The sequence below is a fragment of the Sphingomonas sp. Xoc002 genome (assembly GCF_050408055.1).
In the GTDB taxonomy this organism is placed as follows: domain Bacteria; phylum Pseudomonadota; class Alphaproteobacteria; order Sphingomonadales; family Sphingomonadaceae; genus Sphingomonas; species Sphingomonas yabuuchiae.
The window spans coordinates 1,448,099-1,505,769 of sequence record NZ_CP191175.1; the positions used below are offsets into that span (position 1 = coordinate 1,448,099).

Sequence of the window (57,671 nt, forward strand, 5' to 3'; positions counted from 1 at the left end):
TTACGGACGCACGGGTTATCGCCTTGCGTCTCGGTTCAGCCCATCTTCCTCCGCTTCTGGCAGCCCCGGCGCATCTTCCGCTTCGACGCGGCAGAGGTCGCCGCCGATGGCGCGGTGCCGGTCGCGCCGATCTCAGCCCGGACCGTCCGCCATTCGCCCGCCAGGATCGCCTGGGCCTGGTCGCCCTTCCTGATCCTGACCGTGTTCGTCACGCTGTGGAGCATCGCGCCGGTCAAGGCGCTGTTCGCCGCCGACGGGCCGTTCGCGCACCTCGTGCTGAAGCTGCACGTACCGTTCCTCGACAAGCTGGTCGCCAAGGTGCCGCCGATCGTCCCGCAGGTCACGCCCTATGAAGCGGTGTACAAGTTCGACTGGCTGTCGGCGACCGGCACCGCGATCATGCTGGCGGCGATCGTCACCATCGCCTTCCTGCGGATGAAGCCGGCGGATGCGGCGCGTACCTTTGTCGAGACGTTGAAAAGCCTGCTGGTTCCGATCTATTCGATCGGCATGGTCCTCGCCTTTGCGTTCCTCGCCAATTATTCGGGACTGTTGGCGACCCTGGCATTGGCATTGGCGCATACGGGATCGGCCTTCACCTTCTTCTCGCCGTTCCTCGGCTGGCTGGGCGTGTTCCTGACCGGATCGGATACCTCGGCGAACGCGCTGTTCGCGGCATTGCAGGCCAATACCGCGCACCAGATCGGCGTCAGCGACGTTCTGCTGGTCGCGGTCAACACCACCGGCGGCGTCACCGGCAAGATGATCTCGCCACAGTCGATCGCCATCGCCTGTGCTGCGGTGGGCTTGGTGGGTAAGGAATCCGACCTGTTCCGCTTCACCGTGCGCCACAGCCTGCCGCTCTGCGCGCTGGTCGGGATCCTCACCACGATTCAGGCCTATCTCGTGCCATGGATGATCCCATGAGCGGGACGTCGAGCGTGTCGGGCCGGGCCGAGGCGGCGATCGAGGAGCTGATCGCCCAGCGCAAATTGCTGCCCGGTGCGCGGCTGCCCTCCGAACGCGCGATGGCGGAGACGCTGGGGGTGTCGCGCAATATCCTGCGCGAGGCGATGAACCGGCTGGCGGCGCAGGGCCGGATCACCATCCGCCCGCGCGCCGGGGCGATCCTGGCCGAGCCGTCCGCGCAATGGACCGAACAGATGATCGCCGAACCGCTGGCCCCGCTGGTCGAGGCCAGTCCGGGCTATGGCCACGACATCTTCGAGGTCCGGGAGTCGCTCGACGGTGCGGCGGCCTATCATGCCGCGCGTCGCGCCGATGCGGTGGACAAGGACCGTATCCGCCGCCGGTTCGACGCCATGGAAAAGCTGCACGATGCGGGCGACGTCGCGGCGGAGGCGCATGCCGATGCCGCCTTCCGCCTCGCCATCGCCCATGCCTCGCGCAACGCGGTGCTGACGCATGTCATGTCCAGCCTGTTCGGACTGCTCCACACCAGCATCTCGCAGAGCCGCGAAAAGATCTACGCGGTACCGCGGACGTTCGAGGCGCTGTCGGCGCAGCACCGTGCGATCATGGATTGCATCGTCGCGGGCGACGCGGACGGCGCGCGCGAGGCCGCCGATGTCCATCTCGAATTCGTGCGCAACACGGTCCGGCGGGTCGAGGACGACCTCGCCCGGTCCGAACGCGCCGCCGCGGCGCGCGACGCCGACCCCTCGCTATAGATTTGGGAACGATCCGATGATCATCTCCGCCACCACCGACTATCGCGAAGCCGCGCGGCGTCGCCTGCCCCCGTTTCTGTTCCACTATATCGACGGCGGGGCCTATGCCGAACACACGCTGCGCCGCAACGTGTCGGACCTGTCCGACGTGGCGCTGCGCCAGCGGGTGCTGCGCGACGTCGCCGATATCGACCTGAGCACGACGCTGTTCGGACAGGCGCTCGGGATGCCGGTGGTCCTCGCCCCCGTGGGGCTGACCGGCATGTATGCCAGACGCGGCGAGGTACAGGCGGCGCGGGCGGCGGCGCATAAGCGGGTGCCCTTCACCCTGTCGACCGTATCGGTCTGCGCCATCGACGAGGTGCAGCGCCAGTCGCCCGCGCCGATCTGGTTCCAGCTTTATGTGCTGAAGGATCGCGGCTTCATGCGCGACGCGCTGGAGCGGGCGCAGGCGGCGGGGGTGGAGACGCTGGTCTTCACCGTCGACATGCCGGTGCCGGGTGCGCGCTACCGCGACGCGCATTCGGGCATGTCCGGTCCCCACGCCGCGTGGCGGCGGATGCTCCAGGCGGTCACCCATCCGCGCTGGGCCTGGGATGTCGGCATCCATGGGCGGCCGCACGACTTGGGCAACATATCGGCCTATCGCGGCACGGCAACGGGGCTGGCCGACTATATCGGCTGGCTGGGCGCGAATTTCGATCCGGGGATCGGCTGGCGCGATCTGCAATGGATCCGCGATTTCTGGAAGGGATCGATCGTCATCAAGGGCATCCTCGACGTCGAGGACGCGCGGGAAGCGGTGCGCTTCGGCGCGCAGGGCATCGTCGTGTCGAACCATGGCGGGCGGCAGCTCGACGGCGTGCTGTCCTCGGCCCGCGCCTTGCCCGCCATCGCCGACGCGGTGAAGGGACAGCTTACGATCCTGGCGGACTCGGGCATACGGTCGGGGCTGGACGTGGTGCGGATGCTGGCGCTGGGGGCGGATGCCGTCATGCTGGGGCGGGCCTTCATCTATGCGCTGGCCGCCGATGGCCAGGCGGGGGTCGCCAATCTGCTCGAGCTGTTCGACCGGGAAATGCGGGTGGCGATGGCGCTGACCGGTGTACGGACGATCGCGGACATCGACTCGACCATCGTCGCACGCTGACGCAGAACGGGACCGGCAAGACGCCGGCCATATCGAAAGGGGATACAGGATGCCGCATCTCGGGCAGCGGACCACGCGAGCCGCCTTGTTTTCCGGTCTGGCGCTGGCGGGAACGACACCCGCCGCCGCGCAAACCGCCGAGGATTATCAGGCGCTGCGCCGCAAGGTCGAACAGTTGCAGCAACAGCTCGACGCGGTGCAGCGCGCGCTCGATGCGGCACGCCCGCCCGTGCAACCGACCCCTGTGGCCGCTGCCGCCGCTCCCGCTGCCGCCGTGCCCGCTCCCGCCACGCGCCCGTCGTCGCAGGACCCGCTGCCGCGTCCGGCGGGGACCCCTTCGATAACGGCCCAAGGGGGTACATCCAGTGTTCCATCGGGCTATGGCTTCCGCATCGGCGATACCAGCTTTCGGATCGCGGGCTTCGTCAAGGGCGACCTGATCTTCAGTCGCTACGGCAATGGCGACACCGCGACCAATCCGCTGGGGCGCGAATTGTCGCTGCCGCAATCGATCCCGGTCGGCGGGCGGCGTTCGGGTATCCTCGCCGATGCCTCGGCCAAACAGTCGCGCATCGCCTTCCAGACCGCGACGCCGGTCGGCGGCCAGACGCTGACGACCTTGATCGAAGCGGATTTCCAGGTCGCCCCGGCGGTGTCCGGCGGCGAGCGGGCGCTCAACCCCTATAGCTTCGGGCTTCGCCGCGCGGTGGCGGGTTATGGCGGCTTCGCCATGGGGCAGGACTGGAGCAACTTCCAATATGTCGCGGCCCTGCCCGAAACCGCCGATTTCGTCGGCGTGACCGACGGCACCGTGCTGGTTCGGCAGATGCTGTTACGCTACAGCCGCCCCATCGGCGGCGGATGGACCGCTTCCGCGTCGATCGAGAACCCGGAGACCGTGTCGGCGATGGCGGGGGCGACCGCTTTGTCGGACAATGACGACGACAGCATCCCCGACCTGACCGGACAGTTGCTCTGGACGGGGAAGGGGGCCAGCCTGTCGGTGACGGGCCTGTTCCGGTCGATGCGGGTCGATCCCGCGACGGCCCGACCGGCGGTGACGGCGCAAGGTTACGGCATATCGCTGGCGGGGATCGCGCCGTTGCCCACCGGCAAGGGCGACGATGTCCGCTTCATGATGACGGGCGGTCGCGGGATCGGGCGCTATGTCGGCGTGAACGTCGCGCCCGACGTGGTCTATGAGATGGCGAACGATCGTCTGGTGCCCGTGCCCTTGATCGCGGGATTTGCCGGTATGCGCCATTTCTGGACCGGCACGCTGCGCAGCACCTGGATGGGCTCGTTCCAGCGGATCTGGAACCCGGCATCGGCGTCGCCCCTGTCGACGCGGCAGGTGTGGGACACCGCGATCAACCTGTTCCTATCGCCGCTGCCGCGCCTCGACATGGGTGTCGAGGCGCGCCTGTCGCATCGCGAACTAACCAATGGAGCGACAGGAACGCTCGAACGGCTGCACTTTACCGTCAAACAGGGTTTCTAAGGCAACGGGGACAAAGAGCAGCTTCGATAACCGCTCGATCCGGTAGCGCCAGTGGTGGGCACCGGGTGGCGTCGGTCGCTCGGAGCCGTCAGGCGTTCGCATAACGGCACGCGATGCGCCGAAAACCTTGGTGCGATGCCCATATTGTGGGGTACATCGCCGCCACGATATCACGAGGTTCAAGTCGCATGATGTACAAAGCCCTGACCATCGCGGCGCTGTTGTCGCCCCTGACCATCGGCGTCGCTCAGGCCGAGCCCGATCCGGGCAAGAAGGCCTGCGTCGCCGAGGCGCGGCGGCTGTGCCCGATGGAGATGAAGTCGATGAGCCGCAAGAAGGTCGAGGCCTGCATGATCCAGAAGATCGATCAGACCTCGCCCACCTGTCACGCCGCGATGCTGCGGATCAAGGCCGAGCGGGAGGCGGCTGCGACCCGGCGCTGAGGCCCAGCGCGCGGTTCTCCGCGCCGATCCGGACATACAGCATCGCCGCGTTCAGGACGGTGAACAGCGCGGCGATGCCGACCAGTCCGAAGGTGAGGGGCAGCACCGCGATCTCGGCGGTGACGACCGCGTAATTGGGATGGCGCAGGAAACGGAACGGTCCCCGGGCGACCAGCGACGCGCCCGGCAGGACGATGATCCGCGTCGTCCAGCGCGGACCCAGGGTCGCCAGCACCCAGATCCGCATCCCCTGCAAGATGGCGAAGACCAGCAGCAACGGCCAGGAAACCGCCCGATCGCCCACGCTGAACCACAGGGCGACCAGCCACGCGCTATGCATCGCGACCATCACCGGATAATGGCTCGCCCCATATTCGCGCGCACCCGCCGCCATCAGCCGCGCGGTGTTGCGCCGGGCGATGACCAGCTCGCTCAATCGCTGGAGCGTGACGAACGCCATGATGGCATAGGGCAGGATCATCGATTGCACTCCAGGACCAGCGAAGACGCGGTAAAGCCCGGTCCCAGGGCGCTCAGCAGAGAGCGGGGCGGCAGGCCTTCCCGGCGATAACGGTCCAGCACGAACAGCACGGTCGGCGCGGACATGTTGCCATGGTCGTGAAGGACCGTGCGCTCCTGCGCCAGTGCACCATGCTCCAGGCCAAGGGCGCTCTCCAGCGCGTCCAGCACGCGCGCGCCGCCGGGATGGCAGATGAAACGGTCGATATCCGACAGCGCGAACCCCTGCGCCTTCAGCATTCCGGTCACGGCCTGACGCATTTCGCGCTCGACAAAGGTGGGGATCGCGCGGTTCAGGACGACCGCCAGCCCCGTCTGCTCGGTGCGCCACCCCATGATGTCGAGCGTGTCGTTCCACGTGTTTTCCGCGCTGCCGACGATCTGGGCAAAGCCTTCGCCGCCGGTTCGCAGCAGGCATGCCGCCGCGCCGTCACCGAACAGCGCGGTGGAGATCAGGTCGGCCTTGTCCGCGCCGTTGGTTCTCAGCGCCAGGCTGCATAGTTCGACCGTGACGAACAGCACCGTCGCGCCCGGCCGCGCGCGCGCCAGATCGGCCGCGAGCGCCAGCCCGGTGGCGCCGCCGGCACAGCCCAGGCCGAAGACCGGCACCCGCCGTACGTCGTTCCGGAACGACAGATGCGCCATGGCCCGCGCCTCCAGGCTGGGCGTGGCGATCCCGGTCGAGGAGACGGTGACGATGGCATCGACGTCGCCAGCCTCCAATCCGGCCTCCTCCAGCGCACCACCGGCGGCGGCTACGAACAGGTCGAGCGCGACGTCGAGATAGGCCGCGCTCCGCTCTTCGAACGAGCGGGGCGTGCGATACCAGTCGAGCGGCATGGCCAGTTGGCGCTCGGCGATGCCCGCATGGTCGAAGACGGGCGCCAGCCGATCGAAATCGGCGAAGCGGTCGCCGATCAACTCTCGCGCCGTGGCGAGGGCCTGATCCTGGGACAGTCGATGATGGGGCGTGCGGGTCGCAAGCGACAAAAGGGCAACCGGTAGAGACATGCACCGTCCGAGTAGCCGGCCAACCGGCGGAAATGGATACCGGAGCGCAACGATCCGCGTCGCGGCTTGTTCAACCTGTCGAAAAATACACGATAGGGTCGACGGATGGCAGGCGAAGCGACGATATGACACCCGCGACCGCATCGCCCGCTCCCGAGCCGCAGACGGCCGGGCTGGCCGCCTGGGCAGGCTTCACTTTCATGTGCCTCGGCATGTTCATGGCGATCCTGGACGTGCAGATCGTCGCGACCTCGTTGCCGACGATCCAGGCGGCGTTGCGCATCGCGCCCGACCGGATGGTCTGGATCCAGACCGCCTATCTGACCGCCGAGATCGTCGCGATCCCGCTGACGGGGTATCTGACCGACGTGCTGGGGATGCGGCGGCTGTTCGTCGGTGCGGTCAGCCTGTTTACGCTGGCCTCGATCGGGTGCGCGATGAGCGGCAGTTTCGAGAGCCTGATTTTGTGGCGGGTCGTGCAGGGCTTTTCGGGCGGCACGTTGATCCCCATCGTGTTTTCCGCCGTCTTCCTGCTGTTTCCGGTGCGGGTGCAGGGGCTGGCGACCACCATCGCCGGGGTGGCCGCCGTTCTGGCGCCGACCATCGGGCCGATCGTCGGCGGATGGGTGACCCAGTCCTTTTCGTGGCACTGGCTGTTCCGCATCAACATCGTGCCGGGTATCGTCGCGGCACTCGGTGTGGCGTGGCTGTTGCGCGGCCAGGCGGCGGTCGAGCGATCGGGCACGCGCCGCAGCATCGACATCGTCGCGCTGGTCCTGCTCGCCGCCGCCCTCGTCGCGTTACAGATCGGGTTGAAGGATGCGCCGACGCGCGGCTGGGGCGATGCGCGCGTGCTAGGCCTGTTGGCTGCCTTCGTGACCTGCGGGATCGGCTTCGTCGTGCGGACATGGCGTGCGGCGGTGCCGCTGGTCGAACTGCATTGCTTTGCCGACCGCAATTTCGCGATCGGATGCCTGTTCAGCTTCGTCCTGGGGTTCGGCCTGTTCGGCTCGACCTATCTGATGCCCTTCTTCCTGGGACTGGTGCGTGAACATGGCGCGCTGCGCATCGGCGAGATCATGCTGGTCACCGGCATCGCTCAGTTGGTGAGCGCGCCCATCGCCGTCTGGGCCGAGCGGCGGGTCGATCCACGCTGGCTGACCGCCTTCGGCTTCGGCCTGTTCGCGATCGGCCTGCTGATGAGCATGAGCCAGACCGCACAGACCGATTTCCACGCGATGATCCTGCCGCAGGTGGTGCGCGGCGCGGCAATCATGTTCTGCCTGTTGCCGCCGACCCGCATGGCGCTGGGCCGGTTGCCGCGCACGTTGGTCGCCGATGGCAGCGGGCTGTTCAACCTGATGCGCAATCTGGGCGGTGCGGTCGGACTGGCACTGGTCGACACCATGATCTTCAGCCGTGCCGCGACCGAGGGGCGCCATATCGCCAGCCGCCTTCGGGCGGGTGACCTCGACACGGCGCTGCGTATCGGCATTCCCAAGAACGCCTTTTTGGAACAGCGCGGCCAGCCGCTCGACGATTTCGCCGTCGAGATGGTGCGGCCGCTGGTGGAAAAGGCCGCGCTGGTCCCCGCCGTCAACGCGGCCTGGGCGATGTGCGGGGTGCTGACCGCCATCGTCCTAATCGCGGTACTGTGGGTGCGGCGTACTCCTGTCGAATGACACGGAGTATCCGCCCCCTAAAAGTCCGAAGCCCTTCCCATCATCGATCGGGGTCGACACCGGCGTCGCTGGACGCATTGCCGATCAGTATCTCCATGGCGTGACGGGCGGCCCGTCCGTCGCCTTCGATCAGGGCGGCGTACACCGCGTGATGATCCGGCATCGGGTCGCGATACTGGCGACGCTCGTCCCTGGCGAAACGGGTCGTCCACTCGACCGCCGCCGCGATCGAAGAGGACAGGGTCATCAACGGCTCGTTCCTCGTGGCTTCCAGGATCGTCAGGTGAAAGGCCTGATCGGCCGCCCGCCCGGCGGGGTCTAGCAGGCCATAGCGCTCCATCTCTCCCAGGGCGTGGCCCATGCGTGCCAGCTGCCGCTCGTCACGCCGCCGGGCCGCGAACATGGCGGCGGACGGTTCGACGATGCTGCGCAGTTCGAAGATGCTGGCGATGAAATCGGGCGTCGGCCCTCCCTCGAACATCCAGCCCAGGACATCGAGGTCCAGCATGTTCCACCTGGCCCGTTCGGTCACCCGCGTGACGCTCTTCACGCGATTGACGATAAGGCCCTTGGCCGCGAGGATCCGCAGCGCCTCGCGATAGGCCCCGCGTGAAACGCCGTTCTCGCTGCTGTAGCGTTCTTCGCTGACGAGCGGGGTGCCGGGGGCCATCCTGCCGCTCACGATCGCCACCCCCAATTCATGGGCGATCCCCCCGCGTACGTCCGTCGGGCGGCTTTTGCGAACGAAGTCGGGTGCGTCATCGGCAGTCATATCGTCACCATGGTGATGACGGCCGGTATGCGTCAAGCGCGACCGCCGTCGGATCCAATGTCTAACAAGATCGCAAACGAATAAAGGTCGATAAAGTCCCGATTCTTTGTCGTTGTGAAATCTAGTACTACAAGTTATGGTTGCTGCATAAGACGGTTCGGTGCTGCTCGGGGAGAGGGGCTATGGCGAGGCAGGGGATAGGTGTCGCGCAACTCAGGGCGATCATGCGAAACGGAAGCGCATCGCTTCGGTTTGCGGCTCGCACGGCGTCGGAAAGCACGATGGAGCCGCTCGCCGCCGCTGAACCCTATTCCCGCCCGTCATCACGCTTTCGCAGCGGACCTTCGTGCCCTCGTTCGATCCCCAACGCCTCTATGGAGATAAGGTCATGAGATATTTCAGCGGCTTGTCGGTCGCCATGGGCGCGTTGCTGATGTCGACGCCGTCGCACGCGCAGTCCGCCCCGGCGGCGGTGGCGGCGCCGCGACCCGTGGCCGTCTCGGTGGATGCGTCCAAGACGGTCGGGGCGTTGCCGCCGTCGTGGCGGTTCTTCGGAGCCGACGAACCGAATTATGCGACGATGAAGGACGGCGAGAAGCTGCTGGTGCAACTGGGCGACCTGCGGCGCGGCGAGGTCTATTTCCGGGCGCACAACCTGCTGAACACCGGTGACGGTACACCGGCGTTCAAATGGGGCAGCACCAACATCTATCGGGAGGCCAAGGACGGCAAGCCGATCTATGACTGGACCAATGTCGACCGCATCATCGACACCTATATCGCGCGGGGCGTCAAGCCGTACCTCCAGATCGGCTTCATGCCGGAGGCGATGTCGACAGCTCCGGCGGGGACGCCGTACCGGCATAACTGGCGTCCTGGCTTCGACTATAAATACATCATCACCGGCTGGGCCTATCCGCCCAAGGATTATGACAAGTGGCGCGAGCTGGTCTATCAATGGACCCGCCACAATGTCGAACGCTATGGCCGTGCCGAGGTCGAACGCTGGTATTTCGAGGTCTGGAACGAACCGAACGGAGCCTATTGGCAGGGCACGCCGGAGGAGTTCTACAAGCTGCACGACTATGCCATCGATGGCGTTCGCCGCGCGCTGCCCACGGCGCGGGTCGGCGGCATGGATGCGGCGGGGCCCGGTGGCAGCTTCATGGACGGCTTCCTGCGCCATGTGAGCAGCGGCAAGAATTACGCGACCGGCCAGATCGGAACGCCGACGGACTTCCTGGCCTTCCATGCCAAGGGGGATCCGAAATTCGTGGACGGCCATGTCCGCATGGGTCTCGACGTCCATCTTCGCGGCGTGAACGGCGGCTTCGACAAGACGCTGTCCACGCCAGCGCTGGCGTCCAAGCCGGTCGTGATCGGCGAAAGCGATCCCGAGGGCTGCGCGGCGTGTCCCGGCCTCAAGAACGGCTATCGCAACGGCACCATGTACTCCAGCTATACGGCGGCCAGCTTCCCGCGCATCTGGGCCCTGGCAAAGCGGCGCAACGTCAATCTGGAAGGCGTGCTGACCTGGGCGTTCGAGTTCGAGGACCAGCCCTGGTTCGCGGGGTATCGCCAGCTGTCGTCCAACGGCATCGACCTGCCCGTGCTCAACGTGTTCCGCATGTTCGCGAAGCTGGGAACCGACCAATTGGCCGCGACGAGCGATGCGGAACTGCCGCTGGACGAGGTCATGGCCAAAGGCGTGCGGGGGCAGGCGGATGTCGGCACGCTCGCCACGCGGACCAAGGACGGCCAGGTCGCCGTCCTCCTGTGGCACTATCACGATGACGACGTGCCCGGCCCGAGTGCTGCGATCCGCCTGACGATCCGGGGCGTTCGTGGCCGGGCCCCGACGGCGACGCTGTTCCGCGTCGATGAGGATAACGCCAATGCCTTTTCCGCCTGGAAGAAGATGGGATCGCCGCTGAATCCCAACGTCACGCAATATGCCGCGCTGGAAAAGGCATCGGCGATGCAGCCGCAGCCCATCACCCTGACGGCCGAGGCGCGCGACACGGTTACCACGTCGATCACGGTGCCCAGACAGGGCGTCGCGCTGGTCGTGTTGAATGCGCGTTGATACCCCGATTGCCACACGGTCATGGGGGATCGCGCTGCTGGTGGCGACGGCGATCGCCATCAGCTATCTCGATCGACAGACGCTGCCCTGGGTGATCGGGCATATCCAGAAGGATATCCCGATCAGCAACCAGACCAAGGCGCTGCTCGATTCCGCGTTCCTGGCGACCTATGGCCTGATGTATCTGGGCGGCGGCTGGCTGCTCGACCGGGTGGGAACGCGGGTCGGCTTCGTGGCGATCATGGCGTTCTGGTCGCTGGCGTGCGCCAGTCATGGGCTGGCGGGCGGGGTGGTGGCGCTGGTCGCCAGTCGGCTTCTCCTGGGCATCGGCGAGGGCGGGGGCTTTCCCGCCGCCACACGGGCCATTGCCGAGCGTTTCACGCCCAGCGCGCGTGCGACCGCGATGGGTATCGTGAATGCCGGGACATCGGTCGGCGCGGTCATCGCCCCGCCGCTGATCGCGTTGCTGCTCGCCCAGGCGAACTGGTTCGGCCTGGCGAGCTGGCGCTGGGTCTTTTTCGTGACCGGCGCGCTGGGGCTGGTCTGGGCGGTGTCGTGGGCCGTATCCTATCGCGATCCGCGCCCGGAGGCGGCTTTGCCGGACCATCCCACGAAGGTGCCGACGGTTCGTGCGCTTCTTGCCCGGCGTGAGGTCGCCGGTATCGTCGGCGCCAAGTTCCTGAGCGACGGGGCCTGGTATTTCTACCTGTTCTGGCTGCCCAAATATCTGTTCGAGGTGCATCATTTCGACCTCAAACAGGCCGCCACGCTGGGCTGGATTCCCTATGCGGCGGCGGGGGGCGGCAGTATCGGCGCGGGCTGGCTGTCGAGCCGACTGCTCGCACGCGGCATGTCCGTCAACGCCGCCCGCAAGATCGCGCTGGCCGCCTGCGCCGCGTGCATGCCCTGGGTGATGCTGGTCCCGCAGGCGCAAACGGTGGGGATGGTGCTGGCCATCTTCAGCCTGGCCTTTTTCGGCCAGCAAGGCTGGTCGACCCTGGTCATGACGCTGCCGACTGACATGATCTCGCGCGCGGCGCTGGGGCGTCTCGCGGGGTTGGTCGGCATGGGCGGCGCGTTCGGCGGCATCGTCATGGGCCAGGCGGCGGGGTGGGCGCTCGACCATGGCCATGGCTACGCCCCCGTGCTGGCGGTCGCCGCCTCGCTCCATGTCCTGGCCTTCGCGCTGATCTGTCTGGCGGTTCCGCGCATCCAACAACTCGACCGTGAAGGAAACACCGCGTGAAGATCACCGAAGTCCGCACCCGCGTCGTGCAGTGGAAGGGCCGCACGCAGGCCCTGCCGCCCCATTTCTGCACCAATCCGATGGATGCCGTTTCGCCCATGCTCTCGCCCGAGACGATGGGCAGCTTCACCTTCCACGGCTGGCTGATCGTGGAGATATTCACCGATACCGGGCTGGTCGGCATCGGCAATGCCGCGCTGGCCCCGATCGTCGCCAAGCAGATCATCGACGGTGCGCTGGCACCGCTGCTGATCGGCAGCAATCCGTGGGACACCGAGTTCCTGTGGCAGCACATGTACCGCAAGACGATGGCGTTCGGGCGCAAGGGCGTGGTGATGGCCGCGATCTCCGCCATCGACATCGCGCTGTGGGACCTGATGGGCAAGGACGCTCGGCAGCCCTGTTTCCGCCTGATGGGCGGACGCACCCGGCCGCATATCCCCGTCTATGCCAGCCGCCTCTATTCGGTGCCGCTCGACGAGCTGGCCGAGGAAGCCCGACGCTACAAGGCGCAGGGCTTCGGCGCGATGAAGCTGCGTTTCGGCTGGGGCCCGGACGACGGTGCGGCGGGTATGGCACGCAATGTCGAGCTGGTGCGGACGGTGCGCGAAGCCGTGGGCGATGAGATCGACGTGATGGCCGATGCCTATATGGGCTGGAGCCTCGACTATGCGAAGCGGATGATGCGGCTGATCGAACCGTTCAACCTGCGCTGGCTGGAAGAGGCGATCATCCCCGACGATATCCATGGCTATCACGAACTGCGCCGTTTCGGCTCCACGCCGATCGCGGCGGGCGAGCATGAATTCACCAGCTACGGCTTCCGCCAGCTGATCGAGGCTCGCGCGCTGGACTACATTCAGTTCGACACGAACCGTGTCGGCGGCCTGACCGCCGCCCGCAAGATCCAGGCGCTGGCCGAGGCGCATGGCATCCCGGTCGTGCCGCATGCCGGGCAGATGCATAATTATCACGTCGTGATGGCCAGCCTGAACTCGCCGATCGCGGAATATTTTCCCAAGGTCGACGTGGAAGTGGGCAACGAACTGTTCTGGTATATTTTCAAGGGCGAGCCCGTCGCGCAGGATGGCTATATCAGGCTATCCGATGATCTTCCGGGCCTGGGACTGGAGATCGACGAGGCCGCCCTGTCGGAATTCGAGGTGACGCAATGACGATCCGCAACGTGGCCCTGCTGGGCCTGGGCATCATGGGCGCTGGGATGGCGCGCCAGCTGCTGGAGGCGGGGTTCCACGTCACCGTGTGGAACCGCTCGAAGGACAAGGCCGCCTCGCTGGCGGCGGCCGGGGCGTATGTCGCCGAGACACCGGCCGATGCCGTGGCGCAGGCCGATGTCGCGGTCGGAATGCTGTCGAGCGACGATGCCTCCCGTGCCGTCTGGCTGGACGGGGGCGCGCTGGCGGCGATGCGGCCCGGCAGCATCCTGATCGAGGCGAGCACGCTGACGATCGACTGGGTGCGCGAGCTTGCCGCCGCCGCCAAGGGGCGCGGTATCGGCTTTCTCGATGCGCCGGTCACGGGAAGCAAGGTGCAGGCCGCGTCGGGGCAGCTGCGCTTCCTTGTGGGGGGTGCCGCGTCCGATGTGGAGACCGCCCAACCCGTTCTGGCGGCGATGGGCAGCGAAACCATCCATTTGGGCGATACCGGCAGCGGCGCGCTGTTGAAGCTGGTCAACAATTTCCTGTGCGGCGTGCAGATCGCCAGCCTGGCGGAGGCCGTCGCGATGATCGAGCGGAGCGGGCTGGATGTCGACCGTGCGGTCGGCCTGCTGGCCAGTGGCGCACCGGGCAGTCCGCTGCTGGGTGCGGTCGCGGGGCGGATGCTTCAGCGTGCCTATGACCCGCAATTCCTGATCCCGCTGATGGCCAAGGACCTGTCCTATGCCCAGGCGGCGTTCACTGCGCAGGGTATCGATCTCGCCAGCGCCGCTGCCGCACGCGCCCGGTTCGAGGCGGCGGCGGCCGCCGGGCGGGCGAACGAGGACATCGCCGCCGTCGTCGAGCCGCTTCGCCCCCAGCATTCCTGACATCCGTCTTCCGCGTCTTTGCCAAGGATTTCATCCCCCGTGTTTCATCGCATCCCACCCTTCGTCCTGCCGCTCGCCACGCTGGCGATGACCCTGACCGCCTGCGGCAAGGCGGAGGAAAGCAGCTCCACGGCAAGTTCCGCGGAATCGCCGGTCAATTACGGGAACGCCAAGCCCGCGACGTCCAAGCCGTTCCGTACCGAGGCGATCGCGACGTTCGACGATCCCTGGGCGCTCACCTTTATCGGCAACGACCGCATGCTGGTCACCGAAAAGCCGGGCAAGCTGTGGCTGGTGACGAAGGCGGGGGCCAAGACCCCGGTCGGCGGTGTGCCGACGGTCCATCATGAAGGGCAGGGCGGCCTGCTCTTCGTTATCGCATCGCCGACCTTCGCACAGGATCGTCAGGTCTATCTGACCTATGCGGAGCCGGGCGAAGGCGGCGACGGTCTGGCCCTTGCGCGTGCGACGCTGATGGAGGGGGCAGGGGGTGCCTCGCTGGCGAACCTGTCGGTCATCTGGCGGCAACTGCCGCGCGGTGCGGGTGGGCAATTCGGCGGCTATATCGCCTTTTCGCCGGACGGGCAGCATCTGTTCCTGACGGTGGGCGAGCGGCAGCGTTTCACCCCGGCGCAGGACCCCGATCAGGCGCTTGGAAAGATCCTGCGCCTGACCTTGGACGGCAAGCCCGCGCCCGGCAATTCGGCGGCGGGCAAGACCGGCGCGACGAGCATCGGCATCATCGATCCGCCCGAGGATACCGTCGCCGCCGCCACCGCCAAGGTCCGGCAGGCTACGATGCCCGCGCCCAACCTGACCCCGGCGGAAACCTGGGTGAGCGGCCTGCGCAATCCCTACGGCCTCGCCTTCGACGATCAGGGGCGGTTGTGGGAAACCGAGATGGGGCCGAAGGGCGGCGACGAACTCAACTTGATCGAACCGGGTGCCAATTACGGCTGGCCGCTGGTCTCCTATGGCGACAATTACAACGACAAGCCGATCCCGCGTCCCGACACCAAGCCGCAGTTCCGGCAACCGGCGCTCTATTGGAACCCGGTCATCGCACCTGCGGGCTTCACCTTCTATCGGGGCAACATGTTCCCCGAATGGCGGGGTTCGGCCTTTGTCGGCGGACTGGGATCGAACCTGCTGGTGCAGATCACGTTCGACGGCATCAAGCCACGGGAAGCGGCACGCTGGGACATGGGGGCCCGCATCCGTTTCGTGACGACCGGTCCCGATGGCGCCTTGTGGGTCTTGGAGGATGGCGATGGCGGCCGGTTGCTGCGACTGTCGTCGCGACGCTCGGCGTAAGTCGCCGGATCGCCGGGCCGGGGGAAGATCGCCCGGCGGTCTTGCTCACGCTTGTTGATGGACACCGTCCGTTCCCGCTCTTCAGGGCGGAGCGGACGGTCGTCATCTCCGACTGCCCCGCAGCGGGCTGGGACGTGCGCCCCGACAGACGGTCCGCCATGCCAATCTGCAACCGGCCGCGTTCCAAGGCATTTTGTTCCATGAGCGCGGTGCCGACAGTGATCGATTAATGAAATCTGTCAGGCCCGAAAAATCGCTTGGACAGCGTCTTGTCCGATGCGGCACCTTCGCTCCCATAGGAACACCGGTTGGAAGAGGACACCGACATGGCCGATTATGAACAGCCCAAGGGCAGCGGTTGCCCGATGGGCGGCAAGGGCGGCGGCGAGGTCAAGGCACGGTCGCTGCTGGGGCGGACCAACAAGGACTGGTGGCCCGATGCGCTGCCGATCGACATGCTGCACCAGCACGGCATCTCGCCCGATCCGATGGGCGAGGATTTCGACTATGCCGAGGCGTTCAACACGCTCGACTATGCCGCGGTGAAGGCAGACCTGCTCGCGCTGATGACCGACAGCAAGTCCTGGTGGCCGGCGGACTATGGCCATTATGGCCCGTTCATGATCCGTATGGCCTGGCACGCCGCCGGTACGTACCGCGTGACCGATGGGCGCGGCGGCTCGTCCTCGGGGCAGCAGCGTTTCGAGCCGCTCAACTCGTGGCCGGACAACGGCAATCTCGACAAGGCGCGGCGCCTGCTTTGGCCGATCAAGCAGAAATACGGCAAGCATATCAGCTGGGCCGATCTGTTCATCCTGGCGGGCAATGTCGCGATCGAGAGCATGGGCGGCCCGACCTTCGGCTTCGCGGGCGGCCGCAAGGACGTCTATGCGTCGGAGGGTGACACCTTCTGGGGCGCCGAGGAGCTGTGGGTCGACGAAGGTGCGCAGACCCGCATCACCGAGGAACTGCCCGAACTAGAAGGACCGCTCGCCGCGATCCAGATGGGCCTCATTTACGTCAACCCCGAAGGTCCCGGCGGCAATCCCGATCCGCTGACCTCGGCGCGCGACATGAAGGCGACGTTCCAGCGCATGGCCATGAACTCGGAAGAGACGGTGGCGCTGACCGCCGGTGGCCACGCCTTCGGCAAGGCGCATGGTGCCAAGCCTCCCACGGGCTTCAAGAACCCCGCCGCGGAAGCGATCCACCAGCAGGGTCTGGGTTGGCTGACCGACAGCGAGGAGATCGGCCAGGGCCATATCACGACTTCGGGTATCGAGGGTGCCTGGTCGAACAATCCGACCCAGTGGACCGGCGACTATCTGCGGTTGCTGTTCAAGTACGACTATGAGCTGACCCAGAGCCCGGCGGGTGCCAAGCAGTGGACCCCGGTCAATCCGGATCCGGAGGACATGGCCCCCGACGCGCGCGACCCGAACAAGCGCGTGCCCACGATCATGACCACCGCCGACATGGCGCTGAAGATGGATCCCGAGTTCCGCGAGATCGCGCTGCGTTTCCGCGACGATCAGTCGGCGCTCGACGATGCGTTCGCCCGCGCCTGGTTCAAGCTGACCCACCGCGACATGGGGCCGAAGATCCGCTATCTCGGGCCGGAAGCTCCCGAAGAGACGCTGATCTGGCAGGATCCCGTGCCCGAAGGCACTGCACCGTCGGATGCGGCCGTGGCTGCGTTCAAGGACGCGGTGCTGTCCAGCGGATTGACGGTCGCACAGCTGGTCAAGACCGCCTGGGCTTCGGCATCGACCTATCGCCGGTCGGACCATCGCGGCGGCGCCAACGGTGCCCGCATCGCGCTGGCGCCGCAGAAGGACTGGGCGGTCAACGAGCCCGAACAGCTCCAGACGGTGCTGGCCAAGCTCAACGAACTGCGCGGCGACATGTCGCTGGCCGATGCGATCGTGCTGGCGGGCTCGGCGGCGGTCGAGAAGGCGGCGCGTGATGCCGGGTTCGACGTCAGCGTCCCGTTCCTGGGCGGTCGCGGCGATGCGACGCAGGAATGGACCGATGTCGAGAGCTTCAAGTGGATGGAGCCGCAGGCCGATGGCTTCCGCAACTATCTGAAGACCCGCAACCCGGTGAAGACCGAGGAGCTGCTGCTCGACCGGGCGGCGCTGCTGGGGCTGTCCGCACCGGAGATGACCGTGCTGGTCGGCGGCCTGCGTGTGCTAGGCGCGAACTTCGGCGATGCGCCGGAAGGCGTTCTGACCGATCGTCCGGGTCAGCTGACCAACGACTTCTTCGTCAACCTGCTCGACAATGATACCTTCTGGGATCTGGTCGATGCGTCGAGCGACGAGAAGTTCATCGGTTACGACCGTGGCGGTCGCCAGGAAAAGTGGCGCGCGACCCGCACCGACCTGATCTTCGGCTCCAACTCGCAGCTGCGCGCGACCGCCGAGGTCTATGCCGAGAACGGGCATGAGGAAAAGTTCGTGCGCGACTTCGTGCGGGCCTGGGTGAAGGTGATGAACGCCGATCGCTTCGACGTGACCGCCAAGCCGGTGTCGGCCAACCAGGCCAGCTAAGCCTGTCGATTGCCTTGCGGGGGGCGCGGTGCGCCGGACTTATGTCTGGGCACCGCGCCCCTTTTTTGTGTCCGCTGCGCCGTCCGATAGGGGAGGGGCGAAGAAACGGCTTCGTGCGCGTCGATGCGAATGCTATCCCGAGGCTCGATCAGAGGATGATATGGCGCAAATTGCTGGTTCCGGCGAATATGTTATCGATGAGGTGCAGAAGATCGTCCGGGCGCATGTCCCCGGGGCGACCTGCGCGCTGCTGGACTATGGCAAGCGGATCGGATGCGGTGAGCTCGACGAGCATGGCAATCTTCACGAGATGCGATGGTTGCGTCGCGAACTGGACGACGAACAGGTCGCCAAGGACGCCGCGCGCATGGCGCGCTTGATCGCCGAGGCCAATTCCGGCTGATTGGGGCTTGAGCTCTCCCCCGAGCGTCAACATGCGCCCTGTCTTTCCCTCGCCCCTCTTTGAGGGGAGAAGGAAGGAAGCAGCAATAATGACCTGAGATTAAACCACCCCTCCCCTTCAGGGAGGGGCAGGGGGTGGGGCGCTTCCACAAGCACGGCGTTCGTGGAAAGGCCCCACCCCAACCCCTCCCCTGAAGGGGAGGGGCTCACGTTGCTTCAGTGTAATGCTGTCCTGCTTCAGGCGGCGATGGCATAGCGTCGGCAGTGTTCAAGATAGCCGGTTTCATGACTGCCAGAGAGCGTGACGACGCTTTCCCAGAGCCATGACGGCGTGTCGAGCGCACCGCTCCGATCCGCTTCGATCATCGCCAGCCATTCGGAGCGTGCGGCTGCGTCCATCTGACGCGCATGGGCGGTCCCGACGACGAAAGCCAGATGTCGGGCGGCGCGAACCGCCTCGCCCTGGCTGAACTGATCGACCTCCAGCTTCATGTCGTGCGGGGTCAGTTCGCGGATGAAGAGCGAGCGGTCCAGCATCGTGACGGGCATCATCCGCTCGCCGAGATAGGGGGACAAATGGCGGGCCGCGGTCACCACCCGCTCCGCAGGGTCGCTCGGCATTTTTGTGCCGGGCGCTGCGGGAGCGATGGGGGCAATCGCTTCCTTCAGGTCGACCAGCGCGTACGACCAGTTGCCCTTGCGTGTCCGGAGCGCCACGATCGCGGCGTAGCGCAGCAGCCCGAGCGAACTGCACCCCTTCATCCAATAGGCGGCGTCGACCAGCCGGACTTCGCGGTCCTGCGGCTTGCCCTTCAGCGACAGGACCATGGCACCGACCCGTTCGTCGGCGAACAGCGCGGTCAGCGCCTCACGCTCCTCGGGCGAGAGCTCCCAGAATTTCTTGCCCAGCGGAATGCGCGGTTCGACCGCGTCCAGCCTTTCCTTGGCCAGATGGCGCCAGCGCCGCCCCAAGGCCTCGCGCTCGACGCTGCGGACGATTTCGGAGTCGAGGTCGGGATCGTCGCGATCGGGACCGCGGAAGGCCGTGGCATAGCCTTCGACCATCGCCTCCATCATGCGCATGGTCACGACACCGGGCAGGTCGGAGCCGCGCGCCGCCGTGGCCAGCGACAGGCCGAGCCGGATGAGGTCATGCGCGGGATTGCCGATCACGGCCTGATCGAGATCGCGGATCTGGATTTCCACCGAGCCACGGCCATTGGCGACCGGCCCCAGATTGCCCAGATGGCAGTCGCCGCAAATCCAGATCGCCGGTCCCTGCGGCACCCGCCGCGCCGCCTTGGACGCTGCCAGCCATTCGTAGAATTTCGCCGTGTTGCCCCGGACATAGGCATGGGCGGATCGCGCCATCTTCAGCGTACGTCGGGCTTCGAGAATGGCACTGCGATCGGCGGGAAAGGGCATGTGTAATGGGACCTCGAACGAATTACTCCACGACAACGCGACGGCGCGCCGAAAGTAACAAAACATTGCCAGCGGCGTGACTTGGGCTGTCGCCGAAGTAGCGATGTTGAGCCAGTACGAGTGTCGGGTTGCGGTACGCTATATCGTATCATAAGGCGGCGACTTCATGTCGGTCCCCTCTGAAAGTGCTGCCTTGCAGACCAAGCGTGCTCGTCTTTCCGCCCTTTTGCTGCTGACAACGGCAGGCAGCCTGAATGCGCAGCAGCCCGCGCCCCTGCCGCCGACCCTGCCATGGTCCGGGAAGAGCCAAGCCCTGATCGCAAAGGCGGGCGATCCCTGGATCACCCCGGCCGAGGCATCGGGTTTCCAGACGACGCCGCGCTATGCCGAGGTGAGGGCATGGCTCGCACGCCTGCAAGCGGCGTCGCCCTTCATCCGCGTCGAGACGTTCGGCCGCACCACCCAGGGGCGCGAGATGATCTATGTCCGCGCCAGCAAGGGCGGTTCGGGCAAGCCGGTCGTGCTGGTGCAGGGCGGTATCCACTCGGGCGAGATAGACGGCAAGGATGCCGGGCTCATGCTGCTGCGCGATATTGCGCTACGCGGGAAGGACAGCCTGCTCGATCAGGTCGATCTGGTGTTCGTGCCGATCTACAATATCGACGGGCACGAACAGAGGAGTGCGTACAACTATCCGCACATCCGAGGCCCCGCCGAAAAGGGGCGGGATGCCAATGCGCGCAATATCGACCTCAATCGCGATTACGCCAAGCTGGATGCGCCGGAATCGCGCGCGATGATCGGCCTGATCCGGGCGCTCGACCCGATCCTCTATATCGACTGCCATGTCAGCGAAGGCTTCGACATGCAGTATGACGTGACCTTCACCTATGCGGGTTGGGGCACCTATGCGCGGCACCGTGCCACCGCCGACTGGCTGGAGGGGCGCTTCGGTCCGGCGGTTTCGACCGCGCTGACGGCGGCGGGGCATATTCCGGTCATCTATCCCAGCCCGATCGATACGCGGCACCCGGAAAAAGGCATACGCTACAGCCCCGAAGGGCCGCGCTACTCGACCGGCTATGGCGATTTCATCGGCATGCCGACCGTGCTGGTCGAGAACCATATGCTCAAACCCTATCGTCAGCGGGTCCTAGGAACCTATGTCCTGCTGGAAGCCGCGCTGAAGGTCGCCGCCACCGATCGGACCCGGATCGCGGAGGCCAAGGCGGCCGACCGGGCGAGCCGCCCCACCGAGTTGCTGACGCGGTGGGAACCCGCCGCCGCGCCGATCGGCTGGATCGAGAATTTCAAGGGCGTCGCATTCGACACCTATCGCTCGCCAGCCTCCGGGCGCGACGAGCAGCGTTGGCTGGGCAAGCCGATCACCTTTCGAATGCCGATCATCGGGCAGCAGCCGGTCGAAACCGTGCGTCTGCCCAGGGCCTGGTGGATTCCACCCGAGCAGACCGAGGTGATCGAACGGCTCCGCCTGCACGGCATCCGGTTCGAGACGATACGGGCGCCGCAGACCCGCAAGCTCGACCGGGTCCAACTGATCGACCCGAAGCTGTCCCAGCCCAATGAGGGACGCTATCCGATCACCGCACGCTTCGCCCATGCCAGTGTCGAGCAGGAGATGCCGGCGGGCAGTGTCCGTGTTCCGGCCGATCAGCCGCTGGGCTTGCTGGCCGCCGCCCTGCTGGAACCCGAAAGCCAGGACTCGTTCCTGGCCTGGGGCTTTTTCCCGGAGATGCTGGCACCGGCGCCCAATACCGACGCCTATGTGCTCGCCGCTCTGGGAGAGCAGCTTCTCGACACCGATGCCGATGTGAATCGTCGCTTCGAGCAGAAACTCAAGGACGAGCCTGCCTTCGCCGCTGACGCGGACGCCCGGCTGGCTTGGCTTTATGCCGAGGCCGGGCCGGGGCATCCCTATCCGTTTCGCTACCCGATCGCGCGCGAGGTGGACTGACGCGCGGCGTCAGACCGCGCGCGCCCGCTCCTCGACGATACGCTCGAGCATCGACAGCGGCATCGCACCCGCTTCCAGCACGTCGTGGAAATGCTTCAGGTCGAAACGGCTGCCAGCGATCGCCTTGGCCCTTTCGCGGGCCCGCAGCCAGGCGGCATGGCCGATCTTGTAGCTGCAGGCCTGGCCGGGCGAGACGCAGTAGCGCTCGACCTCGCGCTGCGAACGGCCGGGGGCGAAGCCGACCGTGTCGACAAGATATCTGGTCGCCTGGTCGTGCGTCCAGCGCTTGGTATGGATGCCCGTATCAACGACCAGTCGCGCGGCGCGGAACAGGAAGGACTGGAGATAGCCCGCGCGCTCGACGGGTGAGGCATAGCCGCCCAGTTCGTCGGCCAATTGCTCGGCATAGAGCGCCCAGCCTTCGAGATAGGCATTGAAGAAGGCGATCTTGCGCAGCGGATGGGTCGGCGCGCGCTGGGCGGTCGAAATCTGAAGGTGATGGCCCGGCACGCCCTCATGATAGGTCAGGCTGGGCAGCGTGTATTTGGGCCAGTCGTGGACGTTCTTGAGATTGATCCAGTAAATGGCCGCGCGCGAACCATCGAGCGGGGCGCGGAAATAATAGCCGTTGGGCGCGCCGTCCTGGATTTCGGGCGCGACGCGGCGGATTTCCAGCGCGGCGTTGGGCGGGTTCGTGAACGCCTGGGGCAGGCGAGCCTGCATCGCCTTTACGCTGGCGTTGAGGCTGGCGAGCAGTTCGGCACGACCGGCGTCGTCATCGGCGTATAGCTGCGCAGGCTGGCGGTTGAGCTGATCGAGACGTGCGCCGACGCTGCCTTGCGTCAGGCCCTGGCCGCGCAGGATCGTGTCGAGTTGGGCGGTTAGTTCGGCGACCTGTTGCAGACCCATGCGATGCACCGCATCGGGTGACAGGGTGGTGGTGGTCGCCTGGGCGAGCGCCGCGGCATACATCGCCTCGCCGTCGGGCAGCGCCCAGATGCCCGCGGCGCTGCGGGCCGAGGGGCGGAGCGAGCGCAGCAGTGCGATCTGGCGGTCGAGCGCGGGATAGACCTGTTCCGCCACGATCCGGGTCGCGCGCGCCTTCCAGTCGCCACCGATATTCGCCGCGTCGGTGCGGCGGGTCAGCGCCTGGACCAGCTGGCTGTCGGCGGCGGCGGGGGAACGGAGCTTCGCCATCTGCCCCAGCGCGAGGTCGAGCGAGAAGTCGGGCGCCAGGCGGCCCTTGGCGGCTTCACGCCGCTGTACGTCGGTTTCGTTGTCGAGCTGACGCCCCATCAGCGAGAGCCGGTCGAGATAGGCCTCGGCATCGTCCGCGGTCTTCACCGGATGGGTCGAGGCCAGGAAGTCGGGCAGCGAGAAATACACGCCGTCCTGCTGCGAGATCGGATAGGGCCCTTGCGGCGAGGACAGGCCGAACTGCTCCGGGCCGATCATGTTCGACTTGATGTTGTAGAGCACGACCTCACGATCGATCCGCGCCTGAGGCGACAGCGAGGCGGGGTCGATGGCGGTGACGAGGGCAAGCGCCTTGCGGCTGCGGGCCAGGTTCTTGGCGATCGCGCCATAGCTGTTGTCGCCCAGCTGATGGCGGAGATCGGCATTCCGGCCCGTGTCCAGACCCAGCGAAGTCGCGAACTCGGGTGACTCACGTACCGTCTCCGCCAGGACCTGATCGAAGGCGGTGTTCAATCGCGCGTCGCCGGACGCCTGCGCGAAGGCGGACCGCGCGGGCAACATGGTCAGCCCGGCGGTGGCCGCGCCGGACATAATGAAGTTGCGACGATCCATGCCGTTTTTCCCCGTTATAAAGCTATTTACGGGAAGCTAGGCGACAAAGTGGCTGCTGGGCAAGCGGGGCTTCGCACAGCCGGTGTGATCCATGGGTGCCGTTCCACCGTCATTCCTCCCCCTTCAGTGGAGGAATGTAAAGAGAGGTCCAATCAGAACGTGGGGACTCGGCCTAACGGTGGCCAGGTGCCTGCACGGCAACGCACCATGAATGCCCGTCAGTCCGCCGCCGCCGCAGGCTGCTTCGGCTTGACGTAGCGGTCGAGCCAATCGGTCATCTGCCACAGCGTTTCCTCGGTCGATTCCAACGCGCGATAGCCGTGCGGTTCGTTCGGCAGGACGACATAGCGGACGGTTGCGCCATTGCCCTTCAGCGCGGCGTACATCCGCTCCGACTGAATGGGGAAGGTGCCGCTATTGTCGTCGGCACCGCCATGGATGAGCAGGATGGGCGCCTTGATCCGGTCCGCATAGGTGAAGGGGCTCATCTCGGTATAGGTCGGCGTCGCCTGCCAGTATGTGCGCTGCTCGGCCTGGAAGCCGAACGGGGTCAGGGTGCGGTTATAGGCCCCTGATCGCGCGATCCCGGCGCGGAACAGGTCGGTATGGGCCAGCAGATTGGCGGTCATGAACGCGCCATAGCTATGCCCGCCGACTGCCATGCGGGTCCGGTCGGCGACGCCCAGCTTCACCACCGCGTCGACCGCCGCCTGCGCATCCTCGCGCAGCTGTTTGACATAGGTGTCGTTCGCCTCCGCGCCGCCCTCGCCGATGATCGGCATCGCCGGATTGTCGAGGATCGCATAGCCCTCGGTCAGCAGGAACAGGTGGCTGATACCGCGCGGCCGCACGAAGCGATTGCCCTGGTCGACCGTCTGTCCGGCGACCTTGGCGTCGGTATATTCGGCCGGATAGGCCCAGAGCAGCGTCGGCAGCGGGCCGTCGCGCTTCGCATCGTAACCGGCGGGCAGATAGAGAGTAGCCGACAGCGGCACGCCATCGGCGCGATTATAGGTGATCGTCCGCTGGGTAACGCCCGCGAAGACGGGGGCGGGGTCGGCAAAGGTGGTGATCGCCTTCGCCCCGCCGCCCTTGACGGTGCGGATGACGTAATTGGGGGCGAGCGTCGCGCTCTCCCGCCGGGTCAGGATGCGCTGGCCCTTGTCGTCGAGCATCGCGACGACCGGCTCGTAATAGGGGGCCTTGGCGGTCCAAAGCCGCTTCTGCTCGCCACCGGCCAGCGTCATGGTGGCGAGGAACGGGAAAGCCCCCGCCTTGGTCGCGCCCTCGCCGGTGACATAGGTGCCGTCATGTCCGGGCGTGAAGCGCATCACCGGCTTGCCCGCCGCATTCTCCTCCAGGATCGGGCGGCCCGGATCGCCATATTGATCCTGATAATTGCGGGTCAGCAGCATCCGGCTCTGCCCCGGCCGCGACGGCGCGACGGCCAGGCGGTGTTCGGTGCGGCTCCGCCATTCGCGGTCGACGACCATGGCGAAGCCGTCATCGCCCCACATCGTCATCGCATAGCGCGCCGGGGTCTGGGCCAGTTCGACCGGCGGCGCGTCGAAGGGGGCGGCCTGCATCATGACCTTGTCGTGGAAGGCGATCTTCACGCGCGGATTGCCGCCGTCCAGCGCCTCGGCCCAGACCAGGGTCGCGGGCGCGTCGGACCGCCACTCCGCCTCACGCGGCCCCTTTACCGTCGCGTCGAAATCGACCGGCAGGTCGTCGGCCAGCGGGCGGTCGACGAGCGTCTTCACCGGCTGTCCATCGATGGTCGAAACCGCGATTTCGGTCGGGAAGAAGCGGGCGGGCAGCAGATAGGAATAGGGCCGCTTCAGCCGCTCGGTCAGCAGATAGCGGCCATCGGGCGAGACGCTGAAATCACGGATCAGGCCGGGCGTGCCGATCGGCCGGGCGGTGTCGTCCAGGCCGATGCGGACGAGCTGTCCGGTAAAGTAATGGTCGAACAGCGCCTCGTCATGTGCATCGCCGAGCAGATCCTCATAGGTGCGCGCAGCCGACGTCCGGCCGCTGCTTTCCTGCACGATCGGCCCGGTCGGCGTCGTCGCGGCGGGGGGCGGTGATCCACGCCCGGCAGGAACCGTATAGGCGACCAGCGACCGGCTGTCCGGCATCCAGACGAACGGCGTGCCGAAGGCGCCGTTCAGCCCCCGTGCGACCGCCCGCACCCGGCCATCGCGCTCGGCGACCCAGAGCGACAGGCCGTCCGTATCTTGCGCATAGAAGGCGAGGCGACTGCCGTCGGGCGACCAGTCCGGCGACGCGAAGCGCATCCCGGTGGGCAACTGGACCGCGACGGTCCGGCCGCTGCCGATGTCCTTGAAGCTCAGCGCGTTCAGCCATTGGACGCGCACTTCGGCCTGGCCATTGGTCGCGGGATCGATGCGATAGCCGCCGAGGCGCAGGATCGGCTTCGACAGATTGGCGATCGTCGGCAGGTTCTCCCGCCCCAGGATCGCGAGCGTGCGGTGGTCGGGACTGACCGCGACGGCCGGGGTCGGCGGGTTTTCCAGCGCCTTCGCGATAGCATCGGGTGCGCGGTGATAGGTGGTGCCGGGCGTCTGCGCATGGGCAGTGGTGGCAAGCAGCAGAGTGATCAGGCAGGCACCAGCGCGCATTCGTAACCCCTTATGATGAATGGCGGATCATGTGCCACGGGCGCGTCGGGCCTGCCAGTCCTTTCGGGGCTTGCGGCAAGGGCAGATGCGATAGGCATTTGCATGTGGCGCATAACCGCCTAGACGGCGCCATCCCCGGGGGGCCGCTGATGCGCGGTTGAGAGATGGGCAGCAGCCCATGACCCGCTGAACCTGATCCGGGTCATACCGGCGTAGGGAGGGTGCGCGGCTCTTCCGTCGTCCCTCCGTGAAGTGGACGAAGAGATGATGCCGGTTGTGATTTTGCGCGATCAGACGATGATCCGCCTTGGTGCTCTGATGCTGTCCGCCGCGTGGCCGGTGACCGCCCTGGCGCAGCAAGCCCCCGATGCCCCTGCGGATATCCGCGTGATCGGCCACCGCGATCCCGAAGGCCTGCTGCCCGATCAGACCGCGCCCCATGCGGTCAGCGAGGTTGCGACCGACTTCATCGTCAAGCAGGCGCCGACCCAGAACGCCTTCCAACTGGTCAACCTGCTGCCCGGCGCGAACGTCGCCTCCAGCGACCCCTACGGTCTGTCGACCAGTTCCAGCCTGACGCTGCGCGGCCTGGGGCAGGACGAGATCGGGGTGCTGATGGAGGGCGCGCCGCAAAACGACATCGGCTATTACTACGCCTATCCGTCGCAATTCGCCGATACCGAGAATCTGCGTCGCATCGCGCTGTCGCCGGGATCGGTGGATCTCGATGCGCCGACCGTCGTGGGGGCGGGCGGCTTGCTGTCGCTGAGCCTCGATGATCCCAAGGCGACGCGGCAACTGCTCGCCGACCTAGCGCTCGGTTCCTATGCCATGCGCCGTGTCTTCGTCCGGGTGGATACGGGGGAGATCGGGAGCACGGGCCTGAAGGCGTTCGTCTCCTATTCCAATACGCGCGCGGACAATTGGCGGGGGGCGGGATATGACACGCGCCAGCATGTCGATGCGAAGCTGCTGCGCGAATGGGGGAATGGCAACCGCGCCAGCCTGGCGCTGTCGTACAATGACGCCAATTCCTCCGCTTACCCCAGCCCGACGCTGGCGGAGTGGCAGGCGCAAGGGCGCGGGTTCAATTACAATGCGCGCTATACGCCGGGCGATACCGATTACTGGGAATTGTACCGCGCGCCGTTCCGCAATCTCTATGCCTCGGCACCGGTGCATCTGGTGCTGTCGGACCGGCTGACCTTTGACAGCACGGGCTATCTCCAATTCGGTTATGGCAATTCGCCTTACGGCACTCAGCTGGCGACGACCGGCAACTTCCTGGGCAATGAGGAACTGACCCAAGCAATCGCCCTGCCCGGGGCGGTGGACGGCGTGGCGACGGTGCTGGGCAATTACACCGGTGACCAGATGCGCGCCGGGCAAGTCGCCAAGCTGACCCTACAGGCGGGTATCCACCGGCTGACGGCAGGGCTGTGGTTCGATTACGGCACCGACCGGGTGACGCAGACCTATACGTCGGTCGATCCGGACGGCCGCCCCGCCGACCGCTGGGGCTATCGTGCCCGTGCGATCCGCACCGCCGATGGCCGTCTGTTCGCCTATGAGAACCAGCGCACCGTCACCGTGACGAAGAGCGTGTTCCTCGCCGATAGCATCGCGCTGACCCAGCGCCTGACGGTCGATATCGGCTTCAAGGGCGTCGACCTGCTGCGCAACGGCCGTAACTATCTACCGGGGCCGCAGAGCGCGGTCCGGCGCAACAGCTTCGTCGCCCTGCCGCGTGCGGCCATCCACTACGCGATCGACGACCGGCAGCAGCTGTTCGCCAACATCACCACCAATTTCCGCACGCCCAACGAGTTCACGCTCTACGACAGCTATTATGGCGGTGTCGTCACGACGCGCGGCACGGACGCGCTGAAGAACGAATACTCGGTGTCGCAGGAATTGGGCTATCGCTATATCGGCCCCAGCCTGTCGGCGTCCGTGACCGGCTTCCACTACAAGTTCCGCAACCGCCAGCTGGCGACCGTGATCGACAATGGCGGCGCGCTGGTCAATTCGACGCTGAATGCCGGAGGGCAGACCTCCTACGGCGTCGATGGCGAGATCGACTATCGCCCCGCCAAGGGCGTCAGCGTCTATGTCTCGGGCGAGTATCTGCGCGCGCGGATCGACGACGATCTGCCGGTCGGCACCGACTTTCTGCCGACGCGGGGCAAGCGGGCGGTGTCGAGCCCGACCTTCCAGATCGGCGGCGGCGGCACCTATGATGACGGGCTGCTGTTCGGCAGCATCGCGGGCAAATATGTCGGCCGCCAATATGCGACCTTCATGAATGACGAGAGCATTCCCGGCTATGCGACGCTGGACCTGGCCGTCGGCGTGCATCTGGCCGACTGGCTGGACGGCAAGCGAACCGATTTGCGCCTCAACGCGATCAACGTCACCAATCCGCATGTCCTGGCGGGTGTTCAGGCGGTGACCACCAACGCCCGCGATACGATCGGGCGCGGCGGCACGCTCATCACGGGCAATGCGCCGGGCTATTATGTCGGTGGCGGTGCGGCGGTGGTCGCCACCGTGTCGCGCGCCTTCTGAGCATGAGCGGGGCAGGCGATCCGGGCGGGGTACACCGCGTGCATGGTATGGGGTTGGCGATGGAGGCACCCACCTGGCCCGCCGTCACACCCGACGAAGCGGCGGCGGTGTTGGCGTGCTTTCCGGATGCGCCCGCGATCGAAGCGCTGCACTGGCATTCGCCGCGTCCCTTTTCCGCTGCGACGCTGATCCATACCGGCGGCGACGCGCTGCTGCTGAAGCGGCATGATCGCCGGGTGCGGAGCGTGGCGGGACTGGCGGAGGAGCACGGTTTCATCGCCCATCTCGCCGCCGCCGGAATGCCCGTGCCGGACCTGTTGCGCACCGGAGAAGGGACGAGTGCCATCGCTCTGGGCAACTGGACCTACGAGCTTCACCGGCGGGCGCCCGGCGAGGATCTGTATCGAGAGCGTTTGTCCTGGACGCCCTTCCAGTCCCATGCCCACGCCCATGCCGCCGGCGTTGCGCTGGCACAGTTGCATCGTGCTTCCGAAGGCTATGCCGCTCCGGCGCGCATCGTGCAGCCTCTGGTTGCCAGCCTCTCGATCCTATCGGCCGTCGATCCGATGGCGGCGGCGCAAGCCTATGTCGATGCCCGGCCTGCGCTCGGGGCATTTCTCCAAAAACGGCGATGGCATAATGCCTTGGCGTCGCTATTTGCCACATCGGGCGAAGGGCTTGCGGCTTTGCTGGCCCTGCAAAAACCCTTGTGGACCCATAACGACTGGCATCCCTCCAATCTGCTTTGGGCAGCGGATGGCCAGGTCGAAACCGTGTTCGACTTCGGGCTGGCCGACCGAACCTGTGCGGCGCACGATCTGGCGACCGCGATCGAGCGGACGGCCTTTGCATGGTTGGATCTGGGGGAGGGGCGGGATGACTATGTCGCCGACCCCATGGCCGCGCTGGCCCTGATCGCCGGATATGAGACGATCCGGCCGCTCGATGCCGTCGCGAAGGAGACGATCGTCCGGCTCCTGCCGCTGGTGCATATCGAGTTCGCCTTGTCCGAGATCGACTATTTTGCCGGGGTGGTCGGTGATCCGGATGCGGCCTTGCTCGCATGGGACGGGTATCTTCTGGGCCATGCCGACTGGTTTCAATCGGTCGCAGGTCGGGAATTCCTCGCCTGCCTTGGCGCGGGGTTGGCCCTGTCATGACGGCACTGGAGATCGCAGCGGTCGCCATCAGCTTCCTGGCGATCTGGCTGACGGCGCGGCGCAACGTGTTCTGCTGGCCGCTGAACCTGGTGGCCTGCGCGCTCTACTTCAAGCTGTTCCTCGACGTGCGGCTCTATGCCGACATGGCGCTGCAGGCGGTGTTCGGCATCGGCATCGTCTATGGCTGGATCGTCTGGCGCCGTAACCGGAACGCCACCGGCGCGGTCGTCGTGAAGCCTTTGACGCGCGCGAAAGCCGGGGCGGGTCTGGCAGTCGGCGCGCTGGGGGCGGTGGCGATCGGCTGGTTCACCAGTCGCCACACCGATGCGGCGCTGCCATGGCTGGACGCAACGCTCAGCAGCTTCAGCCTGGTCGCGCAATATTGGACCGCGCGGCGGCACCGTGAGAATTGGCTGCTCTGGATCGCGGTCGATATCGTCTATGTGGGCATGTTCCTGTTCAAGGGCCTGACGCTGACCGCAGGGCTGTATGCGGTGATGATCGGCCTTGCGGTCATCGGCTATCGCGATTGGCGGGCGGCTGCGTCTCGGGGCTGACGGATGGGACTCGGGCGCGGACCTGTTGCCGCGACCGTCGCTTGATGCAACAACGATCCCATAACAGGGAGAGGTTGTAAGATGCCGATTTCTATCAGGAAAATATCCGCCGTCATCGCCTCGATGCTGCTGGCGTCGAGCGGCGCAATGGCGCAATCGGGCGACGTTCCGGCTGGTCCCGGGGCCACCGATTTTGCGAGCGCCAAGGAGGTTCGCACGCAGATCGCCGCGATGCTGGCCGATATGAAGCCGGGCCAGGGCTTCGCATGGCGTCCGCTAGTCCGCGACGGCGCGCACGTCGCTGCGATCGAGATATGGAAAAAGCCCGGCCGTCCGGCGGTTCATCCGGCAGAGGCGGAATATGCCATCGTGCTGGAAGGTGCCGGTACGCTGATCTCCGGCGGCACCCTCGTCGCTCCAGTCGAAAACCGCGCCGATCTGGTCGAGGGGGAGCGGATCGAGGGCGGGACGACGCGCCCGCTACGGCCCGGCGATGTGGTGCTGCTGCCAGCGGGTGTGCCGCACTGGTTCGGGATCACCGGCGATCGTCTGGTGCTGCTGGGGACCAAGCTACCCGCCCGGTGAGCCGGGGCGGGGCGTATGGGGTCATGGAATGTCGCTGCGTCCTAGACGAAACGGACATCGGCGGCGCGGAACCGTGCCTCTGCGTTGTCGATCGTCGTGCCGTTGTCGAGCGGCATGCCGATCGCTCGTGTGTGATCCTTCAGGATGACGGCCTCAAAGCCCTCGCGCCGGGCATCCAGGGCCGACCAGGCCACGCAAAAGTCATAGGCCAGCCCGACAAACACGCATCGCCGGACCTGCTTGTCGCGAAGATAGCCCGCAAGCCCGGTCTTCGTCGTTTGGTCATTTTCGTAAAAGGCCGAATAGGAGTCGACCTGCGGATTGCAGCCTTTCCGGATGATGAGGTCGGCGCGGTCGACCGCGCCTTGCACGTCGGGATGGAATTCGGCCCCTGCGGTTCCCTGGATGCAGTGATCAGGCCACAGCACCTGTTCGCCATAAGGCATTGAAATCCTGTCGAAGGGCTGTCGACCGGCATGGCTGCTGGCAAAAGACAGATGGCCCGCAGGATGCCAGTCCTGCGTGATGACGACATGGCGAAAATGCGAGGCGAGCGCGTCGATGCCCGCCATGATCTCGTCGCCACCCGCTACGGCCAATCGGCCGCCGGGACAGAAGTCCATCTGCGGATCGACGATGATGAGGGCGTCCGATTCCATGATGGTTTGATCGTCTGTCAGAGGCCGGGTTCCCATCTGCGTCTCCCTTGCAAGCGGAAGCGGTTTAGGACCAGCACAACCCTATGGCCAGCGTCGGCGCGACATGGCCATAGGGTGAAAGACAGCGACAGCGCTGCGTGGTCAGCTCGGATGCGCGGCGCTGACGATCGCGGCTTCTTTGTCCTCGATAGGCATCACGGTGTCACCGCCGGGGGACACGCCCTCGACACCCTGGCCCAGCGCTTCGTCCGCCGATGCGGTGTCGCCGCCGGCCAGTTCCATCTGCTCATAGGCGATCTCGAGATCCTGCACGCCCGATCCGGTCGGCTGGATGGGCAGATCGGCAAAGCTGGCAGGTTCTGAGGCAGTAGGGACTTCCTGGGACATGACCTTCTCCTTCTTGCCCAGGACCAACGCACGGTCCGCGATTTTGACGCAGGCCTCATATTGGCGGAAGCTGCCCCATCGCCGCTCCGGTCAGCGGACCTCGCTTGTGACGAGCGGCAGTCGGCTCGCCAGTTCCCGTGCGCCGGAATTGGAAAGATGCTGCGAGTCCGTGTAGAAAATCGTCGTCCCGGTCCGAAACAGACATCCCTCTTCATTGCAGAGCACCGCAACCGGGTCGGCAAGCCGGACTCCGTCGCGAGGGGTGGCCGCCGCCTGAACGATCCCACGCGCGCTATCCGGGACGACGGTGGCGGGTGCCAGTCTATGCCCCCTGACCAAGGCCTTGTGTCGTTCGGGTGCGATGAACCGTGTGATCGCTTCCCGGACCGGCATCATGTCGGCCAGCCCGATGGTCGAGGGATCGACCTTGAAGCGGGGTACGTCTTGCAACACGACGACCTCGCGGCCCATGTCGTGGATCGCCGTGATCATCTCCTTCAGGCCATTGGCCAGATTTTGGCGGCTCTGCGCCAATGTGGTGCCGGCGCCGTCGCCCTGCGCGGAGGCATAGCGGAAGCCGTCGGCCTCCTCATCGAAAGAGGCTGCCCAATAGCTTGCCAGAACGACTGTCCTGATCTCGGGATGATCGCGCACCATGGACACCGCGGCGCGCATGAAATGGGCGCATTCACGATCATGGCCCGGATGATTGGGGATGTAGCGCGTATAATCGAGCAGGGCCGGGCAGGACGATTTCGTCAACTGGTCGAACGCTAGGCCCCGTTCCTGGGCGATCGACCGGATACCGGCGGCTATCGCATTGGCATGGCTGTCGCCGATCAGGGCGACAGCGGGCTTGTTGGTGTTGGACATGCATGCCGCACCCAGCCTGGGATCCTTTTCGCCATATTTGGCGAGGCAGGGGTTTTTGAGGGCGCCCAGCGTGTCCGCCTCGACGGCCTTGATCTGCGGAGACGCCGACCGATAAAGACCCTTGGTCGCGACCATGATGGCCAGCGGCACGGCCGCAATGCCGACAGCGACCGCATAGCGTCGCAGAACACGCCTGTGATCGCTGGGGGCGCGGCGGAACGGCGTCTCGATCACATAGTAACTCAATACACCTGCGACCAGGGTGCACAGGATCGCCACGATCCGGCCGGTGATGCCGAGATCAATTTCCAGGACATGCATGACCGCAACGGGCAGCCAGTGCCAAAGATACCAGGAATAGGAGATCAGACCCACGCCGACGAAGAGCCGAGACGAAAGGATGTGACGATTGACCGACGAGTCTTGCGACAGGATCAGCATGGCCGCGCCGATGACGGCCATGGCGTTCAGCGATGATCGGGAAGCCGCTTCCGATCCCGATGGCCAGGACGAACAACAGGATGGCGCCAGCCGCCAATCCCTCTTGAACACGCCGCGACAGCGACTGGCCAATCCCGTTCGCTCCCGCTTGCGCGAGCAGGGCCCCGACGCCCAATTCCCAGGCGCGGAACGGAATGAGGTAAAAAGCCGCTTCGGGCCGGTAGTGATTGGCGACGATGGCCAACAGCAGCGAGGCGATCGTGATTCCCGCCATGATCGGCAGCAGCAGCTTCTTTCGCCAGCCGATCAGGAACGCCATGGCGGGCGGGAACAGGATGTAGAACTGCTCTTCGACGCCCAGGGACCAGGTCATCAACAGAAGCTGACGATCCGCCTTAGGAGAAAAATAATCGACGAAACTGAAGAACGCGAAATTGGACAAGCCCGACAAGGCGCCGATCGCCGTTATCGCGTAACGCTTCAGATCATAGGGGGGCAGCAAGCTCCAGGCCACGACAGTCGTGACCGCGACGGCGGCGATGAGAGCCGGCAAAATGCGTCGAAACCGGCGGGAATAGAATTTGGCATAGGTGAATTCTCCCCTGATCATCTCGCGATAGATGATCGACGTGATCAGATATCCGCTGATGACGAAGAAAATATCGACGCCAAGGAAGCCGTTGGCAAACAACGATATTCCATAGTGGAAAAGGACGACCGAGACGATCGCGATGGCGCGTAGTCCATCCACGTCCCTTCGATATGCAAATTGCATGATAGTTGCCCCCAAGATCGTAACTCACCGCCCGCCCGATGAGGATATTCAACTTCGTAATCGCATCCCGCCGCAATCCGAACAACATGCGATCGGTCGGTGAACTTCACGGCGTGTCAGGTTTCAGGACATCCAAGGGAGTATATGCCCTGACGACCCGCAATATGGCTCGCCTGGGAATACGGGCCCGGGGGCATCCGCCGTGCCCCTGCGCGATGCGACGTTCGCCACATCGCATCGCGCCTCCATTCGGGCAGAGTGGATACCGGGCATTAATCCATGTTGCATATGGTCCCGAATTCAGGTCAGAAATGGCGGTTTATACATCCGATCCGGATCTATGTTCATGGTTGATGCAACAGTGTTGGCCAGTCTGTACGAAGCTGGCGGCTCGCCCGAAAAATGGCCGGACATGCTCGACCTCATCGCGGGGTCGGTGGGCGCGCGCGGCGGTATCATTTTCTCGGCGACGGACGGTGCCGGATTCCATATGGCATCGCCGGGCGTGGCCGAACTCTTCGCAGACTATGTCGCCCAGGGGTGGATGGAGAGGAACGAGCGGGGCGCGCCGCTGGTCCGGCAACGTTCGCCGCAATTCGTGACGGATACGGACGTTCGCAGCCTGGACGATATCGCGACGATGCCCGTCTACCAGGAGTTTTTCAAACCACGCGGCGCCTGCGCGGGGGCCGGCACGCTGCTTCAGGGCGCGCATCACGACATGCTCGTGATGACGATCGAGGCTTTTGAAAGCCACCAGGCTGCACGGGCCGCGTTGCCGCGTCTGGATGCGCTTCGTCCGCACATCGGCCGGGCGATGAGCCTGGCGTCGCAGATCCGGAATGCCCGTGCACAGGGGCTGGTCGACGGGCTGGCGCTGATCGGGTCGGCGGCGGCGATCGTCGGGGCCAACGGTCGATTACGTGCCACCAATCAGGCGTTCCGCGACCAATTCGGATCCCTGGCCTCCGACCATCACGCAATGTTGAGCTTTGCCGATCCGCACGCGAATGCCGCCTTGAAGACCGCGCTTTCGATGCCGGGTCGGCTCCGCCATCAGGCGGGATCGATCGTCGTGCGCGACAAGGCGGGGATACCGATCCAGGTCATGCATATCGTCCCGCTGGTGCGCTCGGCACGCGATCTGTTCGAGAGTGACGGGCTGCTGTTGCTGACCGCGGGCGGCGAAAACCGGGCGATACCGGGCGCTGATCTGCTTCGCCTGTTGTTCGACCTGACCCCGACCGAGGCGCGGCTGGCGCGTCTTCTGGCGGAAGGCGTCGCGTTGCAGGATGCGGCGGCGCATCTGGGTGTGACCTATGGCACCGCCCGCGTGCACCTGCGCACGGTGTTCCAGAAGACGGGGGTGCGGCGGCAGAGCGATCTGGTCGGCCTGCTCGGCCGGTACAGCTCGCCCTTCGCATAAGGCGTCGGCTTCACCGGCCGAGGATGGACGGAACCGAAGCGAGGATGCTCCGGCCCCGCAAGGCGATTAGTCCGAACCGAAGATGTCGCGGGTGAACAGCTTTTCGGGGCAGTCCGCCAGTTCCGGTGCGTTGCGGTTGGCGATGATGACATCGCATTCCGCCTTGAACGCATCCAGATCGCGGACGACGCGCGAGCCGAAGAACTGGTCTTCCTCCAGCGCAGGCTCGTACACGACGACCTCGATGCCCTTGGCCTTTACGCGCTTCATGATGCCCTGGATCGAGGACTGGCGGAAATTGTCCGAACCGGCCTTCATCGTGAGGCGGAAGACACCCATCTTGCGCGGGCGGCGCGCGATGATCTGATCGGCCAGGAAATCCTTGCGCGTGCGATTGGCGTCGACGATCGCGCGGATCAGGTTCTGCGGGACTTCGGAATAATTGGCCAGCAGCTGCTTGGTATCCTTGGGCAGGCAGTAGCCGCCGTAGCCGAAGCTGGGGTTGTTGTAATGCGTGCCGACGCGCGGATCGAGGCCGATGCCCTCGATGATCTGGCGCGTGTCCATGTTCCCGGCGATCGCATAGCTGTCCAGCTCGTTGAAGAAGGCGACGCGCATGGCAAGATAGGTATTGGCGAACAGCTTGATCGCCTCGGCCTCGCGCGCGTCGGTGAAGAGGATGGGGGCGTCCTTCTTCTCGGCGCCTTCCAGCAGCAGGTTGGCGAAGGTGCGCGCCCGCTCCGACCGCTCGCCCACGATAATGCGCGAGGGGTGGAGATTGTCGTACAGCGCACGGCCTTCGCGCAGGAATTCGGGGCTGAAGATGACCTGCTCGGTCTTCAGGCGCGCGCGGACATCGTCGACGAAGCCGACGGGGATGGTCGACTTGACGACGACGGTCGCGTTCGGCGCATGGACGGTCGCCTGCTCGATCACCGCCTCGACCGAACTCGTGTTGAACTTGTTGGTGTCGACGTCGTAATTGGTCGGCGTCGCCACGATCACGAAATCCGCACCGGCCAGCGCCTGCGCTGCGTCGGTGGTCGCGGACAGCGAAAGCGTGCGGTTGGCCAGGAACTCTTCCAGTTCGGTGTCGATGATCGGCGACTTGCGGTCATTGACCATCGCGACCCGCTCGACCGAGATGTCGACCGCAACGACGTCGTTGTGCTGGGCGAGCAATACGGCATTGGACATGCCGACATAACCGAGGCCGAAAACAGCGATCTTCATTCGTCAAACCCCATAAGCTGGACCCGTTCAGAGCCTTTGCCGCTTGGGACTAGCCGTGCGGCGCCCCCCCGGACAACCCCTTATGGACGCCCGACACCTTCACAAACTGCCCTCGGGTGGGACGGTCGCGAAAAGAGCACCGTCCACCTGTCCCGCTGGCCCCGGAAAAATGCCATGCTGCAGTGCGATGAAGGGTTGACAAGCTGGGAAAGGCATCGGTTTTTGGCCCGTAAACGCCTGTTTTTGCGTCATGGACGGTTAATTACCAGGTTTTTAGGCTTGGCATTGGCATTCCACCGTGAGACGATATTGCAGCGCAAAATATCTATTCGGAATGAGGCGCTGCGGCTACATTCGACGGTATCAACAGAAACCAGAGCAGGTGGGCTGTCATGGAAATGCGGACATTCCAAGGCGAAGCGCCACGGCAAAGGGTCAAGCGTTTGAATATTCCGGCATCGATTCTCCGTTTTCGCGCGCTTGTCGCCTTAATCTCGATAGACTTGGCCTGCCTGTTGGGCGGCTTTGTTGCGGCAGTTAGTCTGCGTGTTGCCCTGGCGGGACATACACGCTGGGGTGTAGCGATTGCGACGCTGGTGGCCGTATACTTCATCACGTCCTTTTCGATCCGCGCCTATGATCAGGACAATCTCCAGAACCCGCGCTATGCTGCATCGCAAGGCGCCAAGGCATTGCTGCTTTCTGTCTGCGCCGTCATCCTGTTGGCCTTCGTGTTCCAGGCGAGCGAGGATTTCCCGCGCGCGGTGATGGCGCTGGGCGCGCTGACCGGCACCGTCCTGATCGTCAGTGCACGCTACGCCTTTGTCCGGAACATGACGTCGATCATCGGTGGCAATCCCTTTACGGTGATGCTGCTGCGCGACGGCCAGGTCCCGGTGCCGGACGGCGATTTTTCGCAGGTGGTGGAGACGGGCGACCGCTTCGATCCCAACCTGCACGATCCCATCATGTACGACCGCCTGGCGCGTCTGGTCGCCAGTGCCGACCGCGTGGTCGTCGCATGCCCGCCCGAGCGTCGGATCGCCTGGGCCAGCGCGCTCAAGGGCACCGGGGTGCAGAGCGAGATCTTCGTACCCGAACTGTCCAAGCTGGCGCCGCTGGGTATTTCGTCCTGCGCCAACACGCCGACCATGATCGTGACGGTCGGGCCGCTGGGGTTGTTCGACCGCTTCCTCAAGCGGCTGTTCGACATCGCCGTATCGGGGCTGGCCCTGTTCCTGCTGGCGCCGGTGCTGGGCATCATCGCGGTGGCGGTCAAGGTGACGAGCCCGGGGCCGATCCTGTTCCGTCAGGTTCGCATCGGCTGGGGCAACGAGATGTTCCACATCCTGAAGTTCCGCAGCATGTATGTCGAGGGCAGCGACGGGGCGGGCAATCGTTCCGCCTCGCGCGATGACGACCGCATCACCAAGGTCGGTCGCTTCATCCGCATGACCAGCATGGACGAGCTGCCGCAGATCATCAACGTGCTGAAGGGCGACATGAGCATCGTCGGCCCACGCCCGCACGCGCTGGGTTCGCGCGCCGCCGAGAAGCTGTTCTGGGAAGTCGATGGCCGCTACTGGCATCGCCACTCGGTCAAGCCGGGCCTGACCGGGCTGGCGCAGGTGCGCGGCTTCCGGGGGGCGACGGTGATCGAGGACGATCTGCGCAACCGGCTCCAGGCCGATCTGGAATATCTGGAACATTGGTCGATCTGGCGCGATCTGCGCATCGTGCTGCAGACGTTCCAGGTCCTGCTTCATCGCAACGCATATTGATGGTCTTGCGAGCCCCGGTTTCGGCCGGGAGGCTCCAGGCATGGTGGCGCAACGAAAAGGCGGCTCCGGTTCATGACCGAGGCCGCCTTTCGTTTGTTGGGCTGCGCGACGCTGACGTTCGGCCGAATCTTATAAGAAGATGTGGCAGGTGGTCAGGCCTCGCGGAGGGGGCGAGCCGCAGGTGCGCCAGCCGTCAAGAAGAGGCTATTACGGCACTGAAGCACCACCCCGGCGGAGATCGGGGTCCAACTGCCAACCGGCCAGCGTTATCTGCCAGCGTCTACCCAACCGGATCCCGGCCCCCGCCGGGATGGTCAGGCAGGATTGTGGCGCCCTCGATACAGGCTCTACCGACGCACTAAGCCCCGAGCCTTCAGCCCTTCATCTTGGACGGCGCATATTCCTGATAGGCGTGACCCAATATGCCCATGGTCAGGCCCGCCCCGCGCAGCAGATGGACCATCGCCCGCCCGCCCCAATAGGGCGAGACCAGCATGGCGGGCGACATGGCGGCGCCCAGGCCCATGCGGACGACGCCGCGCGCCAGTTGCTTGGCCTTTTCGGCGTTTGTCCCCTCGATCCGGGTCGCGACGGCGAAGGTGTTGCCCAGCCGATATTGCCGCTGGCGCTGCCACTTCATCGTCAGCCGGTTGACCGGGAACATGTCGTAGACCAGCGCTTCGCTCGACCAGTGGATACGGATGCCGCGCCGAAACGCCTGGTTGAAGAACAGATAGTCGCTGCCGCCGGTGAACCGCATCCGCGCATCGAAGCGCAGGTCGAGCGCGCGGAACCGCGCCAGGTCGAACATCACATTGTTCGACGCCGCGAAATTCAGCTTCTCGCCTTCGCGATAGCGCTTGCGGTCGTAGAGCTTACTGCGACGAAGCCAGTCGTCGACCGGCCCTTCGAACACCGGTTCGATCGGGCCATAGACGCAGTCCGCCCCCGTCGCCGCACGGGTGCGCAGCATCGAGTCCAGCCAGCCATCGACCGGCCACTCGTCATCGTCGAGAAAGCAGAACAATTCGGTCGTTGCGGGCGCGCTGTCCACCGCCCGGTTGCGTGCGATGGGAATGCCCTGTTGCGGCTCGATCACGTAATGCAGGTCGTATTCGGGGTGATCGGCATGGGCCAACACCGCATCCCGGCTGCTGCCGCCGGCGTCATTGTCGACCACGACGATGCTCAGCCGCCAGGGCCGCGCCGGATCGCGATGCTGGTTCCGCATGACGCGCAGCAGCTTGTCAATCCCCTCGGGCCGCTTGAAGGTGAGAACACCGAGGGTGACGTGGACGGGGGCGGTGCCGGCCATCGCCCTCAGCGCCCCAGCAACGATTTGGCCGCGCCGGTCAGCCGCTTGCGCACCACCTGCGTCGTCAGGTTCTGGCGCGTCCAGCCCATGCCGCGTGCCTCGCGCGCCACCCGGTCGATCTCGGCCAGCGTGTCGGTCAGCCCCAGATGCGCATCGGCGATGCCGCCCGTCACCAGGCTCTTGCCCATGCGACCCAGCCCGTCGAAACGCCGGGCGAGGTGCAGACCGGTCGCCATCATGATCTGCGGCTTCAGCGACTTGGCACGGTCGGTATTGGTGTAGCGGTTGGTGGCGTGCAGCCGCTGGAAGGTCAGCGGCGTCTCGACCAGCATGCCCGGCGCCAGATAGGCCGCCGCGAACTTCAGGTAATTGTCGCTCAACACCACGTCGTCGGCGAGCGGCATCGGCAGGATTTGCGACAGGATCGAGCGGTGGAAGGTCAGGCCGGAGGTCGGCACGGGCAGGGTGGGGAAGCCCCCGGCGCGCATCGTCTCGCGCTTGTCGATCGGAGTGAGCACGACGGGATCGGCGATGCCCGCATCCTCTTCGTTGGTCACGCGGTCGAAGCACCAGCCGACCTTGTGGCTCGAATAGATGGCGGCGACCTGCGCCAGTTTGCCCGGCAGGAAATAATCGTCCGCATCCAGCATCATGAGGATGTCGCCGCTCGACGCGGCAAAGCCCGCGTTGAAGCTGGACGCCTGACCGCCATTGGCCTTCAGCACCGGCGTGATGGCATCGCCATAGCTGGCAATCACCGATCGCGAGTCATCGGTCGACCCGTCGTCGACGACAATGATCTCATACGCCGCATGGCCCTGCGACAGCACGCTGTCGATACAGGCCCGCAAATACTGGGCGTAATTATAGTTGTTGATGAGGACCGACAGCTTCATCATATCTCCTCGCACGTCCCCATAATCTGTCGCCTGATCGCATTAGCATGGAAATATGCGACGCCGCGATGACGAACCCGTGCCGATTTACAAATTGTCACGCGACCGGGTCGACCGGATCAATCTCTTCGTCCGCGCCGATCCGGCCATATCGCGAGATTATCCGCAGGTTGCTGCGGATGACGCGCGCCGGATTGCCCGCGACCAGCGAATTCGGCGGCACATCCTTGGTCACCACCGAGCCCGACCCGATGACGCATTCGTCACCGATCCGGATGCCCGGCAGGATGATGCTGCGCGCCCCGATGAAGCAGCGACGCCCGATCCAGGTATCCAGATACAGGCCGCGCGTCAGGTCGTGGGTCAGGATCGCGGCGTCGAAGGCAACATAGCTTTCCTCGCCGATATGCAGACCCTTGGGGTTCGTCCGGTCAAACTTGGCCGACAGCGAGAATTGCGCGGTCGGGTGAATGTCCATGCCCCAGAAGCGGACATACCAGAAACGCTTCGCCTCGACGAAAACGTTGCGCAGCTTCTTCAGTCGGTTGAGCCCCCATTTGGGCTTGGCTCCGGTGGTACGCGCCACGGTCATTTCCCCCAATGGTCCGCGAGGACGCGGTCATAATAGTCTTCGAGCAGGCGGGTCTGCGCGACAAGGTCGAACCGCTCCGCCACCCAGGCCGGTGCCCGCTCGTGAAAGGCTCGCCAGCGGTCATGATCGGACAACAGGCTGGCCAATGCCGCTGCCATGGTGTCGACGTCGCGCTCGTCGGCGAGCAGGCCGGTCCGGCCTTCCTCGACCGCCTCGCCCACCCCGCCCGAGCGGAAGGCGATTACCGGCGTGCCGACGGCCTGCGCCTCCAGATTGGCGATGCCGAACGCCTCGGCATGGCCATTGTCGAGCGTGACGCTGCCATGCAGATAGATTTGCGCCTGACCCAGCTCGGCGCGGATCGCCTCCTGGCTCAATCGCGCATGGTGCGTGACCTTCGGCAGCTTCGAGCGGGCATAGCGCAGCGTTTCGTCCGCCTGCGGACCGTCGCCGATCATCACATAATCGACCGGGATGCCTTGGGCCGCGACCTGCGCCAGCGCGTCGATCATGTAGCGATAGCCCTTATATTCGACGAACCGCGCGATCGACACGACCCGGCCCGGCACGCGCGGGCTGGGATCGGGACGGAACACGCGGGTATCGACGCCGATATAGTGGCGGAAGATCGATTCCGGCGAGAAGCCGAGGCCGAGCAGCCGGTCGCGGATGAAGTCGGACACCGCGATATTATAGCCGCCCGCCTGTGCCATCCGGGCGCGACCCTTGGCGAAGAAACGCACCTGATTGAACCCGCCGGGCTTTTTGGGATCGCCGCGATAGGTGGCGTCGAAACCATGAAAGGTCGTGACCAGCGGCCGTCCCAGCGCCTTGGCGAGCGGACCCAGCACATAACCATTCTTGCCGAAATGGGCATGGATCAGGTCGGCCCCGGCCAGCGGCGGAAACAGGGCGGGGGCTGCGACGCGCGGGATCTTGAGCAGCAGCGACCCTGCCTTCATCACCGGCGACGCATCGATGGCATGAACCGGCAGGTCGGTCTGGCCGCCATGGCCCTGATCGATCCGCTTGCCGACCAGGAAGCGCGGCGCATAGCGTTCGTAACCGCGTGCCTGCGCCAGGACGAACGCCTGGCTGGGCGGCAGGAAACGCTCGACGAAGATCGCGACCTTCCGGCGGTCGCCGGTCGCCTGGGTCATGTCGTTCATCGCTTGCTCCGTGACGAACCCGTATTCCGCAGCGCGCCCGCCAGCGCGTCCAGCGCGGGCAGGGGGGTCAGGTCTTCGTCATATAACAGCGCACGCGCGCGGCAGCCATGGCCCTGGCGCGCTTCCGCCTTGGAGAATTTCTCGCGCAGCCCCCAGGTCGTGACCCCGCGCAGCGTGCCCGTCGCGGCGACGGTCCGCACCATGTCGGCAAAGACCTGGCCATAGATATCGCCCTGTGTCGCCGTCGGAGGCAGCCGATGCGCGAAACGGCACGATCCGTCCATTTCGGTGATATAGGCGCCCATGCCCAGCTTGCCGACTTCGCGCAGGAACGCGGTCAGGGCGGGGGCGTCGAGCCGGTCGAAGCCGGGGCGGAAATGCGCCTGAAGTCCGATCGCATGAACCGGAACGCCCGCCCCGCGCAGCTCGCGCAGCAGGTCGAGCATCATGGTGCGGCGGGCGTCGTAATTCGCCCCGGCCTTTTCCAGATGCGTTTCGTTGATGACCAGAATCGCCTTGGGATCGGCACGGTGCGCGCGCTCGAAGGCCTCGCGGACATGATCCTTGCCGAGCAGGCGATAGAAGACCGACGGACGCCACTGCGCCGCGTCATAGTCCATCACCTCGTTGACCACGTCCCAGGCATAGGCGCGCCCGGCGAAATGGCCGACGGTCGCATCGATATGCCGGTTCATCGCCGCGCGCAGCTCGTCGGCGCTGGTGATCGCGTCGACCCAGGCGGGGACGCGATACCAGACCAGCGTATGGCCATAGAGGCCCGCACCGATCTCGCGCGCGAAGTCGGCGATCTTGTCCGCATCGTCGAACTGGATCACGCCGGGCTGTTTTTCGGTGCCCGTCCATTTCAGCGCATTGCGCGGCGTCAGCGACGAGCAATGACGCTGGAACAGGCTGCGCATGACCGGATCCTTCAGATCCTCCGGATCGATCGCAGCGCCGAAGCGGATGCCCCGCCCGAGCGAGCGCAAGGCAACGTCATCGGCGGCCGATGCCCGCAGGCCGAATGTCATGGCGGCGGCACCGCCCCCAGCCAATATGCCCCGGCGCGTCCAGCCCGGCATCACCGCGCGCCCGCGCTGCGGATGACGGAATCGAGATGCTGCATCAGCCGCTGACGCCCCTCCGGCACCACATCGGTTCCGGGCGGCGGGGCGAGGTCCTGCGCGAGCAGCGCGTGCAATTCCTCGCCGGTGCGCGCGACATAGAGGCCAGGCTGCCCTTCAAGCTGGCCGACCGTCGCCATCTGGTGATCGTTGCGATGCTCGCCATGCGCGGCGAGGCGCGGGAACAGGATCACCGGGCGACCGACACGCTGGCAGGTCAGGATGGTGCCGATCCCGGCATGGGCGACGACGACGCGCGCCTTGGCGAAATAGGCGTCGACCTCGATCGGGCGGATGCGCGCGCTCCATTCGATGTTGCGCGGCGTGTAGGTCGAGGCGCCGGTCTGGGCGAAGACCGGCTCGCCGAGCGATGGCGCGATAGTGTCGATCGCCTCGATCAGCCGATCGAAGGGCAGCTGCGTTCCAACGGTGACGAAGATCACAGCACGCCTCCGACATGATGGGGGCCGTCCGGCTTGGCGACATGCGACCATTGGGTCAGCCATTCGCTGGCAACCCATTTCGCCAATGTCCCACTTTTGGACAGTTGCTCCACATTGGCGACGCTGTCGATCCACACCGTCCGGGCTCCGATCAGCCGTCCGGCGAGCAGGCAGAAGAAGCCCGGTGCCGCGCCGGTCGAGATGATGACCTTGGGCCGCAGGCGGAACACGGTCACGAAGGACCGGATCAGGCATTTGAAGCTCGGCCAGGGGGCGTCGAGATTGCAGTCGGGCAGGATGATGCCGTCGGTGATCCCGGCCTTGGCCAGCAGGTCGGCCTCGGTCGTGGCGAAGCGGGTGGCGTGGGTGTCCAGCATGCTGCGCAGCAGCATCATCTGCTCCCAATGGCCACCCTGCGACGCCACCGCGAGCACGCGTATCGCCGTGCGTCCAGCGTCCTGTGCAGCTCCCGATGCCATCACGCTATCTCCCTCGTGCGGGCGGGAAAACGCCCGCCCGGCCACCCGCAACGTGCAGGCTCTGTCGGGCGGTAGCCTATATCATGAACGGTGCCACCTGCAAAAATGACACCGTGCTGGGACAGTTGCGGTGCAGCAAAAATGCCTTCGCGACGGCATCCATTCGCGCTGCAAGATTGTCCTATGATGGTTCGGTCGGTCGATGCGGATCGTTACGCATCTGCTTGCGCCGGGTGGCGATTGGCCGGTACACAGCCCCGAATACTCATCGCGACATCCCGGCAAGCGGGACGGAGACACGATTATGAACCCGCTGGTGCCTGTCGATCAGGACTCCGCCAAGATCATCGACTTCGGCGCGGTGCTGAACGCGGTCCGTCGGCGTCTGGTCCCCATCCTGATCACCATGATCATCGTGCTCGGCCTGACCGCGCTGAGCTACAAGATGGTCACGCCGCGCTACAGCGCCGAGGGTCAGGTTGGCATCCAGCGCACGAACGAAGAGATCGTCAACGCGCAGGAGGATCAGCGGGTACAGCCGCTGACCACCGACTCCTCGTCGGTCGATACCGAAGTGGCGCAGATCCTGTCGCCGGAAACGCTGGGCCGCGTCGTCGATCGGCTGGGCCTGGCGAAGGACCCGAATTTCGTGGGCACCGATCCGCTGAGCCCGGTGGATGCGCGCAATGCCGCGATCGGCGCGATTGCCGGGGGGCTGACCGCGACGCGTGACGGCACCTCCTATGCGATCAACGTCAACTACCTCTCGACCGATTCGGTGATGGCCGCGAAGATCGTCAACACGACGATCGACGAATATCTAACCCGCCAGCAGGTCGAGAAGCGCGACGAGCGCAACAAGGAGATCGCGCTGCTCGCCTCGCGCATCAACGAGGCGCGTGGCCAGTTGCAGGGGGCCGAGACCGAGGTCGCGCGCTTCCGTGCCGCGACCAATCTGGTCGACATCCAGAACCAGAGCACCAACGCGCAGCAGTCGATCGCGGTGCTGAACCAGCAGCTCGCCGATGCACAGGCGCAGCAGGCGGTGGCCGAGGCGCGCAATACCGCCCGTAGCGCCAATAGCGCCGGTGCCGGTTCGGCGGTCGTTTCGCCGGTGCTCCAGCAGCTGCGGACCGAGGAAGCGACGCTCAGCGCGCAGCAGGCCTCGCTGTCGGAGCGTTATGGCGACCGTCATCCGCAGGTCCTCGAAACCAATCAGCGGCTCCAGGAAACCCGTCGCCAGATCGCGGCGGAAACCGCACGGGTCCGCCAGAGCCTGTCGGCCGAGGCGGATGTCGCCCGTCGTCGCACCTCGTCGATCGTCTCGTCGCTGGGCGCGCAGAAGGGGCAGCTGCTCCAGGGCAACGCCGCTTCGGTTCGCCTCGCCGAACTCGAGCGCAAGGCGACGACGCTCAAGAGCCTCTATGAGGCACTGTTGGAGCGCTATCAGCAGGCGATCGCGCGTCAGGGCACCGAGCGCAGTGCCGGTTACGTGATCGCCCGCGCCGTGGCGCCGACCGCGCCTGTCAGCCCCAAGAAGGTCGTCTTCGCGGGCGGCGGCCTGCTCGCGGCCCTGCTGGCGGCGGCAATGGTCGCGGCCGGTCTGGAACTGGCCGAGAACGGCTTCAGCACGCGGCGTCAGGTCGAGCGGGCGCTGGGCCTGCCGGTGCTGGCCTCGGTGCCCGATCTGCGCACGTTGAAGCGCGACCGGATCAAGTCGCCGACGCCCGCCACGATCAGCCAGCATCTGATCGACCATCCGGGCAGCGTGTACAGCGAGTCCTATCGCTCGATCCGCACCGCCCTGAAGGTCGGGCGCGAGGAACAGGCGGCGCGCGTCGTCGCCATCTCCTCTGCCCTGCCCGCCGAGGGCAAGACCTCGACCTCCTTCTCGCTGGCCCGCTCGTCGGCGCTGGCGGGCCTGTCGACCGTGCTGGTCGATTGCGACCTGCGTCGCCAGGCGACCAGCCGCCAGATGGAAGGCGCGATCCAATATGGCCTCGCCGACCTGCTGCGCGGCGAAGCGACGCTGGACCAGGTGCTGGTGCGCGACAGTGCCAGCGGTGCCTTCCTGCTGCCGCAGCGTCCGTCGACGGCCGAGAACGACTATGACCTGATCGCCTCCAGCGCGATGCAGCAGCTGGTCGATCAGCTGCGCGAGCGGTTCGATCTGGTGATCCTCGACACCGCGCCGCTGTTGGCGATCGCGGACTCGCGGGCAATCGCGTCGATGGCCGATGTCGCGCTGGTGGCCGTGCGCTGGCGCAAGACCCCGGCCCCGGCCGTCCGGTTGGCGCTCGACCATCTCGCTATGGCCGAAGCGCGGATCGGCGGCATCATCATGACGATGGTCGACCTGAAGGCCCAGAGCCGCGCCGGCGCGGGCGACGAACTGCGTTATTACAAGAAATATTCCAGCTACTATAGCTGATGACGAACGCCGGGAGCCGGGTCGGAGGATCCGGCTCCCGGCAGGGCCTGCGCCGGATGCGATGGTTCTTACAGGAGCGGAATGGCCGCAATCGGCCTCTTCCCCCGATCAGTCGGCGAGCGCGAGGCTCGGAGGTTTCAGCCTCTGCCAGTATCTCGACATCGCATTAAGCCTGTTCCAGCCCTAGGCATTTGGCCGAGACCGTTGTTGCGAACGCGACGGCTGACCGCTCCCTAAAACTCCGAGCCAGCGAGATCGGCGCTCGATCGTAGACCACAGGGGCCCTCAAAATGGCGGCAGCTCAGAGCCTGCCTAGGTCCACCATGGCGGCGGCATGCTCGCACGCAACGGGCGTGAGTCAGTCGAGGGCAGGATAACATTATATGGGTCAAGATGAGCCCTTCCCCTTCAGGGGAGGGGTTGGGGTGGGGCCTTTCCACGAATGCCGCGCTTGCTGAAGCGCCCCACCCCCGGCCCCTCCCATAATGGGGAGGGGTGGGCCTATTCAGGTTTTTGGAGTCTGATACGTTGTACCGTCCGCGAGCCTGACGGTGCGGCAACCGCACGCGCACGACCGTCACGCGCGATAGGGGCTGGCGGATGACGAGCCGGTAGCCGTCGCCAAAGGTGATAACATGACGGAAGTAAGGAGAGGCGGGGTGAGGAGTTTGCGCCCCACCGCCGCCGCTCTTCACTGACGATAGCGTGATCTCCGGTGGCTCCGCTGGGAGAGGGCGTCCTTACGCCCCGGCGTTATGCCTGACCCAGAGCCTGGACCCGCTGCTCCTCGGCACGTTGCAGGATCTGCCCGGCCGGGCCGAAGGCGGCCATCGAACCCGCCTGCAGCTGCATGATATAGTCGACGCGGTGCATCAGGGCGGGGCGATGGGTGACGACGATCACGATGCCGCCTTCATCGCAGACATCCTCCATGACCTGTGCGAGCATCTTCTCGCCATCGCCGTCCATGTTCGACGTGGGGTCGTCGAGCAACAGGATGAAGGGCTTGCCGAACACCGCCCGCGCCACGGCGATGCGCTGACGCAGACCGGCGGGCAGAAGCTGGCCGCCACGCCCGACCTGGGTTTCGTACCCGTCGGGCAGGCGCAGGATCAGGTCGTGGACATGCGCGCGCCGGGCGGCGGCCAGCACGGCCTCGGTCGGGGCGTCGGCGTCGAAGCGGGCGATATTCTGCGCGACGGTGCCGTCGATCAGTTCGACCTGCTGGGGGACATAACCGACGAACTTGCCCAGTTCCTCTTCGTCCCACTGGTCCAGCGCCGCGCCGTCCAGGCGGATGACGCCGCGTGCCAGCGGCCAGATACCGGCGATCGCGTTGAGCAGCGCGGTCTTGCCCGCGCCGGTCTGCCCCATGATCCCCAGCGAGTCGCCTGCCGCGAGCCGGATGCCGACATTGTTGACGACGGGTCGCTGCGTGCCGGGCGCGAAGACATAGACCTGCTCGGTGGTCAACTCGGTCTCCGGGCGCGGCAGCAGGGTGGTGATATCGCGCAGCGGCATCTGGCGGAGCAGCAGGTTCAACCGCTCCCAGGCCGAGCGCGCGCTGGTATAGTCCCCCCAGCCGGTCACGGCCAGTTCGACCGGCGCCAGGACCTGATAGAGCAGCAGCGCGGCGATCAGCGCGGTGCTCCAGGCGGCCCGGTCGGTGAAGGCCAAAGCCGCCCCGATCGTCAGCAACAGGATGAACAGCACCAGCCGGAAGCCGCGCACCGCGCCAACCAGCCCGACCGAGCGGCCATGCAGCGCACGCTCGGCCAGCAGATCCTCCTGCGACGCGCCGATCCAGCGCTGGCGCAGGCGACCCTCCATGCCCATGGCGCGGGCGACCACGGCGTTGCGGCGGCTTTCCTCCGCCACCATCCAGCGCAAGGGCCGCAGTTCGTCCAGCGCCGCCGCCTTCTGCCCCGCCGACCGGCCGAGGATCCAGGCGATCAGCCCGAGCACGATCATGGCCGCCAGCCCGACCAGGCCCACCCAGGCGTGCAGGGCGAATAGCATCAGGAGGGAGAATGGCGCGACGCAGAGGTCGATCAGCGCGGACGGGATCGGACCCATCAAAAAGGCGCGCACGCGATTGGCGTCGTGCAGCGGGCCCAGCCCGTCGCCATCCGGCGCCCCGACGCGCGCGACATGCGACACGCCGTCATGGACGCGCGGCGCCAGACGCTGGTCGATCGCACCCGCCACATCGAAGAACAGGCGCGACCGCAGGCTGTCGAGCAGGCCGAAGACGCCATAGAGGACGATGCCGAGGAACAGCAGTCCCCACAGGGTCGCGGTGTTGCGACCCGGCAACGCGGTATCCGCCAGCACGCCGACCAGCAGGACGCCCAGCATCAGAATGACCTGAAGCGTCACGCCGATCCCCAGGGCGCCCATCACCCCGCGACGCAGCGTGGACGAGATCATCGTGCCGTCGTCCTGCACCGCCGACAAGGTCGATGTACTCTCACCCCAGATTACGCGTGCCATATGCGGTTCATTCCTTTTTACGGCGGGGCTGTACCATGGCCCTGCCGTCTCCGACAGCGGTTGCGACGGGATATCCGGATCGGTTTGACACGATCCGCCGCCTTCCTCTAGCGGCGATGGCTCTGGGCAAGGGGCATGGGCGCGATGCGGCGTTGGTCATGGATCGGCTGGACGTTGCTCGGCATGGCCTGGGCGTTGTTCCTGTGTGCGCTGCTGGGGCGGTATTGGCCGGTTGCGGATGCCTTCGCCTCGTTCCTTCCCGTTGCCGGGGTGCTCGCCGTTTTCGCATTGCCGATGGCGCCGCGTCGCGCGCGATGGGGTTTCGTCGGGCTAGGCATCGTGGCGCTGGGACTGGTCGGCTGGCCGATCCTGCACGAAATCGGCGCGAGGCCGTCCGCGATCGAGCCTCCAGCAGGGGCGGAGCGGCTGGTCGTCGTCACCCACAACCTTCATGGCGGCGTCACCACGCCCGATCGGGCTGCGGCCGTCCTGCGCGAAAGCGGCGCGGATGTCCTCCTGCTTCAGGAAGCGCGGCGGGCGGGGCCATTGCTGGCGCGGCTGGCGACGGATTTCCCCTATCGCAGCCACTGCAGGGTTGCGAACTGACCATCCTGTCGCGGCGGCCGATGGGGCGGGTGCATTGGCGGCTGACGAACCGGGCGGGCCAAGTCGTCGGACCGGCGCTGTTTCGCGGCGACGTCACCTTGCCGGGCGGCGCTGTCGTCACGGTCGCGACGGTCCATGCGCCATGGCCCTATCCGCCGCAGCCCCAGGTGCGGTTCCGCCGCAGCCTGATCGACGGAATCCGGGAAACCGGCAGCGATCGCATGGTCCTGAGCGGTGATTTCAACCTGACGCCCTGGGGCCATGGCATGGCCGAGCTGGATCGCGGCCTGTCGCCGATGCGGCGGATCACGCGCGCTTTGTTCAGCTTTCCCGCGCGACTGGCGGGGCGGGACTGGCCGATCCCGCTATTGCCGATCGATCAGATCTTCGTCGGTCGCGGCGTCCGGGTCGGGCGGGTCGATGTGTTGCCCTATACCGGATCGGATCACCGCGCGATCCGTGCGGAGCTTTATGTCTCCGGGCGGTCCACTCCGTAGCGGTCCCGACCCGGAGCGTATCAGCGACCGAGCGTCCGATCCTTCAGGAAGGCGATCTTGCGCCGCATCCGGTCGGCGACCATCCGCATCTTTGCACCGCGCGTCGGCTTTCCGGCGAAGCGCGCGCCGCCGATCGTCGAGCCGCGATATTCCTCCATGATGGGGAAGGGGAAGAGACAGAGATTGGGGATGCCGCTTTCCCAGAAACGGTCCATCTGATCGTCCACCGGCCGCACCGCGTCGGTATAGAGGTCGAGGAAACGCTGCGCCCCCTTGCGGGTGATGAAATAGCCCTGGGTGCCATAGGGCTTGCCATAGAGCCGCACGACATACAGGTCCTGCGCGGGCCAGTTACGCCGCCACGGCAGATGCGGCGAGGGCTTTTTGTAGAAAAGGCGCAGATAATCAACGCCCTCGGCCGCATAGTCGACATCGCATAGCAGCTTGATCGCCGCCCAGTCGGCGATGACGTCATCCTCCAGCACCAGATACTGGTCGGCGTCTGTATCCGCGACCAGTTGCCGCCACAGCGCGGCGTGGCTGGAATAGCATCCCAGTTCGCCGGGCTGGAGCGGGCGCCCATGTTCGCGGATCGCGGCGGCCTCGTCGTACCGCAGGCCCTGCGGCTCGCGGTGTGCGTCGAAGAAGGACCAGTCCAGCCCGGACTTCTCCGCATTGCGGGCGAAATTCTCCCGCCGTTCGGTCGCGGTCGTCAGGCTGACGACATGGATAGGGGTCCGGGCCATGGGGCGCTCCTGTCGGTCTGATGGGGCTTAGCGTCTGGGCGGCTTGGCCGGAGCGGTCGGCGTGCTCGGCACCTGTACCGGCGGCGCGGGCGGTACCTCAAGCGGGGTGACCGCGCTTTCGACGCGGAACGCCCCCGATGGATCGCGGACCGGGCGTTCGCGACCGATCACATTGCCCGTGGTCAGCCCGTCGAGCCCCGACAGGATCGGCGTCAGCAGCGGGATGTCGCCCTTGCGCTTCACGCGGTCGAAATTGGCGTTCACGTCATAGGCGGGCAGGCCGGAGATCAGCTTGGGGGCCTCCAGATTGCCCATCGCCGACAACAGCCGTGCCCGTGCGATATATTCGCTGGCCTCCGCCGTGGCATAGCTGGTGCGGATGTTCAGCAGGTCGCGCGCCAGGTCGAGTACGTCCAGGGTCGTGCGGTCGCCCGCACGTTCCTGGATGACCGCGCCGTCATAGGCGGCCTGTGCCGCCGCCGATGCGTCGCGCAGGTGGATCAGCGAGGCGAGGGCGGCGCGATGCGCATCCCAGGCCTCGGCCACCGACTGCCGCGTCTCGCGCAGCGCCGCGTCGACCAGACGCCAGTCGGCGTCGTTCTGTTGCCGCGCGCGCTCGATCGACAGGCGGCGCGTGCCGGAGTCGATCAGCGGCATGGTGACGACCACCGACGAGCGCAGATCGGTGGTGCGCAGCTGGTTCTGATAGATGTTGGTCGGGCCGTAGGTGCCGCTGCTCTCCAGCGAGATGTTCGGATTGCGCTCGGCCTGGGCCTGCGCGATCTGAGCGCGCGAAACCTTTTCGCGTGACTGGGCGCCGCGGATGATCGGGCTGCCATTCTCGGCCATGGCATAAGCGGCGTCGAGCGACGGAACACCCAGCGCCAGCTCGGGCGGGGTGGTCAGCGCGCCGGGTAGGCCGCCGGTCGCCTGAAGGAACAGCGACTGGCTCGACCCCAGCTGGCCTTGCGCGTTCAGCAGCTGGGCACGGCCGAACTCGACGCGGGTCTGCACCTGTTGCAGATCGCTCGACGTGATGTCGCGCACCGCAAAGCGCTTCTGCCCGTCCGAGAATTGCCGTTCCAGCAGCGACAGGTTCTGGCGGGCCAGCTCGACGATGTTGCGGTCGCGGATGACCGACACATAGGCCGAGATGACGCCGAACATCGTCGATGCCTCGACGAGCCGCAGCTGCTCACGCTCCAGCGCGACCTGCGCCAGCGCGTTCTGCTCGGCCGAGGCGCGACGCCCGAAGCTGGTCACCGGCTGCGAGAAGACGATCTGCGCGGTGCTCGAAAATCCCTCGGGCCGGTTGTACAGGCCGGGGAAGATTTCCGAGCGGGTGCGGGTGAACTGGTGCGAACCCTGCAACGTCACCTGCGGCCCGTAGTTGGAGCGCGCGAGCGGGTAGAGCGTGTCGACCGACTTCAGCGTCGAGCGCTCCGCCACCAGCGTCGGATTGCTCCAATAGGCGCGGGCGATCGCATCCTGCAGCGTGGTCAATGTCGGCGTCGCATTCGCCGCGATCGTCCCTTCGGGCGTTTCGCGCGGCAATTGCGGCTCCGACGGCTGCGGCATGCCCGCCGCCGTCGGTACCTGTGCCATCGCCACGCCCGATGCGGACCCCAGAAGGGCCAGCATCGTCAATCTTGCGCCCAGATTCAGCGCCGTCCCCCTGAACACGGTCATTCCCCCACTCCGTCGCGCATTATATCAATTGTCTCGGAAAGCCCGCTCGAACTGGTCGCGCAGAGGCTTGGTGATGTAAGAGATCATCGTGCGGTTGCCCGTCTCGATGAACACTTCGGCCGGAACGCCGGGACGCAGCCGCATCTCGGGATAACGGCGCATTTCGGCATCGTCGATGGCGACGCGGACCGGATAGAAGGCCTGCTTGCCCTCCGCATCGGTCGAACGGTCGGCGGCCACGGTCACGACCTTGCCATGGATTTCGGGCGTCGCGGTCGAGTTGAACCCGCTGAAGCGGATGCGCGCCTGCTGCCCGACATGGACCTGATCGATATCGGTCGGCGAGACGCCTGCCTCGACCATCAGTTCGTCGCTGTCGGGGACGATCTCCATGATCACCTCCGCCGGGCGGACGACGCCGCCGATCGTGCTGAATTGCAGCTTGTCGACGACCCCGTCATAGGGCGCGCGCAGGACGCTGCGGTTCTGGGCATCGACCGCCGAGACGCTGCGAACCTGTTGCTGGTTCAGCGTGTTGTTGAGCTCGGCCAGGCGAGTGCCCGCCTCCGAACGGCGGGTTTCGCCCAGCTGGATGATCTGTTCGCGCGCCTCGGTGATCCGCGCCTCGGTCGAGGCGATATTGGCCTGGAGCGCGCCGACATTGCCCTGAAGATCGGCGGCGGTGCGTTCCAGTTGGTTGCGGCGGCTGATCGTGACCAGCCCCTTGTCCCACAGATCCTTCACGCCCTGACGCTCGGGGTCGATCAGCGCCGTCTGCTTGTTGAGTGCGTTGATCTGCGCACGATAGGCGCCGATCTGCTGCTCATACTGGCGCACCCGCGACTGTAGCTGGGCGATCAGGCCCGCCTGCTCGGTGCGGCGGATGTTGAACAGCTTGCGCTCGTCCGCCATCGCACGCTGGGCGCCTTCGCCGCCCTTCAGAAGCTCCTCGGGGAACGCGATGTTCGCCACGCCCAGCCGTTCGGCCTCCAGTCGTGCGCGCTGGGCGAGCAGCTGGTCCACGCTCAGGCTGGAGTAGCGCGCATCGGCGCCCGTCACCTGATCGTCGAAGCGCATCAGAATCTGGCCCTTGCGGACCCGCTGGCCGTTCTCGACCAGGATTTCGGAGATGACGCCGCCGCCCGGATGGGCGATCCGCTTGATCCGGCTCTTCACGCCGACCTGACCCGGCGCGATCACCGCGCCGCCGATCGGGATCAGAGCGCTCGCCAGGCCGAAGCCCAGCACGAGGACCAGGATGGCGATCAGCGCGACGCGGAAATGCCGACTGGCACTGCGCACCGGATCATAGGAGACGGACTGTTCCTCGATGATCGCCAGGCGCGATCCGGGGCCGCCGGTGGTGACGATGCCGTTCATGACTTGCTTTCCTCAAGGGTACGCTCGGGCGCCGCTGCCGCCGCCTGGGGGATTGCCGCGCGGGACAGGTGTTCCATCACCTGGTCGCTCGGCCCGAATACTTCGATCCGCCCGTCGCGCAGATACATGATCTTGTTGACTTGTCCCAGTACGCTTGGACGATGGGCGATGACGACGACGATGCCGCCGCGATCCCGCACGCTGCCGATCGCCGTGGCAAGCGCGGCCTCGCCCTCGGCGTCGAGGTTGGAATTGGGTTCGTCCAGCACGACCAGGAACGGGTCGCCGTACAGGGCGCGCGCCAGGCCGATCCGCTGCCGCTGCCCGGCGGACAGTTCGCGTCCGTCATCGGTCAGTTGGGTGTCATAGCCGCCCGGCAGGCTGGTGATCAGCGCATGGACGCCCGCCGCCCGCGCCGCCGCGATGATCGCGTCCGACGTGGCCTGAAGGTCGAAGCGGGCGATGTTCTGCGCGATGGTGCCGCCGACCAGTTCCACAGATTGCGGAAGATAGCCGAGCGACCGGCCCAGATCCTCGGGCCACCACTGGTCGAGCGCCGCGCCGTCCAGGCGGACCGCGCCCGCCTGCGGTTTCCACAGGCCGATCAGCGCGCGGCCGAGCGTCGTTTTCCCGGCGCCGCTGGGGCCGATCAGGCCCAGCGCATCGCCGGGATTGAGGCGGAACTGGACGCCGTGCAGGGTCGTGCGCTGCGTGCCCGGAGGTCCGACCACCAGATTTTCGACCAGCAGGCTCTGGCGGGGCGGGGGCAGGCGGATCGCGCCCGGCTCGGTCGCGGGCACGCGGGCGAACAGCTGCTTCAGCCGCGCCCAGCCCTGCCGCGCGCCGACCAGATTGCGCCAGTTGGCGATGGCCTGATCCACCGGGGCCAGCGCGCGGCCCGACAGGATGGACGAGGCGAAGATCACGCCGCCGCTCGCCTTGCCGCTGATGACCAGCAGCGCGCCGACGCTGAGGATCACCGATTGGAGGAGCATGCGCAGCATCTTGCTGAGGCCGCCAAGCTCGGCGCTCTGGCGCGCGACGCGGTTCGACAGGCCGACATAATGATCGTTCACCCGTTCCCAGCGCTCGCGCATCCGGTCGCGCATGCCCAGCGCGGCGAACAGCTCGACATGACGGATATTGCCCTCGGCCAGCGCATTGCGGACCGACGAGATCTGATGGAGATCGTTGGCGGGCTGCTTCATCTTGCGGTTGGTGATCAGCGTCAGGCCGAGCAGGATCAGCGCGCCGACCAGCGTGGTGACGCCCAGCCAGACGTGCAGCATGAACAGGATGCCGAGGAAGAACAGGATCCAGGGCAGGTCGATCATCGTCGCGACGCCCGAGCCGCTGATGAACGACCGGATCTGGTCCAGATCGCGCATCGGACCCAGCCCGTCGCCCTGCTGCACGCCGCCGTTCAGCGATATCTGGCCCATCGCGGTCTGGACACGCCGCGACAGGGCGCGGTCCAGGCCGTTGCCGACGTCCGACAACATGCCCGCGCGCAGATTCTCGAAAAAGCCCTGAAAGGCATAGGCCAGCGTCACCATGACCAGCAGGCCGACCAGCGTCGGGATCGATCGGCCCGGCAGGACCGAGTCGTAGACCAGCATCATGTAGATCGAGCCCGCCAGCAGCAGCACGTTCAGGATCGCGCTGACCGCCACGATCATCCCGAATACGGATCGGTATCGGCGCATGGCCGCCCGCAGATCGTCTTGTCCCCCGTCGGCAGTACGCAAAAGTCGGCCCTTCCTTACGCCCATGCTATAGGCCGCACCGGAGACTCCGATACGATCATGGAGTCAGGATATAGCCCCAACTCGTTAACGGGCTGATGCCCCCCAGGCGTCCGCTCAGGCGGATTCGTGGTTTTGTTTCTGCAACTTCCCACAGGCCTATAAAGATGCGAGTTCGTAGGGGCTTTATTTATGTGCCGTTTTGATACGGTGTTTGGACGATGTGGCCGACCTGCCGGGTCAGGCGACCCTACGCCGCAGCTTGCCCAGCATATTGGCCGCCTCTCGCTCCAACCCCTCCGGACGGCCCATGACGATCCACAGCATCACGCGCGCCCCGATATAGGCGATGCCCCCGACCATCACGCGAAGCACTAGATCCTGCGCCAAATCGTACCCAGTGAATAGACGCCACCTGGTTCCGGCGACCCACCAGACCGCCAGCGCCATTGCGCAGCAGCTGATAAGAGTTGGCAAATGGGTGCGCAGTTGCCGCATCAGGCTCACCCCGGCCAGGCGCTTGGCGAGCAGCATGGCGATGGCGATCTGGTACAGCCCGGTCAGGACCCGCGCCGCGACCAAGCCCGGCACGCCCCAGATGACGGCTCCGGCGATCATCAGCGGCAGGCGGATGCACAACACTTGCAGGTCACGCATGAAAAGGAGGCGGACCTGACCCATCGCCATGCCAAGCGGCGTGACCAGCCCGGCAATGCCCTGAAGCCCGAAGATCACCGCAAAGGCCTGGATGATCGGCACGGCGGGAAGCCATTTGGGATTGAGGAACAGTGGGACCATGGGCTGGGCGACCAGCGCGAAGCCGACGCCGACCGGTACGCCCAGCGCGACGAGCAGGCGGTCGGCGCGGATATAGGCGGCGGCCAGGCGCGGCTTGTCATGCTTGATCGCGGCAAAGGCGGGGAACAGCGTCTGGATCAGCGGCAGCGTGGTCTCACGCGTCGCCAGATTGGCCAGGTTGAAGCCGACATTATAATAGCCGAGCACGGTCGGCGTCGCGATCTTGCCGACCAGCAGCTGATCCGCGCGCCAGTTGAGCGCGTTCACCAACTGCGACGCGCTGGTCCAGACCGAGAAGGACAGCAGGGTGCGCCAGCTCGCCAGCGAGAAGCGGGGCAGGCGGGGCAGGATGCAATAGGAGGCGATGACGGTCGCGGCATACATGCCGACGATCCCGGCGACGATCGCCCAATAGCTCTGGAAATACCAGGCGACGGCGACCGCGACGATGACGTTGGTCATCTTCGAGGCGGTCGACAGCACGAATTCCTGCCAGAAGACCAGCTTGCGCTGGAACACCGCCAGCCAGGGATTGGCGAGACCCGACAGCGCC

General features: G+C 65.9%; 47 protein-coding genes and 1 riboswitch (1 of these 48 cut by a window edge). Of the genes, 23 read left to right on the forward strand and 24 right to left on the reverse strand.

What is annotated here, in order from left to right; translation table 11 throughout:
- Positions 1-72 precede the first annotated feature (72 nt).
- From ACQR50_RS06600 to ACQR50_RS06620, 5 genes are all read left to right on the forward strand, one after another.
- On the forward strand, positions 73-927 hold the full coding sequence (locus ACQR50_RS06600) for an L-lactate permease (protein ID WP_428970656.1): 855 nt from the start codon (positions 73-75) through the stop codon (positions 925-927).
- On the forward strand, positions 924-1,691 hold the full coding sequence (locus tag ACQR50_RS06605) for an FCD domain-containing protein (RefSeq protein ID WP_428970280.1): 768 nt from the start codon (positions 924-926) through the stop codon (positions 1,689-1,691). The genes ACQR50_RS06600 and ACQR50_RS06605 overlap by 4 nt, the downstream gene beginning before the upstream one ends.
- 16 nt (positions 1,692-1,707) lie before the next feature.
- Positions 1,708-2,841 carry an FMN-dependent L-lactate dehydrogenase LldD gene (lldD, locus tag ACQR50_RS06610; RefSeq protein ID WP_428970281.1) on the forward strand — a complete coding sequence of 378 codons (1,134 nt, stop codon included), beginning with the start codon at positions 1,708-1,710 and terminating at the stop codon, positions 2,839-2,841.
- Positions 2,842-2,890: 49 nt separating this feature from the next.
- Entirely contained in the window at positions 2,891-4,342 is a 1,452-nt protein-coding gene (locus ACQR50_RS06615; RefSeq protein ID WP_428970282.1) for a porin, read from the forward strand.
- Between the two features lie 188 nt (positions 4,343-4,530).
- Entirely contained in the window at positions 4,531-4,785 is a 255-nt protein-coding gene (locus ACQR50_RS06620) for a hypothetical protein (RefSeq protein ID WP_056432684.1), read from the forward strand.
- Here the strand turns inward: ACQR50_RS06620 and ACQR50_RS06625 are convergent.
- Together ACQR50_RS06625 and ACQR50_RS06630 are read right to left on the reverse strand one after the other, a co-directional pair.
- Positions 4,748-5,266 (reverse strand): isoprenylcysteine carboxyl methyltransferase family protein, encoded by a 519-nt coding sequence (locus tag ACQR50_RS06625; RefSeq protein WP_428970283.1) that lies wholly within the window; start codon positions 5,264-5,266, stop codon positions 4,748-4,750. The two genes, ACQR50_RS06620 and ACQR50_RS06625, sit on opposite strands and share 38 nt — an antisense overlap.
- Positions 5,263-6,315, reverse strand: coding sequence for a type III polyketide synthase (locus tag ACQR50_RS06630; RefSeq protein WP_428970284.1), 1,053 nt, complete (start codon positions 6,313-6,315; stop codon positions 5,263-5,265). Before ACQR50_RS06630 ends, ACQR50_RS06625 begins: the two co-directional genes overlap by 4 nt.
- A gap of 125 nt (positions 6,316-6,440) precedes the next feature.
- Between ACQR50_RS06630 and ACQR50_RS06635 the strand changes: the two genes are divergently transcribed.
- Positions 6,441-7,997, forward strand: coding sequence for a DHA2 family efflux MFS transporter permease subunit (locus ACQR50_RS06635; RefSeq protein ID WP_428970285.1), 1,557 nt, complete (start codon positions 6,441-6,443; stop codon positions 7,995-7,997).
- Positions 7,998-8,037: 40 nt separating this feature from the next.
- On the opposite strand, the gene ACQR50_RS06640 is transcribed toward ACQR50_RS06635, so the two are convergent.
- On the reverse strand, positions 8,038-8,769 hold the full coding sequence (locus ACQR50_RS06640) for a FadR/GntR family transcriptional regulator (protein WP_428970286.1): 732 nt from the start codon (positions 8,767-8,769) through the stop codon (positions 8,038-8,040).
- A 388-nt stretch (positions 8,770-9,157) separates the two neighbouring features.
- Between ACQR50_RS06640 and ACQR50_RS06645 the strand changes: the two genes are divergently transcribed.
- From ACQR50_RS06645 to ACQR50_RS06675, 7 genes are all read left to right on the forward strand, one after another.
- Positions 9,158-10,855, forward strand: a complete 1,698-nt coding sequence (locus ACQR50_RS06645; RefSeq protein ID WP_428970287.1) for a GH39 family glycosyl hydrolase — start codon at positions 9,158-9,160, stop codon at positions 10,853-10,855.
- A complete protein-coding gene (locus ACQR50_RS06650; protein ID WP_428970288.1) occupies positions 10,845-12,101 on the forward strand; it encodes an MFS transporter in 1,257 nt (418 codons plus the stop codon). The genes ACQR50_RS06645 and ACQR50_RS06650 overlap by 11 nt, the downstream gene beginning before the upstream one ends.
- On the forward strand, positions 12,098-13,276 hold the full coding sequence (locus tag ACQR50_RS06655) for an L-rhamnonate dehydratase (RefSeq protein WP_428970289.1): 1,179 nt from the start codon (positions 12,098-12,100) through the stop codon (positions 13,274-13,276). Before ACQR50_RS06650 ends, ACQR50_RS06655 begins: the two co-directional genes overlap by 4 nt.
- Positions 13,273-14,148: an NAD(P)-dependent oxidoreductase gene (locus ACQR50_RS06660; RefSeq protein WP_428970290.1), complete on the forward strand. Its 876-nt coding sequence runs from the start codon at positions 13,273-13,275 to the stop codon at positions 14,146-14,148. The genes ACQR50_RS06655 and ACQR50_RS06660 overlap by 4 nt, the downstream gene beginning before the upstream one ends.
- Positions 14,149-14,187: 39 nt before the next feature.
- Positions 14,188-15,462, forward strand: coding sequence for a PQQ-dependent sugar dehydrogenase (locus tag ACQR50_RS06665; RefSeq protein ID WP_428970291.1), 1,275 nt, complete (start codon positions 14,188-14,190; stop codon positions 15,460-15,462).
- A 326-nt stretch (positions 15,463-15,788) separates the two neighbouring features.
- Positions 15,789-18,014: a catalase/peroxidase HPI gene (katG, locus tag ACQR50_RS06670; RefSeq protein WP_428970292.1), complete on the forward strand. Its 2,226-nt coding sequence runs from the start codon at positions 15,789-15,791 to the stop codon at positions 18,012-18,014.
- Positions 18,015-18,174: 160 nt separating this feature from the next.
- A complete protein-coding gene (locus tag ACQR50_RS06675; RefSeq protein WP_428970293.1) occupies positions 18,175-18,417 on the forward strand; it encodes a hypothetical protein in 243 nt (80 codons plus the stop codon).
- A 236-nt stretch (positions 18,418-18,653) separates the two neighbouring features.
- On the opposite strand, the gene ACQR50_RS06680 is transcribed toward ACQR50_RS06675, so the two are convergent.
- Positions 18,654-19,841: a DUF2252 family protein gene (locus ACQR50_RS06680; RefSeq protein WP_428970294.1), complete on the reverse strand. Its 1,188-nt coding sequence runs from the start codon at positions 19,839-19,841 to the stop codon at positions 18,654-18,656.
- Between the two features lie 166 nt (positions 19,842-20,007).
- Between ACQR50_RS06680 and ACQR50_RS06685 the strand changes: the two genes are divergently transcribed.
- Positions 20,008-21,816, forward strand: a complete 1,809-nt coding sequence (locus tag ACQR50_RS06685; RefSeq protein ID WP_428970295.1) for a M14 family metallopeptidase — start codon at positions 20,008-20,010, stop codon at positions 21,814-21,816.
- Positions 21,817-21,825: 9 nt separating this feature from the next.
- On the opposite strand, the gene ACQR50_RS06690 is transcribed toward ACQR50_RS06685, so the two are convergent.
- Together ACQR50_RS06690 and ACQR50_RS06695 are read right to left on the reverse strand one after the other, a co-directional pair.
- Positions 21,826-23,625 carry a DUF885 domain-containing protein gene (locus ACQR50_RS06690; protein ID WP_428970296.1) on the reverse strand — a complete coding sequence of 600 codons (1,800 nt, stop codon included), beginning with the start codon at positions 23,623-23,625 and terminating at the stop codon, positions 21,826-21,828.
- Between the two features lie 218 nt (positions 23,626-23,843).
- Positions 23,844-26,270 carry a S9 family peptidase gene (locus ACQR50_RS06695; protein ID WP_428970297.1) on the reverse strand — a complete coding sequence of 809 codons (2,427 nt, stop codon included), beginning with the start codon at positions 26,268-26,270 and terminating at the stop codon, positions 23,844-23,846.
- A 126-nt stretch (positions 26,271-26,396) separates the two neighbouring features.
- Positions 26,397-26,506, forward strand: a riboswitch (TPP riboswitch).
- A gap of 31 nt (positions 26,507-26,537) precedes the next feature.
- Here ACQR50_RS06695 and ACQR50_RS06700 point away from each other — a divergent pair.
- From ACQR50_RS06700 to ACQR50_RS06715, 4 genes are all read left to right on the forward strand, one after another.
- A complete protein-coding gene (locus tag ACQR50_RS06700; protein WP_428970657.1) occupies positions 26,538-28,838 on the forward strand; it encodes a TonB-dependent receptor in 2,301 nt (766 codons plus the stop codon).
- Positions 28,839-28,897: 59 nt separating this feature from the next.
- Positions 28,898-29,998, forward strand: coding sequence for a phosphotransferase enzyme family protein (locus ACQR50_RS06705; protein ID WP_428970298.1), 1,101 nt, complete (start codon positions 28,898-28,900; stop codon positions 29,996-29,998).
- Positions 29,995-30,555 carry a nicotinamide riboside transporter PnuC gene (pnuC, locus tag ACQR50_RS06710; protein WP_428970299.1) on the forward strand — a complete coding sequence of 187 codons (561 nt, stop codon included), beginning with the start codon at positions 29,995-29,997 and terminating at the stop codon, positions 30,553-30,555. The genes ACQR50_RS06705 and pnuC overlap by 4 nt, the downstream gene beginning before the upstream one ends.
- An 81-nt stretch (positions 30,556-30,636) precedes the next feature.
- On the forward strand, positions 30,637-31,140 hold the full coding sequence (locus ACQR50_RS06715) for a cupin domain-containing protein (protein WP_428970300.1): 504 nt from the start codon (positions 30,637-30,639) through the stop codon (positions 31,138-31,140).
- A 41-nt stretch (positions 31,141-31,181) separates the two neighbouring features.
- On the opposite strand, the gene ACQR50_RS06720 is transcribed toward ACQR50_RS06715, so the two are convergent.
- From ACQR50_RS06720 to ACQR50_RS06735, 4 genes are all read right to left on the reverse strand, one after another.
- A complete protein-coding gene (locus ACQR50_RS06720; RefSeq protein ID WP_428970301.1) occupies positions 31,182-31,799 on the reverse strand; it encodes a nicotinamidase in 618 nt (205 codons plus the stop codon).
- Positions 31,800-31,940: 141 nt separating this feature from the next.
- Positions 31,941-32,186, reverse strand: coding sequence for a hypothetical protein (locus ACQR50_RS06725; RefSeq protein WP_428970302.1), 246 nt, complete (start codon positions 32,184-32,186; stop codon positions 31,941-31,943).
- A gap of 90 nt (positions 32,187-32,276) precedes the next feature.
- Positions 32,277-33,380, reverse strand: coding sequence for an SGNH hydrolase domain-containing protein (locus tag ACQR50_RS06730; protein ID WP_428970658.1), 1,104 nt, complete (start codon positions 33,378-33,380; stop codon positions 32,277-32,279).
- On the reverse strand, positions 33,361-34,275 hold the full coding sequence (locus tag ACQR50_RS06735) for an acyltransferase family protein (protein ID WP_428970303.1): 915 nt from the start codon (positions 34,273-34,275) through the stop codon (positions 33,361-33,363). Before ACQR50_RS06735 ends, ACQR50_RS06730 begins: the two co-directional genes overlap by 20 nt.
- 346 nt (positions 34,276-34,621) lie before the next feature.
- On the opposite strand from ACQR50_RS06735, the gene ACQR50_RS06740 reads away from it, so the two are divergent.
- Positions 34,622-35,701: a helix-turn-helix transcriptional regulator gene (locus ACQR50_RS06740; protein WP_428970304.1), complete on the forward strand. Its 1,080-nt coding sequence runs from the start codon at positions 34,622-34,624 to the stop codon at positions 35,699-35,701.
- A gap of 66 nt (positions 35,702-35,767) precedes the next feature.
- Here the strand turns inward: ACQR50_RS06740 and ACQR50_RS06745 are convergent, their stop codons facing one another.
- Entirely contained in the window at positions 35,768-36,934 is a 1,167-nt protein-coding gene (locus ACQR50_RS06745) for a nucleotide sugar dehydrogenase (protein WP_428970305.1), read from the reverse strand.
- Positions 36,935-37,530: 596 nt separating this feature from the next.
- Here ACQR50_RS06745 and ACQR50_RS06750 point away from each other — a divergent pair.
- Positions 37,531-38,715 carry a sugar transferase gene (locus tag ACQR50_RS06750; RefSeq protein WP_428970306.1) on the forward strand — a complete coding sequence of 395 codons (1,185 nt, stop codon included), beginning with the start codon at positions 37,531-37,533 and terminating at the stop codon, positions 38,713-38,715.
- Positions 38,716-39,088: 373 nt separating this feature from the next.
- Here ACQR50_RS06750 and ACQR50_RS06755 read toward each other — a convergent pair whose 3' ends face one another.
- From ACQR50_RS06755 to ACQR50_RS06785, 7 genes are all read right to left on the reverse strand, one after another.
- Positions 39,089-40,030 carry a glycosyltransferase family 2 protein gene (locus tag ACQR50_RS06755; protein ID WP_428970307.1) on the reverse strand — a complete coding sequence of 314 codons (942 nt, stop codon included), beginning with the start codon at positions 40,028-40,030 and terminating at the stop codon, positions 39,089-39,091.
- A 5-nt stretch (positions 40,031-40,035) separates the two neighbouring features.
- Complete coding sequence (locus ACQR50_RS06760) at positions 40,036-40,929, reverse strand: glycosyltransferase family 2 protein (RefSeq protein ID WP_428970308.1); 894 nt, start codon at positions 40,927-40,929, stop codon at positions 40,036-40,038.
- A gap of 94 nt (positions 40,930-41,023) precedes the next feature.
- The gene (locus ACQR50_RS06765) at positions 41,024-41,512 is read right to left on the reverse strand and encodes an acyltransferase (protein WP_056432624.1); all 489 of its coding nucleotides are present in this window, start codon (positions 41,510-41,512) and stop codon (positions 41,024-41,026) included.
- 2 nt (positions 41,513-41,514) lie between these two features.
- The gene (locus tag ACQR50_RS06770) at positions 41,515-42,687 is read right to left on the reverse strand and encodes a glycosyltransferase (protein ID WP_428970309.1); all 1,173 of its coding nucleotides are present in this window, start codon (positions 42,685-42,687) and stop codon (positions 41,515-41,517) included.
- Positions 42,684-43,769, reverse strand: a complete 1,086-nt coding sequence (locus ACQR50_RS06775; RefSeq protein ID WP_428970310.1) for an endo-1,4-beta-xylanase — start codon at positions 43,767-43,769, stop codon at positions 42,684-42,686. The genes ACQR50_RS06770 and ACQR50_RS06775 overlap by 4 nt, the downstream gene beginning before the upstream one ends.
- Positions 43,769-44,254, reverse strand: a complete 486-nt coding sequence (locus ACQR50_RS06780; protein WP_428970311.1) for a glycosyltransferase — start codon at positions 44,252-44,254, stop codon at positions 43,769-43,771. The genes ACQR50_RS06775 and ACQR50_RS06780 overlap by 1 nt, the downstream gene beginning before the upstream one ends.
- Positions 44,251-44,733: a glucuronosyltransferase gene (locus ACQR50_RS06785; protein WP_428970312.1), complete on the reverse strand. Its 483-nt coding sequence runs from the start codon at positions 44,731-44,733 to the stop codon at positions 44,251-44,253. Before ACQR50_RS06785 ends, ACQR50_RS06780 begins: the two co-directional genes overlap by 4 nt.
- 304 nt (positions 44,734-45,037) lie before the next feature.
- Between ACQR50_RS06785 and ACQR50_RS06790 the strand changes: the two genes are divergently transcribed.
- On the forward strand, positions 45,038-47,164 hold the full coding sequence (locus ACQR50_RS06790) for a GumC family protein (RefSeq protein WP_428970313.1): 2,127 nt from the start codon (positions 45,038-45,040) through the stop codon (positions 47,162-47,164).
- 753 nt (positions 47,165-47,917) lie between these two features.
- On the opposite strand, the gene ACQR50_RS06795 is transcribed toward ACQR50_RS06790, so the two are convergent.
- Positions 47,918-49,657, reverse strand: a complete 1,740-nt coding sequence (locus tag ACQR50_RS06795; RefSeq protein WP_428970314.1) for a type I secretion system permease/ATPase — start codon at positions 49,655-49,657, stop codon at positions 47,918-47,920.
- 144 nt (positions 49,658-49,801) lie between these two features.
- Between ACQR50_RS06795 and ACQR50_RS06800 the strand changes: the two genes are divergently transcribed.
- Together ACQR50_RS06800 and ACQR50_RS06805 are read left to right on the forward strand one after the other, a co-directional pair.
- Positions 49,802-50,263: a hypothetical protein gene (locus ACQR50_RS06800; RefSeq protein ID WP_428970315.1), complete on the forward strand. Its 462-nt coding sequence runs from the start codon at positions 49,802-49,804 to the stop codon at positions 50,261-50,263.
- Positions 50,264-50,283: 20 nt separating this feature from the next.
- Positions 50,284-50,760, forward strand: coding sequence for an endonuclease/exonuclease/phosphatase family protein (locus ACQR50_RS06805; RefSeq protein WP_428970316.1), 477 nt, complete (start codon positions 50,284-50,286; stop codon positions 50,758-50,760).
- Positions 50,761-50,780: 20 nt separating this feature from the next.
- Here ACQR50_RS06805 and ACQR50_RS06810 read toward each other — a convergent pair whose 3' ends face one another.
- The 5 genes from ACQR50_RS06810 to ACQR50_RS06830 form a co-directional block, all read right to left on the reverse strand.
- Positions 50,781-51,506, reverse strand: a complete 726-nt coding sequence (locus ACQR50_RS06810; RefSeq protein WP_428970317.1) for a glycosyltransferase family 25 protein — start codon at positions 51,504-51,506, stop codon at positions 50,781-50,783.
- A gap of 27 nt (positions 51,507-51,533) precedes the next feature.
- Positions 51,534-53,195, reverse strand: a complete 1,662-nt coding sequence (locus ACQR50_RS06815) for a TolC family protein (RefSeq protein ID WP_428970318.1) — start codon at positions 53,193-53,195, stop codon at positions 51,534-51,536.
- Between the two features lie 24 nt (positions 53,196-53,219).
- Positions 53,220-54,575 carry an HlyD family type I secretion periplasmic adaptor subunit gene (locus ACQR50_RS06820; RefSeq protein WP_056432597.1) on the reverse strand — a complete coding sequence of 452 codons (1,356 nt, stop codon included), beginning with the start codon at positions 54,573-54,575 and terminating at the stop codon, positions 53,220-53,222.
- A complete protein-coding gene (locus tag ACQR50_RS06825; protein WP_428970319.1) occupies positions 54,572-56,281 on the reverse strand; it encodes a type I secretion system permease/ATPase in 1,710 nt (569 codons plus the stop codon). The genes ACQR50_RS06820 and ACQR50_RS06825 overlap by 4 nt, the downstream gene beginning before the upstream one ends.
- A gap of 279 nt (positions 56,282-56,560) precedes the next feature.
- Positions 56,561-57,671: the 3' portion of a lipopolysaccharide biosynthesis protein gene (locus ACQR50_RS06830; protein WP_428970320.1), read on the reverse strand. Its footprint extends 380 nt past the window's final position; only the last 1,111 of its 1,491 coding nucleotides appear in the window; its start codon lies beyond the right edge, outside the window — the gene reads right to left on this strand; its stop codon occupies positions 56,561-56,563.

Excerpts from the sequence above, each read along its gene's own strand:
- ACQR50_RS06605 (WP_428970280.1), top strand. The coding sequence starts at position 924 with ATGAGCGGGACGTCGAGCGTGTCGGGCCGGGCCGAGGCGGCGATCGAG.
- lldD (WP_428970281.1), top strand. The coding sequence starts at position 1,708 with ATGATCATCTCCGCCACCACCGACTATCGCGAAGCCGCGCGGCGTCGC.
- ACQR50_RS06615 (WP_428970282.1), top strand. The coding sequence starts at position 2,891 with ATGCCGCATCTCGGGCAGCGGACCACGCGAGCCGCCTTGTTTTCCGGT.
- ACQR50_RS06620 (WP_056432684.1), top strand. The coding sequence starts at position 4,531 with ATGATGTACAAAGCCCTGACCATCGCGGCGCTGTTGTCGCCCCTGACC.
- ACQR50_RS06625 (WP_428970283.1), bottom strand. The coding sequence starts at position 5,266 with ATGATCCTGCCCTATGCCATCATGGCGTTCGTCACGCTCCAGCGATTG.
- ACQR50_RS06630 (WP_428970284.1), bottom strand. The coding sequence starts at position 6,315 with ATGTCTCTACCGGTTGCCCTTTTGTCGCTTGCGACCCGCACGCCCCAT.
- ACQR50_RS06635 (WP_428970285.1), top strand. The coding sequence starts at position 6,441 with ATGACACCCGCGACCGCATCGCCCGCTCCCGAGCCGCAGACGGCCGGG.
- ACQR50_RS06640 (WP_428970286.1), bottom strand. The coding sequence starts at position 8,769 with ATGACTGCCGATGACGCACCCGACTTCGTTCGCAAAAGCCGCCCGACG.
- ACQR50_RS06645 (WP_428970287.1), top strand. The coding sequence starts at position 9,158 with ATGAGATATTTCAGCGGCTTGTCGGTCGCCATGGGCGCGTTGCTGATG.
- ACQR50_RS06650 (WP_428970288.1), top strand. The coding sequence starts at position 10,845 with ATGCGCGTTGATACCCCGATTGCCACACGGTCATGGGGGATCGCGCTG.
- ACQR50_RS06660 (WP_428970290.1), top strand. The coding sequence starts at position 13,273 with ATGACGATCCGCAACGTGGCCCTGCTGGGCCTGGGCATCATGGGCGCT.
- katG (WP_428970292.1), top strand. The coding sequence starts at position 15,789 with ATGGCCGATTATGAACAGCCCAAGGGCAGCGGTTGCCCGATGGGCGGC.
- ACQR50_RS06675 (WP_428970293.1), top strand. The coding sequence starts at position 18,175 with ATGGCGCAAATTGCTGGTTCCGGCGAATATGTTATCGATGAGGTGCAG.
- ACQR50_RS06680 (WP_428970294.1), bottom strand. The coding sequence starts at position 19,841 with ATGCCCTTTCCCGCCGATCGCAGTGCCATTCTCGAAGCCCGACGTACG.
- ACQR50_RS06685 (WP_428970295.1), top strand. The coding sequence starts at position 20,008 with ATGTCGGTCCCCTCTGAAAGTGCTGCCTTGCAGACCAAGCGTGCTCGT.
- ACQR50_RS06690 (WP_428970296.1), bottom strand. The coding sequence starts at position 23,625 with ATGGATCGTCGCAACTTCATTATGTCCGGCGCGGCCACCGCCGGGCTG.
- ACQR50_RS06695 (WP_428970297.1), bottom strand. The coding sequence starts at position 26,270 with ATGCGCGCTGGTGCCTGCCTGATCACTCTGCTGCTTGCCACCACTGCC.
- ACQR50_RS06700 (WP_428970657.1), top strand. The coding sequence starts at position 26,538 with ATGCCGGTTGTGATTTTGCGCGATCAGACGATGATCCGCCTTGGTGCT.
- ACQR50_RS06705 (WP_428970298.1), top strand. The coding sequence starts at position 28,898 with ATGGAGGCACCCACCTGGCCCGCCGTCACACCCGACGAAGCGGCGGCG.
- pnuC (WP_428970299.1), top strand. The coding sequence starts at position 29,995 with ATGACGGCACTGGAGATCGCAGCGGTCGCCATCAGCTTCCTGGCGATC.
- ACQR50_RS06715 (WP_428970300.1), top strand. The coding sequence starts at position 30,637 with ATGCCGATTTCTATCAGGAAAATATCCGCCGTCATCGCCTCGATGCTG.
- ACQR50_RS06720 (WP_428970301.1), bottom strand. The coding sequence starts at position 31,799 with ATGGAATCGGACGCCCTCATCATCGTCGATCCGCAGATGGACTTCTGT.
- ACQR50_RS06725 (WP_428970302.1), bottom strand. The coding sequence starts at position 32,186 with ATGTCCCAGGAAGTCCCTACTGCCTCAGAACCTGCCAGCTTTGCCGAT.
- ACQR50_RS06730 (WP_428970658.1), bottom strand. The coding sequence starts at position 33,380 with ATGCATGTCCTGGAAATTGATCTCGGCATCACCGGCCGGATCGTGGCG.
- ACQR50_RS06735 (WP_428970303.1), bottom strand. The coding sequence starts at position 34,275 with ATGCAATTTGCATATCGAAGGGACGTGGATGGACTACGCGCCATCGCG.
- ACQR50_RS06740 (WP_428970304.1), top strand. The coding sequence starts at position 34,622 with ATGGTTGATGCAACAGTGTTGGCCAGTCTGTACGAAGCTGGCGGCTCG.
- ACQR50_RS06745 (WP_428970305.1), bottom strand. The coding sequence starts at position 36,934 with ATGAAGATCGCTGTTTTCGGCCTCGGTTATGTCGGCATGTCCAATGCC.
- ACQR50_RS06755 (WP_428970307.1), bottom strand. The coding sequence starts at position 40,030 with ATGGCCGGCACCGCCCCCGTCCACGTCACCCTCGGTGTTCTCACCTTC.
- ACQR50_RS06760 (WP_428970308.1), bottom strand. The coding sequence starts at position 40,929 with ATGATGAAGCTGTCGGTCCTCATCAACAACTATAATTACGCCCAGTAT.
- ACQR50_RS06770 (WP_428970309.1), bottom strand. The coding sequence starts at position 42,687 with ATGAACGACATGACCCAGGCGACCGGCGACCGCCGGAAGGTCGCGATC.
- ACQR50_RS06775 (WP_428970310.1), bottom strand. The coding sequence starts at position 43,769 with ATGCCGGGCTGGACGCGCCGGGGCATATTGGCTGGGGGCGGTGCCGCC.
- ACQR50_RS06785 (WP_428970312.1), bottom strand. The coding sequence starts at position 44,733 with ATGGCATCGGGAGCTGCACAGGACGCTGGACGCACGGCGATACGCGTG.
- ACQR50_RS06790 (WP_428970313.1), top strand. The coding sequence starts at position 45,038 with ATGAACCCGCTGGTGCCTGTCGATCAGGACTCCGCCAAGATCATCGAC.
- ACQR50_RS06795 (WP_428970314.1), bottom strand. The coding sequence starts at position 49,657 with ATGGCACGCGTAATCTGGGGTGAGAGTACATCGACCTTGTCGGCGGTG.
- ACQR50_RS06800 (WP_428970315.1), top strand. The coding sequence starts at position 49,802 with ATGCGGCGTTGGTCATGGATCGGCTGGACGTTGCTCGGCATGGCCTGG.
- ACQR50_RS06805 (WP_428970316.1), top strand. The coding sequence starts at position 50,284 with ATGGGGCGGGTGCATTGGCGGCTGACGAACCGGGCGGGCCAAGTCGTC.
- ACQR50_RS06810 (WP_428970317.1), bottom strand. The coding sequence starts at position 51,506 with ATGGCCCGGACCCCTATCCATGTCGTCAGCCTGACGACCGCGACCGAA.
- ACQR50_RS06815 (WP_428970318.1), bottom strand. The coding sequence starts at position 53,195 with ATGACCGTGTTCAGGGGGACGGCGCTGAATCTGGGCGCAAGATTGACG.
- ACQR50_RS06820 (WP_056432597.1), bottom strand. The coding sequence starts at position 54,575 with ATGAACGGCATCGTCACCACCGGCGGCCCCGGATCGCGCCTGGCGATC.
- ACQR50_RS06825 (WP_428970319.1), bottom strand. The coding sequence starts at position 56,281 with ATGCGCCGATACCGATCCGTATTCGGGATGATCGTGGCGGTCAGCGCG.